This is a genomic window from Nonomuraea sp. AD125B, assembly GCF_041402765.1.
Lineage (GTDB): Bacteria > Actinomycetota > Actinomycetes > Streptosporangiales > Streptosporangiaceae > Nonomuraea > Nonomuraea bangladeshensis.
In genome coordinates this window covers 167,194-222,466 of sequence record NZ_JBGLOU010000018.1, presented here as the reverse complement: position 1 = coordinate 222,466, position 55,273 = coordinate 167,194, and the positions used below count along the sequence as shown (strand labels likewise).

The following is a 55,273-nucleotide window of genomic DNA, read 5'->3' as shown; positions in this document are numbered from 1 at the left end:
CGACCAGGAGCTGACCGAGGGGGTGGTCAAGCATCTGGTGGCGCTGCCGTACCGGTACTTCACCCAGCGCGGCAAGGGCGACCTGGTGACCCGGGCGGCCAGCGTGGCGCAGCTCGGCGACATCCTCACCAGTCAGGTGGTGGCGGCGCTGCTGGACGGGCCGCTCGCGGTCGGCTACCTGGTGGTGGTCTACCTGTGGGACCCGGTCTTCGGCCTGGCGCTGACCGGGGTGGCCGTGGTGCAGACGGTCCTCATGCTGGTCACCGCGGGCCGGGTCGCCACGCTGACCCGGCAGGAGCTGAACGCGCTGTCGGCCTCGCAGGGCAGCCTCATCCAGACGATCAACGGGATCGAGACGCTGAAGGCGTCGGGGGCCGAACGCCGGGCGGTGGAGCAGTGGTCGGCGTACTTCGCAAGGCAGGTCGACGCGGACGTGCGCACCGGGCTGACCCGGGGCCTGCTGGAGTCGTCGCTGGCGGCGATCCGGGTGATGGCGCCGCTCGGGCTGCTGTGGCTGGGCGCCTGGCGGGTGCTCGACGGGCAGCTCACGGTGGGCGCGCTCATCGCGCTCAACGCGATCGCCCTGGCCGCGCTGACCCCGCTCGGCTCCCTCATGACGGGGCTGCAGAGCCTGCAGCAGGCGGGCGCGCACTTCGACCGGCTGTCGGACATCCTGGCCTCGGAGCCGGAGCCGAGCGAGGGCATCGAGGTGCTGCGGCTGCGCGGCGCGATCGAGTTGCGCGGGGTGAGCTTCCGTCACGACCCGCGCAGCCCGTGGACGGTGCGGGACGTCTCGGTCGCCATCCGGCCCGGCCAGAAGGTGGCGCTCGTGGGGGCGTCGGGCTCGGGCAAGACCACGCTCGCCCGGCTGCTGCTGGCGCTGCACCTGCCGGTGGAGGGCGAGATCCGCTACGACGGCGTCCCGGCCGGTGAGCTGAACCTGCGGACGCTGCGCCGCCAGTTCGGCGTGGTCACCCAGGACCCGTCCCTGTTCAACGGCTCGATCAGGGAGAACATCGCGTTGAACGATTCGGCCGCGCCCCTCCAGCGGGTGGTGGCCGCGGCCCGCCTGGCCGAGCTGCACGAGGAGGTGATGGCCATGCCCATGGGGTACGAGACGATGCTCACCGACGGCGGCGGGCTGTCGGGCGGCCAGCGCCAGCGCCTCGCCCTGGCCCGCGCGGTGCTGCCGCGCCCCAAGGTGCTGCTGCTGGACGAGGCCACCAGCAACCTCGACAGCGCCACCGAGGCCGCCATCGAGGCGAACCTGGGCGGCCTCGCGCAGACGAGGATCGTCATCGCCCACCGCCTGAGCACGGTCCGCGACGCGGATCTCATCCTGGTGGTGGACCGGGGGCGGGTCGTGGAGCGCGGCACGCACGAGGAGCTGCTGGCGCTGCGCGGCGGCTACGCCCGCCTGGTCGCGGCCCAGAGCGCGAGCCGGTGAGGAGCGGTCAGCGGCGGCCGTACTTCTTGTGCACGGCCTGCTTGCTGACCCCGATCGCGTCGGCGATCTGCGACCAGGCGAGCCCGGCGACGCGGGCCCGGCGGACCTGGCCGGCCTCCAGGCGTTCGAGCTCGCGGCGCAGCGCGGTGGTGGCCCGCAGGGCCAGCAGGGGGTCGTCGTCCTGCGTCTGCCGCATCAGGGTCGCCAGGTCGTCGCTCATGCCCCTAAAGGTAGTCCAGGCCTGTCGTCACCGGGACTCGGCGACCAGCCGGACGCCGAGCCCGATGAGCACGACGCCGGAGACCTGCTCCAGGCGGCGGCGCACCGCGGGCCGGCCGAGCCAGTCGGCGGCCCTGGCGACGGCCCAGATGAGCAGGGCGTACCAGAGCAGGTCGATGAGCACCCACACGACGGCGAGGGTGACGAGGGTGGCGGGCCCTTCCTGCCCCTGCGGGACGAACTGCGGCAGGAACGACAGCGCGAACACCGCCGCCTTGGGGTTGGCCAGGCAGGTGCCGAGCCCGGCGAGGTAGGCGGCCCGCCGCCCGGGTGCCGTGGCGACCTCGGGGGCCGGGGCGCCCTTGCGCGCCTGGCGGAGCGCCTGCACGCCCATCACGACCAGGACGGCCGCGCCGGCGACGCGCATGACGTCGTAGGCGAGCTGGGAGGCGACGAGCAGCGCCGACAGCCCGAACGCGGCGGCCAGGCCCCACAGCAGGATGCCGGTCTCGTTGCCGAGGGTGGCCGCGAGGCCGCCGCCGCGGCCGGAGCGGATGGTCTGGCGCAGGATGATGGCGGTGCTGACCCCGGGGACCATGGCGATCAGGACGCACGCGCCGGCGAACGCGAGTAGGTGCATGGCGGGCATCGTGACAGAGCCGGACGGTCCCGCGCCGCCCCTTTTACGGCCGCGGTCCGGTCAGCCGTAGAGCTTGTGCAGCTCGGCGACGGCCTCGCGCATGAGGGCGCGCAGCTCGGGCGGCTCCAGCACCTCGACGTCGGCGCCCATGCGCAGCAGCAGCCAGCGCGCGTGCGTGATCGACTCGACGGGCAGGGTGAGCGTGAGCCAGCCCTCCGGGTCGGGCTCGCCGGCGGCGGCCAGCGCGGTCTCGACGACGTCGCGGCCCAGCGTGTACGCCAGCAGCTCCCCCCGCCCCGGCGCGAGCTTGACGACGCACTCGGCGGTGTACATCCGCTCGCGGAACTCCTTGGCGTACCCGGCCCAGAACGCGGCCAGCTCGAAGCCCTCGGGCCGCTGGAAACGGCCGGGCAGCGTCTCCAGGGTCAGCACCCGCGCCACCCGGTAGGTGCGCGGCGGGCCGCCGGGCGGCGCGGCCACGAGATACCAGGAGCCGCCCTTGAGCACCAGCCCGTAGGGGTGGACCACCCGGTCGACCTCTTTCTGACCCCACCGCCGGTAGGTGATGTGGATCGGCCGCTGGTCCCACACGGCCTCGGCGACCTCGCCGAGGTGCGGCACGTCGTCGCCGGAGCGGTACCAGCTCGGCACGTCCAGCAGGAACCGCTCGCGCATGCGCGAGGCGTGCGAGCGGGGCTCGGGCGGCAGCGCGGCGAGGAGCTTCAGCTCGGCGGTGGCGGCGACGTCGGCCAGCCCGAGCTCGGCGGCCGGTCCCGGCAGCCCGGCCAGGAACAGCGAGGACGCCTCTTCGGCGGTGAGCCCGTTGAGCCGGGTGCGGTAGCCGTCGAGGAGCTGGTAGCCGCCGGCGGGGCCGCGGTCGGCGTAGACCGGCACGCCGGCCGCCGACAGCGCCTCGACGTCGCGGTAGACGGTGCGGACCGAGACCTCCAGCTCGGCGGCCAGCTCGGGCGCGGTCATCCGGCCCCGCGTCTGCAGGAGCAGGAGCAGCGAGAGCAACCGGCTGGCACGCACCATTCCATTGTATTGCCGCCCCCTTGCCGTGTTCAGGAGGAAAAGGGTCAGCCGGCGAACTGCTGCCAGCCGAGCCTGGCCACCATGGCGACGACCACGCACAGCAGCACGACCCGGACGAAGGCCGCGCCGCGCCTGATCGCCATCCGCGCGCCGAGCTGGGCGCCGGCGACGTTGCACACCGCCATGCCGAGCCCGAGCGCCCACTGCACGTGCCCCTGCAGGCCGAAGACGAGCAGCGCGCCGATGTTCGTCCCCACGTTGATGATCTTCGCGGAGGCCGACGCGGAGACGAAGTCCAGCCCGAGGATGGTGGTGAAGGCGATGATGAGGAACGTTCCCGTGCCCGGCCCCATGATCCCGTCGTAGAAGGCGATGCCCACGCCGGCCACCGCTATGGCGGCCACGACCCGGCGGTCGGTCCGCAGCTGCGGCTGCGGCAGGGCGCCGAGCGAGGGCCGCAGCGTCACGAACGCGGCCACGGCGAGCAGCACCACCATCACGGCCGGGCGCAGCACCTCGGTGGAGATCGCGGCGGCGGCCCAGGCGCCGAGTCCCGCGCTCAGCACCGCCAGCCCGGCTCCGGGCAGCGCCACCTGCCGGTCGACCTTGGTCGAGCGGGCGTAGGCCACGGCCGCCGAGGCGGTGCCGAACACCGACGACAGCTTGTTGGTCGCCATCGCCTCCACGGGCGGCAACCCCGTGATCATGATGGCGGGCAGCTGCACGAGCCCGCCCCCGCCCACGACGGCGTCGACCCAGCCGGCGGCGGCCGCCGCGGCCAGCAGCACCAGGATCTGCTCCAGCGGCACGCGCCACTCCCCCGATTTCCCCCGAGAAACCCCAAGAGTGTACAAGTGCCCCTTCGGCTGGTGACGGAGGGGCCCGTCCGGGCCCCTCCGGGATCAGCCGGCGGCCAGGGCGTGGAGCAGGCCCGCGGTCAGCGCGGACCGTTCCAGCATTCCGCCGACGCTCACGTGCTCGTGCCGGGCGTGCGCCCCGTCGCCCACCGCGCCGAGGCCGTCCAGCACGGGCACGCCGAGCGCGGCGGCGAAGTTGCCGTCGCTGGCCCCGCCCACCGCGCACTCCAGCAGCTCGATCCCCATCCCGCCGGCCACCTCGCGGGCCAGGCCGAACAGCCGCGCGGTGCCGGGGCCGCGCTCCATCACCGGCCGGTTCCAGCCGCCCCGCAGCTCGAACGAGGCCCGCTCGTCGTGGGGCCGCAGCGCGGCGAGCGCCGCCCCGATCCGGGCGGCCTCGGCCTGGCTGGCCACCCGTACGTCCACCTCCGCGTGGGCCGCCCCGGCGACCACGTTGGAGCCGGTGCCGCCCGAGACGACGCCCACGTTGAGCGTGGTGCCGGCGTCGGGGTCGGCGAGGTCGTGCAGGTGGCGCACGACCCTGGCCAGCTCGTCGATGGCGCTCGCGCCCTTGGCCGGTTCGAGCCCGGCGTGCGCCTCGACGCCGGTGATGGACAGGTGGAAGATGCCGACGCCCTTGCGCGCGGTCTTCAGCGCGCCGTCCGCGCTCGCCTCGAAGACGAGCACCGCGGCGGCGCCCTTGGCGGACTCCTCGATGAGCGGGCGCGACAGCGGGCTGCCGATCTCCTCGTCGCCGTTGAGCAGCAGCCGCACCGGCGGGCGCGGCAGCCCGGCGGCGTCCAGCGCGCGCAGCGCCCACACGAGCTGGACCAGGCCGGCCTTCATGTCGAACGCGCCGGGGCCGGTGGCGAGGTCGCCGTCCACGGTGAACGGCCAGCCCGCCAGCGTCCCCGCGGGCCAGACCGTGTCGTAGTGGGCCAGCAGCAGCACCGGCGCGTCCCCGTGGCCGGGGTAGTCGTTGACGCGGGCGTCGCCGTACACGGCGGGCTCGCCGCGCCCCCCGGCCCCGCCGCTCGCGCCGCCGTCCACCCTGTGGGTGGCCGACGGCGGCCCGAGCCGCTCCTCCAGCCAGCCGTCGAGCCAGCGCAGGCCCGCGTCCAGCAGCGCCTTGTCGTTGCTGGGCGTCTCCAGCGACACGTACGCCGCCAGGTCGGCGAGCAGGTCCTCGCGATGCCCGCCGATCCAGTCGCGCAGCTTCACCGCGACGCCCTCCTTGTCGCTCTCCTCGTTCGCCGCCTCGTTCTGCGTGGTCATCAGGCGCCCTCCAGCGCGGCGAGGTGCTCCTCGCCCATCGGCGCGCGTCCGGCCTCGACGTCGGCCAGGCGGGCGAGCACGCCGCGCAGCAGCGGCGTGTCCACCTGCCCGGCCTCTGCCTCGGCCAGGACGGCACGGTAGTGGTCGTGAACCTCGACGGGACGGTGGCGGACGGCGATGTCGCGCCAGATGCCGCTGCGGTCCTTCGGCTGCGTGCGCAGCCATGCCGTCAGACGGTCCGTCGCCTCTTCACGTACCCGCTCGGGGGCCTCGGGAAGATAGGCGGCGGGCTCGAACGCGTCGAACGGCTCCAGCCGCAGCCCCAGCCGCCCGGCCACGGCGAACACCTCGGCCACCAGCGCGTGCATCAGCGGCCGGTGCCGGTCGATGAGGTCGGCCATGGGGGCGTCGGCGAGGGCGGTCGCGGTCAGCATGGCGCCGAAGCCGAGCTTGGACCACAGGTGGCCGAGGACGTTGCCGGTCGCCTTGGCGCCGAGCGGCGCGAGGTCGGCCACCAGGTGGTCGACGCGGGGGCTCGCCGAGCCGTCCAGCTCGCCGATGACGAACGCCCCCGGCCCGCCGTCGCGGATCACGCCCGGCTCGACCACGTCGGCGAACAGGTTGACGAACGCGCCGATCACCCGCTCCCGCCCGACGTGCCCGGCGATGAGCGGCTCGTTGAGGCCGTTCTGGACCGAGACGACGTAGCCGCCGGGGGCCAGGCGGGGCGCGATCCAGGCGGCGGCGGTCGCCGTGGCCTGGGCCTTGACGCACAGCAGCACCTTCGTCAGCGGCCCGGATGTCTCATCGGGGGTGGCGGCGTCGACCTCGGCCCGCTCGTCGCCGCCGGCCCTGCGCAGCACCAGGCCGCGCTCGCGGACGGCGGCCACGTGCGCGGCGTCGGCGTCCACGAGCCGCACCCGGTGGCCGCCCCTCGCCAGGTGGAAGGCGATGGTGCCGCCGATGGCGCCGCCGCCCACAACGGTGTAGGTCATGGCTGTTGTACCTCGCTCGTTCCCGTCCAGTGCAGGGGCAGGGCGGTCGTGCCCGCCGAGGCCCCTCCGTCGACGCGCAGCACCGCGCCGGTCACCCATTCCGCCTCCGGCCCGGCCAGCCAGCGCACCGCCCGCGCCACGTCGGGCGGCAGGCCGCGCCGGCCGAGGGGGTTGGCCGAGACGGCGGCGGCGTACTCCTCGGTGACCGGGTTGGCGGCGCTGTCCACCGTGACGAAGCCGGGGCTGACGGCGTTGACGCGCACGCCGAGCGGGCCGAGCTCGACGGCGGCGGCCTTGGTCAGCATCTCCAGCGCCGCCTTGGAGGTGCAGTAGTGCGCCGCGCCGGGGCGGGCGCGCAGCGCGGCCCCGGAGGCGATGTTGACCACCGACCCGCCGCGGCCGCTCGCCGCGCAGGCCCGGCCGAACGCCGCCGTGATCAGCATGGGGGCGCGCACGTTGACGTGCTGCACGCGGTCCCACTGCGCGGCGGTCATCTCCAGGAACGGCGTCGCCGGGTAGATGCCGGCCGCGTTGACCACGACGTCCACCGGCCCGTACGCCTCCCAGGCCCGCCCGACCAGCGCCTCGGCGGCCTCGGCGTCGGCCAGGTCGGCGGTGAGCACCGCGGCCCCGGTGCGCCGGGCCAGCTCGGCCAGCGGCTCGGGGCGCAGGTCGGCGGCGGTCACGCGGGCCTGCCCGGCGTACAGCTCGCAGATCGCGGCCCCGATGCCGCCGCCCGCCCCGGTCACCAGGATGTGCTCGCTCACGTCAGCTCCTTGCCCTTGGTCTCCGGCATCGTGGCGTAGACGGCGACGCCGACCAGCGCGGCGGCGGCCACGTACAGCCAGACCTGGTCGCGGTGGCCGTTGGAGGCCAGCCAGGTCGTGACGTAGGGGGCGGTGCCGCCGAAGATCGCCACGGACAGCGCGTACGGCAGCCCGATCCCGGTCGTGCGCACCTCGGCCGGGAACTGCTCGGCCATGATCACCGCGCAGTTCGCGGAGTAGCCGACGATGAGCACCATGCCGACGATCTCGATGGCGAGCAGCGAGCCGAACCCGCCGTCGAGGAACTGGAACGCCGGCCAGGCCAGCGCCAGGAACCCGACCGCGAAGGCGAGCATCGTGGGCTTGCGCCCGATCCGGTCCGACAGCAGCCCGCCGAACGGCAGCAGCACCAGGAAGATCACCACCGCGATGGTGTTGGCGAGCAGCGCCCGGCTGAGCGGGATGCCGGTGGCGACGTGGGCGTAGGTCGGCATGTAGCTGACCCAGACGTAGTAGATCAGCGTCCCGGCGATGGTCACCCCGGCCACGCGCAGCGCGGCGCGCGGGTGCTCGCGCAGCATCGTCACCAGCGGGTTGGCGCGGGTACGGCCGGAGGAGGCGGCCTTGGCGAACGCCTCCGTCTCCGGGACCGAGACCCGCAGCCAGAGCCCGACCAGGCCGAGCAGCCCGCCGAGGCCGAAGGCGACCCGCCAGCCCCAGCTGTGCAGCGCCGCCTCGTCGAGGGTGGAGGTGAGCACGAAGCCGAGCGCGGAGGCGATGAGCACGCCGCCGCCGACGGACACCTGCTGCCAGGACCCGGCGAAGGCGCGCCGGCCGCGCGCGGCCGACTCGATCAGGAACGCCGAGGAGGTGCCGAACTCGCCGCCGGCCGAGAAGCCCTGCACCAGCCGGGCCAGGACCAGCACGATCGGGGCGAGGACGCCGATGGTGTCGTAGCCGGGGCAGATCGCGATGACGAACGAGGCGCCCGCCATGAGCGAGATCGTCAGCGTCAGGCCCTTCTTGCGGCCGTGACGGTCGCCGTACGCGCCGAGGATGGCCCCGCCGATCGGCCGCATGAGGAAGCCGACGGCGAAGACGGCCAGCGTGGACAGCAGCGCGGCGGTCGCGTCACCGGTGGGGAAGAACTTCGCGGAGAACACCGACGCGAACGTGGTGTAGATCGCCCAGTCCACCCATTCGACGGTGTTGCCGATGGCGCCGGCCACGATGGCCTTGCGCTGCGCGGGGCTGAGCCGGGTGGCCGGGGCGGCGGTGGCGGTGGTGCTCATCGGGCGTGCTTCCAGACGTGCTCGGCGACCTGGGCGTGGGTGGCGTACCAGACGCCCTGGTGGGCGGCGATGTGGTCGAGCAGCTCGGCCAGCGCCGCCATGCGCGAGCGGTGGCCGATGATGTGGGGGTGCAGGGTGAGCTGGAACAGGCCGCCCTCGGCGTAGGCCGCGTCGAACTCATCGCGCCAGATCCCGGCCACCTGGCGCGGCGGCGTGTACGGCCGCAGCGCCGCGTAGCGGTCCATCATCAGGTAGGGGGCGTCGTCCCTGATCCACTCCACGGGAATCTCGACGACGCCGGTGGGCTCGCCGTCGGCCAGCAGCTCGTACGGCTCGTCGTCGGCCATCAGCGAGGAGTCGTAGCTCAGGCCGAGCTCGCGGGTGATGGCCAGGGTGTGGTCGGAGAAGTCCCAGGACGGGGTGCGGATGCCGGCCGGGCGGGTGCCCGACAGCTTCTCCAGGGTGTCGGCGGCGCGGAACGCCAGCTCGCGCTCGTCGGCGGGGCTGAGCAGCATGTTGCGCTCGTGGATCCAGCCGTGCATGGCGACCTCGTGGCCGGCGGCGACGTAGTCGCGCACCTCGCCGGGGTGCAGCAGCGCCGAGACGGCCGGCATGAAGAACGAGGCCGGGATGCCGTGCCGCTCCAGCAGGCGCAGCACGCGCGGGGCGCCGACGCGGGCGCCGTACTCGCCCTGGGAGAGCTTGCCCGGCCGGGTCTCGCCGTCGCGCAGCGGGATGGTCTCGTGGTCGGAGTCGAAGGACAGGGCCACGGCGGCGCGGGCGCCGCCCGGCCACGAGCCGGGGCGCAGGCTGCGTCCGGCGCGCACCCGCGCGACGTGGCCGCGCCAGGTCTGCTCGTCCCACTGCCAGGGTTGCGAGACGTCAGGGGTCGGGGCGTCGGGAGTCGGGGCGTCGGGGGTTGCGGTCATGCGGGGTTCTCCGTTGATCGTGCGGCCGGCGTGGGGGTCCAGGCGCGTTTGAGCGTGGTGAGCTGGAGGGTGACGTCGGCGGCGCGCAGGCCGGGCAGGGAGCCGACGTCGTCGGTGAGGTAGCGGAACAGCGCGCCGTAGTGGCGCAGCGCGATCTGCGCCGCCAGGTTGAAGCGGCCGGTGGTGGCCGACAGGTAGCGGGTGCCGGGGTGCGCGGCGAGCTGCCGGCCGGCGCGTTCCAGCAGGCCGGGCTCGACCTCCAGCCAGAGCATGAACTCCAGCGCGTAGCCGAGCACCTCGGGCTCGGTGAGGGTGCGGAAGCGCAGGCAGCCGCGGCGCACCAGGGACTCCACGCGCCGCTTGACGGTGGACTCGCTGCTGCCGGCGATCTTGGCCAGCGTCTTGTACGGCAGGCGGCCGTCCTCGCCGAGCGCCTGGACGATGGCCTGCTCCAGCTCGTCCAGGCGGTCCGGCGGGCCCTCTCCGACGAAGTCCTCGAACGGCGGCTCGGCCGCGTCGCGCAGCTCGGCGGTGGCCTTCTCGTCCAGGACGCCCGGGTTCCAGTCGTGGTTGGAGACGAACGTGCGCATGACGGCGTGCGTCTCGCTCTCGCTGACCCGGTCGCCGCCCCCGGGCACGTCGGCGATCATCACCCTGCCGATGGCGGCGTGCGTGGGCACCACGAACTCGGCCACGCAGTCGGCACTGCCCGACACGACGGCCACGAACCTGGCCTCGGGGCGGGCCGCGATCGCCGCCGCCACGTCGTACGTGGTGCCGGGGCGGCAGCGGAAGCGGCTGAGCACCGGCACGCCGAGGCCGCAGCGCAGCACGTCGACGACGCCGATGACGCGCAGGAGGCCGCGCTCGCCGAGGGCGGCGGCGCGGCGCACGACGGTGGACTCGCTCGCGCCCACGAGCCGCGCGACCAGGCTCCAGGGGGCCCGGCCGTTGAGCTGGAGCGCGGCGGCTATGGCACGGTCCAGCTCATCGACTTCGACGTCATCTTGCATGGGAACCATGCTGACTGACGGAATCCCCCGAACGCAAGTAAAGAAATGACGCTATCCCCCTTGCGGAGGGCTCTGGAAACGACGAAGGCGGCGCGCCGTGGGGGCGCGCCGCCTTGGGGGTGACCGGAGATCAGCGGGTGGGGGCGAGGACCCGCTTCCTGGAGGCGTGGATGTCGTCCACCAGCCCGTAGGTCCGCGCCTGCTCGGCCGTGAAGATCCGGTCACGCTCGATGTCCTTGCGGATCTCCAGCGGCGACCGCCCCGTGTGCCGGGCCAGGATCTCCTCCTGCTGGTCGCGCATCCGCAGGATCTCCCTGGCGTGGATCTCCAGGTCGCTGCCCTGACCGCGCCCGCCCTCGGTGTGCGGCTCGTGCAGCAGCACCCGCGCGTGCGGCAGCGCGGCCCGCTTGCCCGGCGAGCCGGCCGCGAGCAGCACGGCCGCCGCCGAGGCCGCCTCGCCGATGCAGACGGTGTGGATCTCCGGCCGGACGTACTGCATCGTGTCGTAGATCGCGGACATCGCCGTGAACGACCCGCCGGGCGAGTTGATGTAGAGGCTGATGTCCTGGTCGGGGTCGATCGACTCCAGCGTCAGCAGCTGCGCCATCACGTCGTTGGCCACGGTGTCGTCGATCGGCGCCCCGAGGAAGATCACCCGGTCCTCGAACAGCTTGTTGTACGGGTTGAGCTCCTTGACGCCGTAGGAGGTGCGCTCGGTGAACGACGGCAACACGTAACGCCCGCTCATCTTCAGTTCATCCCTTCGGCGACGCGGTCCACGAAACCGTGCTCCAGGGTTTCCTGCGCGGTGAACCACCGGTCGCGGTCGGAATCGGCCTGGATGTCGACCTCCTGGACGAGAACGACGATGCGCTCCTTGAGCAGCCGCCGGCCGAGCTGGTCCGGCCAGGCCGCATGCTTGGTCTCCGTCACGGGGGTCGCCTTCCTGGTGCGATTGATCGCTGCGGAAAACGCTAGTCCCGGCCTTCCCGAACAACGGCGAGTTTTCGCTTGCGGCGCATTTCTCTAAAAGCGCATTCCCCCCTCGGCGAATTCAGCTCGACATTCTTTCGCCCATGTGCAAAGGGCCCAGGGAAACGCCCGTCAGCGCACGCCGCCGCGCCGCATCAGCTCGGCGGCCGGGAGCAGGGTCGCCTCCGTGGCCGTCAGCCCCGTGGCCTCCAGCGCGCGGTCCACCAGCCGCAGCCCCACCGCGTAGCCGGCCATGTCGGGAACGCCGCGCGGCTCCCCGCCGAAGTCGCGCATCGCGCCGTCGCCCAGCACGTACGCCGGCGTGTGCCGCATCCCCTGCAGGTCGAAGTCCTTCATGATCAGCTCGTACGCCCGGTCGAACTCCTCCCCCGTCACCTTCTTCGACCAGGGCCCCATCGCCTCCGGCCCGGACAGCTCCCGTACGAACGCCTCGGCCAGCCCCTCCGCGACCACGTGCTCCCCCACGGTCACCGTCACCGGGTTCCACTCCACGTTCATGAAGCGCACGTTGTGGTGGAACTCGTGCACCGCGCAGTGCGCGATCCGCCCGATCACCTCCTCGTCCGGCCAGGCCAGCAGGAACAGCCAGCCGGGCGAGCCGCCCATGCCGTAGTAGCCGCCGGAGCGCCCCATCAGGTTCTCGTTCTCCGGGTCGCCGAGCACGAGCATGACCTGCAGCGACTCGGCCTGCACGGCGCCGCTCAGCCGCTCGGAGGCGCGCTCCAGCTCCCGCCGCACCTGGCCGAGCACGTCGGCCTCGATCATCCGCTCGACGGCGGGCAGGTAGCGCGGGTCGTCGGCGTCGACGCGGAAGCCGCCCGCCTGGTGGTGGATGTCCACGATGTCGCCCGGCATCGGGATCGCCGCGCGCATCGGCGTGAGCATGTCGGCCACCGCGGCCGGCCGCTCGTCCAGGGGCCGCCGCAGCAGGGCGGCCATCGTCGTCAGGGTGTCGTGCACGATGAACTCCATGACGAGGACGCTAGAACCTCACGTCACGTGAGGGTCAACGTCTTAAGACGCCTCAGAGCGGGGACCCCTCGCCGTTGTCGTCGCCCGGCGACCTGCCCGGCGTGAGCGGCCCGCTCTGCGACGGCGACGGCGACAGCGACGGCGAGGGCCGCGGCTCGGTGGTCTCCGGCACGGGCGGCGGCGTCGGCACGAACACCGTCGGCGGCAGCTGCCGCGGCTGCGGCTCGCTGTCGCTGCGCCCGAGCACCAGGAGCAGCAGCATCGCCGTCACCAGGGCCAGCAGCAGCGCCAGCGCCAGGGCCGCCATCAGCACCCGCCGTCGCGTCTCGGTCAGCGGGCGGCGCCGCGTCACCGGCCCCGGCAGCGCGGGCGCGCGGTCGGTCAGCCAGTGCGGCACGAAGTCCGGCCCGTGCGCCTGCCCGATGAGCGTCCCGCCCACCATCACCGGCTGCAGGAACCACTCCGCGCCCGGCCGCCCCGGCACGTACGGCACCGCCACCCACGGCGCGCTGCTCAGCTCGCTGTCCAGCACCTCGGGTGCGCCGTCCAGCACGGCCGTCCGCTGCCGCCCCGCCCAGCCGAACCAGGGACGCCGGCCCGCCCGCTCGGCCCCGGCTCCCCTGATCGCGGTGATGAACCGCTCGCGCGCCGCGGCGTCGAACGCGGCGCCCCGCGTCAGCACGGCCAGCGACACCGCGCGCCCGTCGGACGCCTGGCCGAGGTAGACGAAACCGGCCGGCGCCTGGTGCAGGCGCGCCTGCACCACGAACGGCCCCAGCCGGGGCGGATCGCCGTACTGCAGCGGACTTGCCACGTTTGCCATGAAAGCACAGACGTGGCGTCGTGCACGTTTGCGGCGCGTTTGGTGGAATGGCGTCATGAGCGTCGCCGAAGAGTTGCCAGGCGGATCCGACGCGGCCCTGCTGCGTCAGAGCCTCGACGAGGTCCGGCGGGTCATCGTCGGACAGGAGCACTTGGTCGAGAGACTCATCGTGGCCCTGCTCGCGCGCGGTCACTGCCTCCTGGAAGGGGTGCCGGGCGTCGCCAAGACCCTCGCCGCCTCCACCCTCGCCACCGTCGTGGGCGGCACGTTCGCCCGGATCCAGTTCACCCCCGACCTCGTGCCGAGCGACATCATCGGCACCCGCGTCTTCCACCCGTCGAACGAGAAGTTCGACGTCGAGCTCGGCCCCGTGTTCGTCAACTTCCTGCTCGCCGACGAGATCAACCGCGCCCCCGCCAAGGTCCAGTCCGCCCTGCTGGAGGTCATGGCCGAACGGCAGGTCACGCTGGCCGGCGTCACTCACCCGCTGCCCAGGCCGTTCATCGTGCTCGCCACCCAGAACCCGATCGAGTCCGAGGGCGTCTACCCGCTGCCCGAGGTGCAGCGCGACCGGTTCCTCTTCCGGGTCCGCGTCCCCCACCCCACCGCCCACGAGGAGCTGGAGATCCTGCAGCGGATGAGCGTCACCCCGCCCGTCCCCGAGCGGGTGCTCGAACCCGACCGGCTCCTCGCCCTCCAGCAGGCCGCCGAGGAGGTCTCGGTCCACCAGCTCGTCGCCGACTACGTGGTGCGCCTGGTCATGTCCACCCGCTCCCCCGCCGAGTACGGCCTGGCCGACCTCGCCGACACCATCGAGATCGGCGTCAGCCCCCGCGCCACCCTCGGCCTGGTGGCCGCCGGCCGCGCCATGGCCCTGCTGCGCGGGCGCGACTACCTGCTGCCCGACGACGTGCGCGACGTCGCCGTGGACGTCATGGCCCACCGTCTCATGCTCACCTTCGACGCCCTGGCCGACGGCGTGGACCCCGAACAGGTCGTCAAGCAGATCCTGCACGCCGTCCCCCCGCCCCTCGTCGTCTGGAACCAGAACCGTTGAGCGCCTCGACCGCCGAGCAGGCGCTGCGCAGGCTGGAGCTCACCGTCACCCGGCGGCTCGACGGGCTGCTCCACGGCGCCCACCAGGGCCTGCTGCCCGGCGCCGGCAGCGAGGCGGGCGACAGCCGCGTCTACGTCCCCGGCGAGGACGACGTGCGCCGCATGGACTGGAACGTCACCGCCCGCACCACCGTCCCCCACGTCCGCGACCTCATCGCCGACCGCGAGCTGGAGACCTGGGCGCTCGCCGACCTGTCCCCCAGCATGGACTTCGGCACCGCCGGCACCGACAAGCGCGACCTGGTGATCTCCGCCGTCGGCGCGATCGGGTTCCTGTCCAGCCGCCTCGGCGACCGGTTCGGCGCGCTCGTCATGCACGACGAGTTCATCCACCGCATGCCCGCCCGCACCGGCCGCCCCGCGCTCTACGGCCTCCTGCACTCCCTCATGGACGCCCCGCGCGGCGCGGCCGTGCCCGACCCGCCCGACCTCGCCGAGGGCATCGAGGTGCTGGCCGCGACGCGCCGCCGGCGCGGCATGCGGCTGATCGTCTCCGACTTCCTCGACGCCCGCCCCGAGCTCGACCCCGACGCCGAACGCCCCTGGGAGCGCCCCGTCAGACGGCTCGCCGCCCGCCACCAGGTCCTCGCCGTCGAGGTCATCGACCCCCGCGAGCTCGAACTGCCCGACGTCGGCCGGGTCGCGTTCACCGACCCCGAGACCGGGAAAGTACGCGAAGTGCACCTGACGCCCAAAGTCCGCCAAGCCTACGCGGAAGCCGCGGAGTTGCAGCGCGAGGGCACCCGCCGGGCACTGCGCCGGGCCGGTATCGCCCACCTCGTGCTGCGCACCGACCGCGACTGGGTCTTCGACGTCGCGCAGTTCGTCCTGCGCCAGCGGCGCATGAGCCACGTGGCTCGCCGGGCCCACGGGAAGGTGACATGACGTTCCTCGCCCCCGCCTGGCTGTGGCTGTTCGTCCTCGTGGCGCTGCTGGTGGCCGGCTACGTCGCGGCCATGTTCGCCCGCCGCCGCTACACCGTGCGCTTCACCAACCTCGCCCTGCTCGACCTCGTCGCCCCCGCCGGCCCCGGCTGGCGCCGCCACGTCGCCCCCGCGCTCTTCCTCGTCATGATGTCCCTGCTGGTCATCGGCGCCGCCAAACCCGCCGACCAGGTCCGCGTCCCCCGCGACCGCGCCACCATCATGATCGCCCTCGACGTGTCGCTGTCCATGGACGCCGACGACGTCCAGCCCACCCGCATCGCCGCCGCCAAGGCCGCCGCCCAGAACTTCGCCCGCGAGCTGCCCGACCGCTTCAACGTCGGCGTCGTCTCCTTCGCCCGCTCGGCCAACGTCGTCATCTCCCCCACCACCGACCACCAGGCCGTCGTCACCGGCATCGGCACCCTCACCACCCGGCCGGGCACCGCCATCGGCGAGGCCGTCTTCAACGCCCTCGACTCGCTGCGCTCCTTCGACCAGCAGGCTGCCACCGACCCGCCGCCCGCCGCCATCGTCCTGCTCTCCGACGGCGACAACACCTCGGGCCGCTCGGTCAACGAGGCCATCGAGGCCGCCCAGCAGGCCCACGTGCCGGTCTCCACCATCGCGTACGGCACCCAGGAGGGCACCGTCGACATCGACGGCCGCCCGGTGAACGTCCCCGTCAACAAGCAGACCCTCCAGTCGCTGTCCGACGGCACCTCCGGCCGCGCCTACACCGCCGAGTCCGGCGCCGAACTGCGCGACGTCTACGAGCAGATCGGCACCTCGCTCGGCTACAAGCTGGTCAACCAGGAGATCACCCAGTGGTTCATCGTGGCCGCGATCCTGGCCGGGCTGCTGGTGGCGGGCGCGGCGGTCATGTTCGGTACCCGCATCCCGTAACGTTTCACCACGTGGCCCACTACTTCTCCGAGCGGCCGACCGCCGCCGGCCGGCCGGGCACGGTCGACCTCGTCCTGCCCGACCTGCACCTGCGGCTGGAGACCGACAGCGGCGTGTTCTCCCCGGAGCGGGTCGACGTGGGCACGCGGGTGCTGCTGGAGAGCGTCCCGCCGCCGCCCCAGGAGGGCGACCTGCTCGACCTGGGCTGCGGCTACGGGCCGATCGCGCTGACCCTGGCCTCCCGCGCGCCCCGGGCCACCGTGTGGGCCGTGGACGTCAACCGCCGCAGCGTCGAGCTGACCGGCCGTAACGCCCGGGCCGCGCGCCTTGACAAAGTAAGGTCGGTGCATGTGGACGAGGTTCCGGACGACGTCCGCTTCCGGGCGATCTGGTCCAACCCCGCCATCCGCATCGGCAAGCAGGCCCTGCACGACATGCTCACCAGGTGGCTCACCCGGCTGACGCCCGACGGCGTGGCCTACCTGGTCGTCCAGAAACACCTCGGCTCGGACTCCCTGCAGCGCTGGCTCGGCGAGCAGGGCTGGCACGCCTCCCGCGAGGCCAGCCGGGCCGCCTACCGCATACTGAAGGTGACCCGATGAGAAGGCAGCTGCGCCCCACCGACGTCAAGCGGCTCAACCGCACCTGGCGCAGAAACACCGGCAACCGGCTGGGGCTGATCCTGGAGTCGGTCACCGGCCCGTTCAACGTCGGCTCCATCTTCCGCAGCGCGGCCGCGTTCGGCGTCGACGAGCTCTGGCTGGCCGGCAACGCCACCCCGCCCACCAACCCCAAGGCGGGCAAGACCGCGCTCGGCACCGAGCGCCTGGTCACCTGGCACGAGCCGGTGCCCGCCACCGAGGCCGTCAAGGCCGCCAGGGAGGCCGGCTACACCGTGCTGGCCATCGAGCTGACCGCCGAGGCGGCGCCGCTGCACCGGGCGAACCTCGACCGGGACGTGTGCCTGGTGGTCGGCAGCGAGGACCACGGCTGCTCCCCCGCCCTGCTCGACGCCGTCGACGGCGCCTGCTACATCCCCCAGGTGGGGCGGGTGGGCTCGTTCAACGTGGCGGTGGCCGCCGCCATCGCGCTGTCCGAGGCCCGCCGCCAGGAGTGGCAGAATCTCGCCGATTCGTAACCTCAGCGTTCATCCCGAAAGGGCATACTTCTGGACGTGCTGAGCCGTCGATACGCCTTCCTCGACCATCCCGGCCCGCTCGCCTTCGCCCACCGGGGTGGCGCGGCGGAGGGCGCCGAGAACTCCGTGGCCGCCTTCGAGCGGGCGGTCGGGCTCGGTTACACCTACCTCGAGACCGACGCGCACGCGACGGCGGACGGCGTGCTGCTGGCCTTCCACGACCACACGCTGGACCGCGTCACCGACCAGCGGGGGCGCATCTCCGAGCTGCCCTACCGGGCGGTCAGGCGGGCCCGCATCGCGGGCGTCCACGAGATCCCCCTGCTGGAGGACCTGCTCGGCACCTGGCCGGAGGCGCGCTTCAACATCGACGTCAAGGAGGCGGCCGCGATCGCCCCGCTGGCCGAGGCGGTGCGGCGCACCAACGCCTACGACCGCGTCTGCCTGACCTCCTTCTCCGACGAGCGGCTGGTGCTGGCCAAGGCGGCGCTGGGCCGCGACGTGTGCTCCGCGCTCGGGCCGCGCGGCGTGGCCGCCCTGCGCGCCGCCGCCGCGACCTCGGGCTACGGCCGGCTGCTGACCCGCCTGTCGCGCGCGGGCGTCCCCTGCGCCCAGGTGCCCATAGGCTTCCGCGGGCTGCGCGTCACCACAAGCCGCCTGATCCGCACCGCGCACGCCATCGGCATGCAGGTGCACGTATGGACCGTCAACGACCCCGCCCGCATGGAGCAGCTGCTCGACCTCGGTGTGGACGGCATCATGACCGACAACGTCACCGGACTGCGCGAGGTGCTCACGCGGCGCGGCCAGTGGCATCCGGGCAGCCTCGCGGCCTAGCCGCGCCCGGCAACCCTCACGACCCCCCGGCCAGTGGTCCGGCCCTCTAGGAGCGACACGACATCATGCCCGTACCCGCACCCCCCGCGGAACTGGACGAATCCCCCGCAGCGCGCCGGCGCGAGCAGCGCGGCTGGTACTTCTACGACTGGGCGAACTCCGCCTTCTACACCACGGTCATCTCGGTTTTCCTCGGCCCCTACCTGATCCCGGTGGCGCGAAGCGCGGCCTGCGCCCAGGACTTCCCCGGCGTGCCGGCCGAGCGGTGCTCGGCCGACTTCGACACCCTGATCGCGGCCAACCCCGGCCTCGGCTACGTGGACGTCCTCGGCGCCGACATCCGGCCGGCCGCCTTCTTCGGCCTGATCACGACGGTCGCGGTGTTCCTGCAGATCGTGCTGCTGCCGATCGCGGGCGCCCTCGCCGACCACACCGGCCGCAAGCGGGAGCTGCTCGGCGGGTTCGCCTACGTCGGCGCGCTGGCCGCGATGGGCCTGTTCTTCGTCGACGGCGACCGCTACATGCTGGGCGGCGTGCTGTTCGTGCTGGCCAACCTGGCCTACGGCTGCTCGATCGTGGTCTACGACTCGTTCCTGCCGCAGATCTCCACGCCCGAGGAGCGCGACGGGGTGTCCTCGCGCGGGTGGGCCATCGGCTACCTGGGCGGCGGGCTGCTGCTGGCGCTCAACCTGGTGCTGTACCTGCAGCACGAGAGCCTGGGGCTGACCGAGGGCGAGTCGGTGCGGATCTGCATGGCCTCGGCGGGGCTGTGGTGGGCGACGTTCACCGTCGTGCCGCTGCTGCGGCTGCGCAACCGGCCGGTGCCCGCGCACGAGACGACGGCGCTGCGCTCGGTCGGCGGGAGCTTCCGCCAGCTCGGCCGGACCCTGTCCGAGCTGCGCCGCTACCCGCTGACGCTGCTGTTCCTGGTGGCGTACCTGGTCTACAACGACGGCGTGCAGACCGTGATCGGCAACAGCGCGGCCTTTGCCTCCGAGGCGCTGAAGCTGGACAAGACCGTGCAGATCACCGCGATCCTGATGGTGCAGTTCGTGGCGTTCTTCGGAGCGCTGGCGCTGGGAGCGCTGGCACGGCGCATCGGCACCAAGCGGACGGTGCTGGCGAGCCTGGTGCTGTGGACGGCGATCGTGGCGACGGCGGTGTTCGTCCGCGAGGGCGAGGCGCTGCAGTTCTACCTGATGGCGTTCGCGATCGCGATCGTGCTGGGCGGCACGCAGGCGCTGTCGCGCTCGCTGTTCTCGCAGGTCATCCCGAAGGGACGGGAGGCCGAGTACTTCAGCCTGCTGCAGATCAGCGACAAGGGGTCGGCGTTCATCGGCTCGCTGACGGTCACCGTCGCGCTGCAGCTCACCAACAGCTACCGCATCGCCATCGTGTCGATGGTGATCTTCTTCGTGGTCGGCTTCGTGCTGCTGGCGCTGACGAACCTGCCCAAGGCGATCCGCGCGGCGGGGAACGAGGTGCCGGCCCGGATCTGACCGGCGAGCGTTTCTGTACGGCGCCCACAATCGAGAGCAGTGCTCTTGACGCATACCATCGCTCTGCGAGAGCATTGCTCTCGCCAGAGAGCGTTGCATCGATCAAGGAGCGCCGCATGCCCGTCCGTCTCACCTCCGCCGCCTTCGCAGGGACCGGCGTGCTGTTCCTGCTCTACCCGCTGCTGCGCCCCGCCACGGACGACGCCGCCGCGATGGCCTCCGCCGGCTGGGTCGCCGGGCACGCGGCGGCCATGGCCGGCTTCGTCCTGCTCGCGCTCGCGCTGCTCGGCCTGCACCAGGTGCTCGGCGACCGGCTGTCGCTGCGCGCAGCAGTGGTGACGTGGATCGGCGCGGGCCTGACGCTGCCGTACTACGGGGCCGAGGACTTCGGGCTCAACGTGATCGCCCGGCGCTCCCTGCGCGACGGGACGCCCGCGCTGATGGAGCTGGCCGAGGAGTTCCGCTACGGGCCGGTCGCGGTGACCATGTTCGCCGCGGGGCTCGTGCTGCTCGGCGTGGGCACGGCGCTGGCGGCGGTCGCGGTGTGGCGCTCGGCCGCGCCGCCCCGGTGGAGCGCGGTGCCGCTGGCGCTCGGGTTCGCGCTGTTCATCCCGCAGTTCTTCGGGCCGTACTCGCTGCGGATCGCGCACGGCGCGCTCATCCTGGCCGGCGCCCTGTGGCCGGCGCTCGCGCTGGCCGTCATGAGGCGGCGCGCCGCCGTCCCCGCGGCCGTCTGAAGAACCCGAGCCCTTCAGCGCGATTGGATCTCCCCGAGGGTGGGAATCCCATCACGGTACCAAGCGTTAGACACCGTGGGAGACAGTCCCCCCACGCATGGGGGCCCTGTAGGAGGCATTGAGACATGGGCGAGCGCGCGCTTCGTGGCACCCGGCTCGGGGCAACCAGCTACGAGAACGACCGTAACACGGATCTGGCACCGCGCCAGGAGGTGTCCTACACCTGTCCGAAGGGCCATCGCTTCGATGTTCCGCTTGCCGCCGAGGCCGAGATCCCCTCGACGTGGGAGTGCCGCATGTGCGGCGTGACTGCGGTGCGGGTGGACGGCGAGCAGCCGGAGTCGAAGAAGACCAAGCCCCCGAGGACACACTGGGACATGCTCCTGGAACGGCGGTCCATCGAGGATCTTGAGGAGGTGCTCAACGAGCGGCTGGCGGTCCTGCGGGCCCAGCGCCGCAAGAGCGCCTGACATCCTCTCACGGTGAAACCCCCGGGCCCTTCCGGCCCGGGGGTTTCTTCGTGCGCTCAGGCCCTCGGCGGGCGTCCCAGCGCGCCTCGCGGCTCTCCCTGGTCGCTGTGGCCCTGATCGCCGTCGTCCTCTTTGATCACCTCGCCGGTGACCACCCGGCCGCCGTGCGGCGCCGGCCCGCCCGGCCCCGGCGGGAACATGCCGGCGTACGGGGAGGCCTCGGCCAGGCGCTTGATCCGCCGCTCGAAGAACCACACCCCGAGGCGGCGCATCACCGGCCGCGTCACCGGCAGCACGAAGGCGAGACCGGCGAGGTCGGTGAGGAAGCCCGGCATCAGCAGCAGCGCGCCGCCCGTCAGCACGAGACCGCTGTCGGCCAGCTCACGCTCCGGCATCCGGCCCGACCGCAGCGACTCCTGCAGCGCCCGCCAGGCCCGCCGCCCCTCGCGGCGGATGATCCAGGAGCCGAGCAGGGCGCCGGCGACGAGCAGGGCCACGGTCGCGGGCCCGCCGATCGCGGACCCGACCTGGAAGAGCAGCCAGATCTCCAGCACGGGGACGATCAGGAAGCTCAGGAGGAGCAGCAGCCGCATCGTTCGTATCTCCGATTCCGCACGCGCACGCCAGGACCGCGTACGTCAGGAACAACGTCCGGCGGGCCCGGGACGTTCCTGGCCGGGGGACGCGTTACTGGCCGCGCCGCCGCAGGCGTCCCGGCAGGCCGGTCACGCCCCACAGGCCGATCCGCCACAGCGCCTCGGACATGATCTTTCCGCTCATCTTGCTCTGCCCCGCCGTGCGCTCCACGAACGTGATCGGCACCTCCACCACCCGCAGCCCGTGGCGGGCGGTGCGCAGGGTGAGGTCGACCTGGAAGCAGTAGCCCTGCGACTCCACGCCCGACAGCCCGACCTTCTCCAGGGTGGCGGCGCGGTAGGCGCGGAAACCGGCGGTCGCGTCGCGCACCGGCAGGCCCAGCATGACGCGGGTGTAGACGTTGGCGCCCTTGGACAGCAGCTCGCGCCGCTGCGGCCAGTTGACGACCCGGCCGCCGGGGACGTAACGCGACCCGATCGCCAGGTCCGCCCCCTCCCCCAGCGCGGCCAGCAGCCTCGGCAGCTCCTCCGGCTGGTGCGAGCCGTCGGCGTCCATCTCCACCAGCACGTCGTAGCCGCGCTCCAGGCCCCAGCGGAAACCGGCGATGTAGGCCGCGCCGAGCCCCTGCTTGCCCGGCCGGTGCAGGACGTGCACCTGCTCGTCGGCGGCGGCCAGCCCGTCGGCGACCTCGCCGGTGCCGTCGGGGCTGTCGTCGTCGGCCACGAGCACGTGCGCCTCGGGCACGGCCGCCCGGACGCGCTCGACGATGGAGGGCAGGTTGTCGCGCTCGTTGTAGGTCGGGACGACGACGAGCACCCTGCCGAGCGTCTCCATGTCCGGTCGCCCCTCACCCATCGGCTCGCCGCCTGCCCCGCCATGCGGCGACCCCGGCCGCCGCGACTCCCATCGCCATCAACGCCCACTCCGGCCAGGCGCCCACCTTGGTGGCGATCGTCTCGCCGGTGCGTACGGGCACCTTCACCACGTTCATGTCCGCGACCAGCTCGCGGGTCTGCCAGGAGACCTTACCGTCAGGCGTGACGAACGCGGAGATCCCGGTGGTCGCGGCGGTCACGACGGCCCGGTTGTGCTCGACCGCGCGCAGCTGCGACATGGCGAGCTGCTGCGGCGGCAGGTTGGACAGGGCGTAGCTGGCGTTGTTGGTCTGCACGACGATCGGCGTGCCGCCGGCCCGGACCGTGTCGCGCACGGTGGCGTCGTAGGCCACCTCGTAGCAGTTGACCGCGCCGATCGTCACCGGGCCGAGCTTCAGGTCGCCCGGCCGGTCGCCGGGGACCGACTGGCGGCCCACCAGGCTCGCCCGCTCCCACAGGGCCAGCACGAGGTCCTTGAACGGGGTGTACTCGCCGAACGGCACCAGATTCTGCTTGTCGTAGTAGGCGCCGGGGCCGGTGGCCGGGTCCCAGGTGATGCTGCGGGTGGCGCGGCGGTCGTCGCCGATGGCCACGACGGCCCCGACGAGCGTGGGCACGCCGACGTCGCGCACCGAGTCCTGGATGATCTGGCGGGCGGTCTCGTCCCGGTAGGGGTCGATGTCGGTGGAGTTCTCCGGCAGGACGACGATGTCGGGCTTGGGCAGCTTGCCCTCGCGGACGGCCTGGGCCAGGCGCTTGGTCTCGTCGGCGTGGTTGCGCAGCACGACGGCGGGCTCGTCGCCCAGGACGTACATGCCGCGGCCGGGGACGTTGCCCTGCACGATGCCGACGTTGATAGAGCGGCCCTCGTCGCCGGGGCGCGGCACGGCCATCGTCAGCAGGGGCACCGCCAGCGCCAGGAACGCCGGAGCCGCCCGCAGCCACGGGCGGGCCGCCGGAGGCCGGACCAGGACGGCATGGGCCAGCAGGGCCCCGCACAGGGCCACGGCGAACGACACCAGGGGCGCGCCGCCGAGGGCGGCGTACTCGGTGAACAGCGACTCGCCCTGACTGAAAGCCGCCCGCGCCCACGGGAAACCGCCGATCGGCACCAGGCTGCGCGCCCACTCCATCGCCACCCACAGGCCGGCGAACCACAAGGGCCAGGCGCGCAGCCGGAACACCAGGGCGGCCAGGGCGGACATGACGGCGTAGAAGACGGTCTCGGTGGCGACCAGCATGACCCAGACGTCGTCGCCGATGGTCCGCACCCAGGCGAGGGTCGGGAACAGGAACACCGCGGCGGCGAGCGCGCCCACCCAGGCCGCGCGCCTCGGGCGGGCGCCGTACAGGGAGGCGACGACGAGCGCGAGACCGAGGGACGCGAGCGGCCACCAGCCGAGCGGCGGGAACGCGGCGAACAGCCCCAGCCCACCGGCCACGGCCGCGCCCACCCGGGCCGCCAGACGCCCCCGCGGCTCCCGGCTCCGCAGCTTCCTGCCCGGCCCGGCCCGGCGGCCGGAGTCCCCCGGTTCGACGGCGAGCGGACCGGAGCCGCCCTTCCCGGGGTGCCCGGCGAGCGGACCGGAGCCGCCGCTCCCCTCGCCGGCCGGGGTCTCGGACACGGGTTGCTCCTCCTCGCCCTGGGCCGAGGAGCCCTCCGGCTCGGCGGCCGGCGACCAAGGGGAGTCAGGGTCAGGGCCCGGCGACGTGGGGGCGGCGGGGTCGGGGCCCGTCGGGGGCCGCGGGCTCGTGCGTTCCTGAACCACTCCGGGTCTCCTCAGCCACCGTCGAACACCTGCTTGCTCGCGAAAACGCTACCGCCCCGCGGCCGCGCTCATGCCAGCGCGCGCCCACGCGAGGGGATTTGGAGGATGTGCGACGGATGGCGGCAGGGTGATCCCGCGGCCGACGGGACCACCCGGCGCACTCGCAGGTCCGGCGCACGGGAGCGGGAAGAGGGCCCGGAAACCCTTCGGACCGGACCCGTCTCGTCGGCGGCGAGCGCGGAATTCCGTTGTCTACTGGGCTCCCGGACCCGTCCCGGGTCCAACCCCCCGCCCGGTTGGGGTGCCCCGACTCGACGGACCGACGGCCCTGCACCTGGCTGTGTGGACGAAGTCACGCTCCGTCACGGACGCAGGATCCGACGATGTCAGAGACGGCCAACCGGCCAAGTCCCGTGCTGGACTGCGCAGCAAACTACCGACTCCACCTCAGATGTCAACCGTGTCCCGATCAGCGGGAACATCAAGTTTCCGCAGGTGGGACATGCGGGACGGCCGCCGTAAAGCCGATCAAAGCCCATCGGAGGGTGCTCCCGGCCTGGCCGGAAGCCCGCGCAGGGCCGCGGGAAGCGGCCGCTCGTGGACGACGCCGAGCCGCTGCGTCGCTCGCGTGAGAGCAACATACAGGTCGCTGAGTCCCCGTGGCGACTGGGCCGCGATGAGCTCGGGCTCGGCCACCACGACGGAGTCGAACTCCAGGCCCTTGGCGTCCGCCACCCCCATGACCGCGACGGGGGCGTCCAGCGCCTCCGCTCCCCTGGCCCGGCCGGCGCCCGGCGTGACGACGACCGCGCCGGGCACGGCTTCGGCGACCTGGGCCCCGAGCCGGTCGAGCAGCGCGTCCGGCGCCACGACCGCGACCTTGCCGCCCTCCCCGACCTCGGCCTTGACCAGCTCGGGCAGCGCGGCCAGCGGGGCGGCCCACGGCTCGGCGCCGCTCTCGCGCACCGACGTGGGCGCCTCCAGCGACGGGTCGATCGCGGTGAGCACGCCGGCGGCGACGGCCATCAGCTCGACCGGCGTGCGGTAGTTGACGGTGAGCCGCTCCTGCCGCCAACGCCCGGCCACGTACGGGTCGAGCACCTCGCCCCACGACCGCGCCCCGGCGGCCGAGCCGGTCTGCGCGATGTCGCCGACGATCGTCATCGACCGGCTGGGGCAGCGGCGCATCAGCGCCCGCCAGGCCATCGGCGACAGCTCCTGCGCCTCGTCCACGATCACGTGCCCGTAGGCCCAGGTGCGGTCGGCGGCGGCGCGCTCGGCGGTGGTGAGGTAGGGGCCGTCGCCGCGCTGGCGCTCGGCCAGCCGCTCGGCCTCCATGACGTCGGACAGGCCGGTCAGCTCCAGCACCTCGCGGGCGTAGGCGAGCTCCGCCTCGCGCTCGTGCTCCTCGGCCCGGCGGGCCGCGGCCAGTTCCTCCTCGGCCTGCATCGCGGTGGCGCGCAGCACCTGCTCGTCGATGTCGCCGAGCAGTTCGGCGGCCTCGTCGAGGAGCGGCACGTCCGACTCGGTCCACTCGCCGGCCCCCGGGCCCTCGCGGCGCAGCAGCGCCCGCTCGGCGGGCGTGAGGTGCGCGGCGGCGTAGCCGAGACGCTCGGGCGAGCCGTAGAGGCCGAGCAGCAGCCGCTGCGGCGTCAGGTACGGCCACAGCCGGTTGAGCGCCGACTTGACCGCGGGCTCGGTCCGCAGCTCCTCGCGCAGGTCGGCCAGCTCGTCCTCGTCGATGAGCCCCTTGCCGATCTTGCGGGCCTGCTGGCGGGCGAGCGCGTTCAGCAGCGAGCGGACGAACACCGCCCGCGCCTGGTTGTGCGGCCGGCGCGAGCGGGCGGCCTTGTTCCTGGCGGCGTCCAGCATGGACCGGTCGACGGTGAGCGTGATCCGGCCGAGGGCGATCTCGACCGGCTTGCGCGGCACCTTCTGCCGGTCGCGCACGGCCCTCGCGATGACCTCGACCATGCGCGGGTCGCCCTTGAGCGCGGCGACCTCGGGCCGCTCCCTGGCGGTGGCGGTCACGCCGGGGTAGAGCTCGCCGACGGTGGACAGCAGCACGTCGGTCTCGCCGAGCGAGGGCAGCACCTGCTCGATGTAGCGCAGGAACGTCAGGTTGGGGCCGAGGATGAGCACGCCGCGGCGCTCCAGCCGCTGGCGGTGGGTGTAGAGCAGGTAGGCGGCCCGGTGCAGCGCCACGACGGTCTTGCCGGTGCCGGGGCCGCCCTGGACGACGAGGACGCCGTTCAGGTCGCCGCGGATGACCCGGTCCTGCTCGGCCTGGATGGTCGCGACGATGTCGCGCATGCGGCCGGTGCGCCGCTCGTCGAGCGCGGCCAGCAGCGCGGCCTCGCCGTTGAGCGTGGCGCGGTCGTCGTCGCTGAGCGCGCCGAGGTCGAGCAGGTCGTCGTCGACGCCGATCACCGCGCGGCCCCTGGTCTGCAGGTGGCGGCGCCGGGTGACGCCCATGGGGGCGGCCGGGGTGGCGCGGTAGAAGGGCTGCGCGACGGGGGCGCGCCAGTCGATGAGCAGGCGCCGCTGGTCGTCGTCGGTGAGGCCGAGCTTGCCGATGTAGAGCCGGCCCTCCTCCTGGTGGTCCAGCCGGCCGAAGACCAGGCCGCGCTCGACCGCCCACAGCCGGGCCAGCCTGGTGGCGTACATCTCGGCGAACGTGTCGCGCTCCGACCTGTTCTGCATCGTGCCGACGGCGCCCGTGGCCAGCACCTCCTTCAGCTGCCGCTGGGTGCGCTCGCGCAGGGCGTCGAGCCGGTCGTAGAGCGCGGTGACGTACTCCTGCTCCTTGGCGAGCTCCGTTTGACGCGTTGCCGCCTGACCATTAATGTGGTTAATGGGACACTCCGGGCCATTCTGCATGTTGTTACGACAAACGACGACATTAGCATGCCGGTCGCGGCACTCTGCTCGGTTTTCCTTCCCTCTCCTCTCTCCGTTACGGCTTCGTATCGCCTCTTGACCGTTCCCGCCCGGCCTCCTTATGTTCCTCGTGAGTTAGGAAAGTTTCCTAACTCCTGACGAAGGAGACGCCGTGGACGGTCCGGTTCCGGGGACCCCCAGTCTGCTACGCGCCATCAACGACCGCGCGGCCCTGCGGGCACTCCTCGACCGGGGACCGCTCACCCGTCCCGAGATCGGCGCGCTGACCGGCCTGTCCAAGCCCACGGCCTCGCAGCTCCTCGCCCGGCTCCAGGAGGCCGGGCTGGTGGTCCTGGACGGCGTGCGGGAGGGCCTGCCGGGGCGGACGGCCGAGGTCTACCGGATCAACCCGGCGGCGGCGTACGCGGGAGCGCTCGACGTCACCCCCGACCGCATCGAGGCGCGGATCGCCGACATCACCGGGACCGTCGTCGGCGAGCACACGCTGCCCACGACCCGCCGCCGCCCGGCCGGAGAGCTGGTGGAGCGGCTGGGCGCGGCGCTGGCGGGCGCGAACCCGCCGGACAAGCTGCGCCGCGTCGTCATCGGCGTGCAGGCCGCGATCGACCCGGCGACGGGCCGGCTGGGGTACGCCGCGGCCAAGGACGTGCCAGGCTGGCAGATCCCCGACCTGGTGCCCACCCTGTCGGCCGGCCTCGGCGTGCCGGTGGACGTCGAGAACAACGTCAACCTCGTCGCGCTCGCCGAGCAGGCGCACGGCGCGGCCCGCGACAGCCGGGACTTCGTGCTGCTGTGGGCCGACGAGGGCATCGGCTCGGCGATCGTGCTCGGCGGCCGCATGCACCGGGGCGCGACCGGCGGCGCGGGCGAGGTGGGCTACATGCCGACGCCGGGCGCGCCGACCGCGCGCGAGGCCGGCCGCTACGCCAACCACGGCTACCAGGCGCTCACCGGCGGGCCCGCGGTGCTGAAGCTGCTGCGCTCGTACGGCGTGCGCGGCGCCGACTTCCGCCAGGCCGTCGCGAACGCCGTACGTCTCGCGGACGGCGCCGGGCAGCGGGCCGACGACGCGCGGGCCGGGCTGCGCGACATCGCCGCCCGGCTGGCGGTCGGCCTGGCCGCCGTCACCTCGGTCGTCGATCCCGGGCTCATCGTGCTGACCGGCGGCGTCGTGCTGTCGGGCGGCGAGACGCTGCGCGAGCTCGTCGAGCACGAGCTGCACGCCCTGACCATCCCCCGGCCCCGCGTGCGGCTGTCGAGCGTCGAGGGCAACCCGGTGCTCGCCGGCGCGCTCGACCTGGCCCTCGACACCGTGCGTGAGGAGGTGTTCGGCTCCACCGTCCCCTCGTGACCCCCCGTCACCCCCCCCACTGCAGGAGGCACCCCCCGTGCGCTTCGTCCCTCTGGCGGCCGCCGCGGCACTGCTGTGCTCGGCCGCGCTGACCGCCTGCACCGCAGGCAAGGAGGCCGGGCCCTCGCTCGGCGCTCCCCGGCCCTCGGGATCGGCCTCGCAGGCCCTGCCCGCGGCCACCGTCGAGCTGTGGCACGGCTTCTCCACCGACGCCGAGGTGAAGGCGTTCGAGGAGGCCATCGCGAGGTTCAACCAGAAGTATCCGCAGATCACCGTCAAGGCCACCAAGGGCGTCCAGGACGACCAGATCACCCAGGCGATCCGCGGCGGCAACGCCCCCGACGTGGCGGCCTCGTTCACGACGGACAACGTCGCCCAGTGGTGCAGGTCGGGAGCGTTCCAGGACCTGACGCCGGTGATCGCGCAGGACGGGATCGACCTGTCGGTGCTGCCGGCCGTGGCCCGCTCCTACACCGCGTTCGAGGGCCGCCAGTGCACGCTGCCGCTGCTGGCCGACGCCTACGGCCTCTACTACAACAAGGCGCTGATGAAGGGCCACGAGCCGCCGCGGACGCTGAGCGAGCTGGCGGACCTGGCCAAGAAGCTGACCGTCCGCGACGCCGACGGCACGATCAAGGTCGCCGGGTTCATCCCGAGCGTCCAGTACTACGAGAACAGCCCGAGCCACCTCGGCCCGATGGTGGGCGCGAAGTGGTACAACGTCGACGGCACCTCGGCGATCGGCTCCGACCCGGCCTGGCGCGAGCTGCTGACCTGGCAGAAGGAGCTGGTCGACTGGTACGGCCACGACAAGCTGGAGAAGTTCAGGAAGGGCCTGGGCGACGAGTGGAGCGCCGAGCACCCGTTCCACAAGGGCAAGGTCGCGATGGTCCTGGACGGCGAGTGGCGCAACGCGATGATCGCCCTCGACGCGAAGGACCTGGACTACGGCACCGCTCCCCTGCCGGTCGCCGACGACCGGCCCGAGCTCTACGGCAGCGGCTTCACCGCCGGGACCGTGATCGGCGTGCCGAAGGGCGCGAAACATCCGCAGCAGGCGTGGGAGCTGGTGAAGTACCTGACGACCGACACCGGCTCGCTGGTGACGCTGTCGAACGCGCTGCGCAACGTCCCCACGACCAAGGCCGCGATGGACTCGCCCGACCTGGTCAAGGACGCCAACTTCCAGACGTTCCTCGACGTCTTCGCGCATCCCAGGACCTCGACGCTGCCGGCCAGCGTGAACAGCGTCTTCAACCAGGAGGCGTTCGCCGCGTTCGTCGCCAAGTGGGAGCGGGGCTCGGTGAAGGACCTGGAGGCCGGGCTGAAGGACGTGGACCGGCAGATCAACGACAAGCTGAAGCTGTCCGGAGGCTGATCGTGACCTCCATCCCCGCCGCGCCGCCGCGTCCCCGGTGGTGGCCCCGTTGGTGGCGCGGCGAGGGCGCGCGTGCCCTCCTGTGGCTGTCGCCGTGGATCGCCGGGGTGTCGGTCTTCTTCGTCTACCCGCTGCTGTCCACGGTGTACTTCTCCTTCCACCGCTACGACATGTACACCCTCGAGTTCGCCGGGCTCGACAACTACCGTTATCTGCTGCGCGATCCCCGGGTGGGCGTCTCGGCGCGCAACACGCTGTGGCTGGTGGCCGTGATGGTCCCGGCGACGGTGCTGTTCTCGCTGGCGCTCGCCCAGCTCGTGGTCCGGCTCAAGGCCGGGGCGGGGCTGCTGCGCACGGTGTTCTACCTGCCGTCGCTGGTGCCGATGACGGCGGGCACGATCACGTTCGTCTTCCTGCTGAACCCCGGCACCGGCCCGGTCGACCACCTGCTGTCGCTGGTGGGGGTGCGGGGTCCTGACTGGTTCGGCGATCCCGACTGGTCCAAGCCGAGCCTGACGCTGCTGTCGCTGTGGGGCTGCGGCCAGCTCATGGTGATCTTCCTGGCGGCGCTGCTGGACGTGCCCAGGCATCTGTACGAGGCCGCGGCCATCGACGGCGCGGGCGCCTGGCGGCAGTTCCGCAGCGTGACGCTGCCGACGATCGCGCCGGTGCTGATGTTCGCCCTGGTCACGAACGTCATCTACGCCCTGCAGTACTTCTCGCAGGCGATGATCGCCTCCCGGGTCGCCTCGGGCGCGACCGACTCGCCCGGCAGCTCGTTCTCGCCCGGCTATCCGGAGGAGTCGCTGCTCACGCTGCCGCAGTGGCTGTTCCAGGTGGGCTTCCGCGATTATTCGATGGGGTACGCCTGCGTGCTGGCGCTGCTGCTGTTCGCCGTCTCGATGATCTTCACGTTGGTGCTGCTGCGGCAGTTCCGCCGGGCCGAGGAGGCGTCGTGAGCGCCCGGAGGCGGCGGGTGCTGCTGTGGGTCGCCACGCACGCGTTCGCGGTCGCGCTGGCGCTGATGTTCCTCGCGCCGGTGGCGTTCATGGCGCTGACCGCGCTGATGACCGACGAGCAGGGCCTGACCAGCGACCTGTGGCCGCGGAGCTGGAACTGGGCGAACTTCGCCGAGGTCTTCGACCGGTCGCTGCTGCTGCGGTGGGCGGGCAACACGCTGCTGTACGCGGCGCTCGGCACGCTGTTCACCGTGGTGTCGTCGGTGCCGGTAGCCTACGCGCTGGCCCGGTTCCGCTTCCGCGGGCGGCGGGCGGCGTTCCTCGTGGTGGTCGCGGCGATGATGCTGCCGCCGCAGGTCGTCGCGGTGCCGATCTACCTGGTGTGGGCGCGGCTGGGGCTGACCGACAGCCTGTGGCCGCTGATCCTGCCGATGCTGCTCGGCGACGCGTTCTCCATCTTCCTGCTGCGTCAGTTCCTGGTCACGATCCCGCGCGACTACACCGACGCGGCGAAGGTGGACGGCTGCTCGGACCTGCGCACGCTGGTGCGGGTGGTGCTGCCGATGGCGCGCCCCGCGGTGGCGGCGGTCGCGCTGTTCCAGTTCTTCTACTGCTGGAACGACTACTACGGTCCGCTGCTGTACGCCGGCGTGCAGCAGGACCATCTGACGCTGTCGCTGGGTCTTGCGACCTTCAAGGCGTTCCACAGCGTGCAGTGGAACCTCACCATGGCGGCCACGCTGCTGGTGACCGCGCCGGTGATCGTGCTGTTCTTCCTGGCCCAGCGGGTGTTCATCGAGGGCGTGACCTTGACGGGGGTGAAAGGGTGAAGGTCGCCGTGGTCGGGGGCGGCTCGACGTACACACCGGAGCTGGTGGACGGGTTCGCCCGGCTGCGCGAGGAGCTGCAGGTGTCGGAGCTCGCGCTGATCGATCCGGACCCGCGCCGGCTGGAGCTGGTGGCGGGGATGGCGCGGCGGATGCTCGCGCACGCCGGGCATCCGGCGCGGGTGCTGGCCACGTCCTCGGCCGCCGAGGGCGTGGCGGGGGCCGCGGTGGTGCTGTTCCAGCTCAGGGTGGGCGGGCAGGCGGCCCGCGAGCTGGACGAGACGGTGCCAGGGCGGTGCGGCTGCGTCGGGCAGGAGACGACGGGCGCGGGCGGGCTGGCCAAGGCGCTGCGCACGGTCCCGGTGGTGCTGTCGATCGCCGAGACCGTACGCAAGCACGCCCCGGACGCCTGGATCGTGGACTTCACGAACCCGGTCGGCATCGTCACCCGGGCGCTGCTGGACGCGGGGCACCGGGCGATCGGGCTGTGCAACGTGGCGATCGGGTTCCAGCGCCGTTTCGCCGCGTGGCTGGGGGCCGATCCCGCGCGGGTGTCGCTCGGGCACGTGGGGCTCAACCACCTGTCGTGGGAGCGCGCGGTGTTCCTGGACGGGGAGGACGTGCTGCCCGCGCTGCTGGAGCGGCACGGCGCGGAGCTCGCCGCCATGGTGGGGCTGCGGCCGGGGCTGCTGGCCAGGCTCGGCGCGGTGCCGTCGTACTACCTGCGTTACTTCTACGCCCACGACGAGGTGGTGCGCGAGCAGCGGACCGGGCCGTCGCGGGCCTCGGAGGTGGCGGCGCTGGAGGAGCGGCTGCTGGAGCTGTACGCCGACCCGGCCGTGGTGACCAAGCCGGAGCTGCTGGCCGGGCGAGGCGGGGCGTTCTACTCGGAGGCGGCGGTGGCGCTCATCGCGTCCCTGCTCGGCGACCGGCGGGACGTGCAGGTGGTGAACGTGCGCAACGGCGGCACGCTGCCGTTCCTGCCGGCTGAGGCGGTCGTCGAGGTGCCCGCGGTCGTCGGGGCGTCGGGCGCGCGGCCGCTGCCGGTGCCGCCCGTCGAGCCCCTGTACGCGGGGCTGATCGGGCACGTGTCGGCGTACGAGACGCTGGCCCTGGAGGCGGCCGTGCACGGCGGCGCGGACCGGGTGCGGGACGCGCTGCTCGCCCACCCGCTGGTCGGGCAGGACGAGCTCGCGGAGGAGCTGACGGCGCTGCTGCTGGAGGCGGGCCGCGCGCACCTGCCGTGGGCGCACGGGCCGGTGGGCGCGTGAAGCGGCTCGTCCTGGCCGTGGACGGCGGCAACAGCAAGACGGACGTCGCCGTGGTGTCGGAGGACGGCCGGGTGCTGGCCGAGGCGCGGACGGGGGCGTTCGCTCCGCAGCGCGACGGCGTCGCCGCCGCCGTGGACGTCGTCACGTCGGCCGTCGCCGCCCTCCCCGGTGGCAGGCGGTTCGACCAGGTGTCGGCGTGCCTGGCCGGGGCGGACCTGCCCGAGGAGGAGGAGGCGCTGGCGCGGGAGTTCGCCGCGCGGGGCCTCGGCGGGGACGTGGTGGTGCGCAACGACACGTTCGCGCTGCTGCGGGCGGGGGCGTCCGCGCCGTGGGGCGTGGCGGTGGTGTGCGGGGCGGGCATCAACGCCGTCGGCGTCTCCCCCGGGGGCGCGGTGGCCAGGTTCCCCGCGCTCGGCCGGATCAGCGGGGACTGGGGCGGCGGACTCGATCTCGGCGAGGAGGTCCTGTGGCACGCCGTGCGCGCCGAGGACGGCCGCGGCGTCCCGACCCTCCTCGCCGGGCTGGTCACCGCGCACTTCGGGACGGGGACGGTGACGGAGGTGGTCCTCGCGCTGCACACCGGCCGGCTGGACGACGGGCGGCTGCACGAGCTGGCGCCCGGCGTGTTCGCCGCGGCGGCGGCCGGGGACGGGGTGGCCACGGCGCTGGTGCGGCGGCAGGCGGAGGAGGTGGCGCTGATGGCGGAGGTGTGCCTGCGCCGGCTCGGCCTGCTGGGCACGCCGGCCGAGGTGGTGCTGGGCGGCGGCCTGCTGACGGCGCGGGACCCGCTGCTGACGTCCCTGCTGGAGGGCGAGTTCGCGCTGCGGATGCCGCTCGCGGTCCCGGTGGTGGCGAAGGAGCCTCCGGTGCTGGGCGCGGCGCTGCTGGGCCTGGACCGGCTGGGCGCCCCTGAGGCGGCCGGTGCCCGCCTCAGGGGCCACTACCGGCACTCTCCCCTCCCTGATCCCCCCGGCGCCGCCCAGGCGGTGTCCTGAGGACCCGCGGGACTCACGGGGGGTCGCGGAGGAGGCGGGCGCGGCTGTTGGCCAGGTGGACGCGGACGGCCGCCCGCGCGGCCTCGGCGTCCCCCCGCTCGATGGCGGCGTGGATGTCGTCGTGCTCGGCGACGATCCTGGCGAAGGCGGCCGGGCCGGGGTCGAGCCGGTCACGGGGCACGACGATCATGGCGGGCCCGAGCGAGCCGAGCAGGTCGGCGTAGTACCGGTTGCCGGTGGCGAGGGCGATCCGCAGGTGGAACAGGTGGTCGGCGTGGACCGCCGCCCCGGGGTTGCCCGCCGCCGCCGCGAAGGCGTCCAGGGCCTCGCGCAGCCCCGTCAGCGCCGCCCCCGTACGCCGGGCGGCGGCGAGCGCGGCCGACTCCGTCTCGATCCCCATCCGGAAGTCCAGCAGGTCGAGCACCTCCTGCCGGGTCCGTGCCGGGGCCGGGTCGAAGCCGGTCGCGCTCGGCAGGGCCAGCACGAAGCTGCCGCGCCCGTGCTGGGTCTCGACCAGCCCGGCGGCCTTGAGCCTGGCGACGGCCTCGCGGACGACGGTCCTGCTCACCCCGTGGGCACTGATCAGCTCGTTCTCGGTCGGCAGCCGCTCCCCCGGCCGGATCACGCCCTCCCTGATGCGCGCCGTCAGGGTGTCGACGAGCTGCTGGGTACGGCTGGTCACGGCGTCTCGAAGCGTTCGGCGGTCCACGCGGCGGCCCGCTCGCTCAGCGTGACGCCGATGCCGGGCCGCTCGGGGACGAGCATGCGCCCGTCGCGGATCTCCAGCCGCTCCTCGAACAGCGGCTCCAGCCACTCGAAGTGCTCCACCCACGGCTCCAGCGGGTACGCGGCCGCCAGGTGGAGGTGGATCTCCATGGCGAAGTGGGGGGCGAGCTGGAGGCGTTCGTGGCCGGCCAGGGCGGCCAGGCGCAGGAACGGGGTGATGCCGCCGATGCGGGGCGCGTCCGGCTGCAGGATGTCCGCGCCGCGGGCCCGGATCAGCTCGGCGTGCTCGGCGACGCTGGTGAGCATCTCCCCGGTGGCGATCGGGGTGTCGAGCGCGGCGGCCAGGGCGGCGTGCCCGTCGTGGTCGTAGGCGTCCAGGGGCTCCTCGATCCAGACCAGGCCGTACTCCTCCAGCGCCCGGCCCATGCGGGCGGCGGCAGGGCGGTCCCACTGCTGGTTGGCGTCCACCATGAGCGGGACGTGGTCGCCGAGGTGCTCGCGCACCGCCCGTACGCGGGCGAGGTCGGCGCGGGTGTCGGGCTGCCCGACCTTGATCTTGACGCCGCCGATGCCGCGCTCCAGGGCCGCGGTGGCGTTCTCCAGCACCTGCTCAAGAGGGGTGTGCAGGAAGCCGCCCGAGGTGTTGTAGCAGCGCACGGAGTCGCGGTGCGCGCCGAGCAGCTTGGCCAGCGGCAGGGCGGCGCGCCTGGCCTTCATGTCCCACAGGGCGATGTCGAGGGCGGCGATGGCCTGCACCGCCAGGCCGCTTCGGCCCACGGACGCGCCCGCCCAGCACAGCTTGTCCCAGAGGCGGGCGATGTCGTTGGGGTCCTCGCCGACGAGGTCGTTCGCGATCTCCTTGGCGTGGGCGTACTGGCCGGGGCCGCCGGCGCGCTTGGAGTAGGCGAAGCCGATGCCCTCGTGCCCCTGCTCGCTGGTGATCTCGGCGAACAGGAACGCGATCTCGGTCATCGGGCGCTGGCGGCCGGTGAGGACCTTGGCGTCGCTGACGGGGGTGTCGAGGGGCAGGTAGACGGACGAGAGCCGGACGCGGGCGACGCGGTCCGCTGAAGTCATCATGACGACATGCTAAGTCGTCATGATGACTTCGGAGACGCCGGGGGCCCTCACGCCTGGCGCCGGCGGTCAGGGGGTGTCGGGCGACGCTTCGGGGGCGACCTCGGGGGTGCGGTGCTCGTAGGGGGTGCTCAGCACCACCGTCGTACGCGTCGAGACGTGGGCGGCGGCCCGGATCTGCTGCAGCAGGTCCTCTAGCGCCACCGGCGAGGCCACCCGCACCTTGAGGATGTAGCTCTCGTCGCCCGCGACGCTGTGGCAGGCCTCGATGGCCGTCAGGTGAGCCAGGCGTTCGGGGGCGTCGTCGGGAGCGGCGGGGTCGATCGGCTTGATCGACACGAACGCGGTCAGCGGCAGCCCGATCGCGTCGTGGTCGACGATCGCGGCGTAGCCGCGCACCACGCCGCGCTTCTCCAGGCGGCGCACCCGCTGGTGCACCGCCGAGACCGAGAGCCCGGTCTCCCTGGCCAGGTCGGTGAAGCTCATGCGGCCGTCGCGGGCCAGCAGCGTGACGATCCGGCGGTCGATCTCCTCCATCGGATCAAAGGTAGCCGGTCATGGTCACGACATGGTCCCGACAGGGGACGCTCCCCGGCGCATCGCGTGCTCGACGAGCGTGATGAGGACCTCCCTGCTGGAGTCGCGGCGGCGGGCGTCGAAGCGCACGATGGGGACGTCGGGCTCCAGGCCGATGGCGTCGCGCACCTCGCCGACGGTGAAGTGCTGCGTGCCCTCGAAGCAGTTGAGCGCCACGATGAACGGCTGGTCGCGCTTCTCGAAGTAGTCGACGGACGGGAAGCAGTCGTCGAGCCGCCGGGTGTCGGCGAGCACGACGGCGCCGAGCGCGCCCATGGCGAGCTCGTCCCAGACGAAGAAGAAGCGCTCCTGCCCGGGGGTGCCGAACAGGTAGAGCATGTAGTCGTTGGCGATCGTGATGCGGCCGAAGTCCATGGCGACGGTGGTGGTGAGCTTGCGCTCGACGCCGGACAGGTCGTCGACGTGCGTGCCGACCTGTGTGAGCGTCTCCTCCGTCCGCAGTGGCCGGGTCTCGGACACGGCGCCCACCATGGTGGTCTTGCCCGCGCCGAATCCTCCGGCGATCAAGATCTTGATCGCCGTCGGCAGTCGCCAATGGTCAGAGCGACCGAATTCCATCCAGCACCGCCCGTACATCTCCCGCGCATGCGCGGCCCCGACCTTGAGGTGCCGTGGTCAGTGGTACCTGTCAAGGTGTGTTGAGAAGGCCGATCCACATGCCTGGCATCGAGACACCCTAGCAACGCCACATTTTCCACTCAAGCCGCAAGTTTTTACAAGAAACCAAATGTCACGGTTTGTAGCGCTGAGCCCTCTTATACGCCGCCTTACCACTCGCCCAGTCAAGGAACGCTGTCAGGTGATCCGACAGACCCTTTACGCCGGCCCTCACAGTCCGAAAAGCCGCCGAGCCCGGACCTGCGGAGGAGGGCCGCCATCGCAGGTGGACGTGGGTGCGGCCGCTCTCGCACGGCCGCCGGCGCGAGACGTCCGGTGCCGCCGGGCACGAGACCACCGTGCGGTACGCGCCCGACCGGCCTCCGGCGGTCCTTCGCCGCGCCAAGGACGTAGGTTGCCGTCCCCGGCGTCCCGATTGCTCGCAACAGTTTCCCGCTCCGGGAGGCCGCACGCCGCGGATTCGGTCAGGTCGGCCGCCGCGACCAGGAGGGCGAAATCCGGCCCGATGAGCATCAACCCGTCGCAAGGTGGACGTATCCCGGCAGGACCAGCGCCCGCAGACGGTCATGGCCCCCTGCCGCCTACCGCGCGTCCGTGAGTCCGCCCTCCCCCCGACGGGCCTCGATGACCTTGGCGGCGAGGGCCGCAGGGGACCTGATGCCGAGCTTGGTGCAGATCTTGCCGAGGTGGTACTCGAAGCCACCGAGCCTGACCCGCTCCGCCCGCCCCCGCACCCCGAGCCCCTCCCCTGCGGCCGTCCACTCCCGGCGATCGCCCGTACCGGCCTCGCAGAAATGCGGTCATGCCCCCGGGAGCCGGGCCCACACGGCGGTGGCGTCGTCGTGGAGCTTGCCGCGCATCGGCCCTCGGGTGGTCTCCAGGGCCCGCACCGCCTCGACGGCCGCCCGCGGGCCCCGGGTCTCCAGCTCCGCGGCCAGGTCGTCCCAGCTCCAGCCGTACCAGTCGACGAGCCGGGTGACGCCGTCGGTGCACAATCCGGCCGCACGCACCGCGCGCAGGTCGACGCTGCCGTGTACGGCCTCAGCGGCGGCCTCGGGCCGGGCGGCGGCCACCCAGAACCCGCCGGGCGCGTTGCGCAGCCGCCGTACCAGCTCCAGCGAGTACGGCCGCCCGCCCGGCAGCCGCTCCAGCCGGTCGTCGGCCACCACCCGCACCCCGCCGCCCGCCAGGCCGAGCAGCACCGGGGAGTCCCCCAGCACGAGGTAGTCCAGGCGGCCGGCCGCGGCCCGGACCAGGGCGACGGTCGCCGACGGCGAGTCGAGGTCGCCCAGGTCGCAGCCGCTCCCGTGTGCCCCAGCGGTGTCGGCGATGGCGGCCGCCAGCAGTTCGGGCAGCGGCGTCGGCACCGGGGCGGGCGCGTCGGCGGACAGCCGGGCCGCGAGCGCCCCGCCGAGCCGCGCCACCAGCCACGCGACGTCGTGCGCGCACCCGCTGTCGACCCCGGCCGGCGCCGTCGCCCCGTCGATGACGACGACCCACGACGGCCCGGCGACGGCCAGGTCCTCGTTCGGCCGCCCGGCGTCACCGGGAGCGCTGGCGCAGGCTATCTCGGTGAACATCTACGCCGGGAGCGCTGTCTTGCGCCGGTCGGGTCCGCCGGGACCGTCGAGCCGGGCGGGCGGACGGGCCCGACGGGCCAGGCAGGCCGGCGACGGCACCGCCGCCGCCGCTCAGACGATCACCAGCTCGCGCGACGTGTTGTTGAGCCGCTCCCCACCGCTCTCCGTGCACACCACGATGTCCTCGATGCGCGCGCCGTGCCGCCCCGCCAGGTAGATGCCGGGCTCGACGGAGAAGGCGTGCCCGGGCTCCAGCGGTTCGCCGTTGCCCGCCACGATGTACGGCTCCTCGTGCGTCTCGATGCCGATGCCGTGCCCGGTGCGGTGGACGAAGTGCTCGCCGTAGCCGGCGGCGGTGATGAGGTCGCGCGCGGCCGCGTCGACCGACTCGCACGACACGCCGGGCCGCACGGCGGCGCACGCGGCCTCCTGCGCCTGGCGCAGCACCTCGTAGTAGGCGGCGAAGTCGGCCGGCGGCTCGCCGACGCTGTAGGTGCGGGTGGAGTCGGAGCAGTAGCCGTTGTGGAGCTGGCCGCCGATGTCGACCACGACCGGCTCGCCCGGCCGGATGACCCGGTCGGACACGTCGTGGTGGGGGCTCGCGCCGTTGGGCCCGGAGGCGACGATCACGAAGTCGACGGTGGCGTGCCCGGAGGCCAGGATGGCCTCGGCGATGTCGCGGGCCACCTCGCGCTCGGTGCGCCCGGCGCGCAGCAGCTCGGGCACCTGGCGGTGGACGGCGTCGATCGCCTCCCCCGCCTCGCGCAACGCCGCCACCTCGGCCGGGGACTTGCGCATCCGCAGCTCCCGCAGCACGCTGCCGGCCAGCACCTGCTCGGTGCCGGGCAGCACGTCGCGGAAGCGCAACGACGACATGGCCCACATGCGGTCGGCCAGCCCCACCTTCGCCACGTCGCCGAGGCGGGCCGCGGCGAGCGCGTAGGGGTCGTCGGTCTCGTCCCAGGCCACGAACTCCAGCCCGAGCCGCGAGGCGGGCGAGGCCTCGGCGGCGGGCAGCTCCAGGCGGGGCACCATCATGAAGGGCTCGCCGGCCGCCGGCACCACCAGGCACGTCAGCCGCTCGAGCGGCTTGGCGTCGTAGCCGCTGACGTAGCGCAGGTCGGGGCCGGGCGTGAGCAGCAGGGCGTCGAGCCCGCCCTTGGCGGTGGCCTCCTGCACGGCGGCCAGACGGGACACGGGATACAAGTCTGAGGACGTCACCAGGCCAATCTACTCTCGGCCGCCCCTCCTAAAATCCGCGGAAAGCTCTTCCCGGCGCTTCGGATCGCTACAGACCGTTCCTAATCGATCACGTAGTGTGGGAACAATTGTCCAGATCCACTGCGCTTTGGAAGCGAGATTATGGTCGACGTCATGAGCGCGGCCGGGCTGCTAGGGCCGGACACCGACGCGGAGATGCTGGCCGCCAGGCTGGCTCACGCGCAGCGGCTCGGCAACCTGGGCTGGGCCGAGTGGCACTTCCACACCGGCGAGACGACCTGGTCCGACCAGGTGTACACGATCTTCGGCCGCGACCCGGACAAGGGCCCGATCGCGCTGCCCCGGCTGGCCGAGCACGTCGTGCCGTCCGACGTGGCCGCGCTCGACCGGCTGCTGTGGGCCGCGCTGCGCTGCGTGGAGCCGGTCCAGGCCGAGCTGCGCATCCGCCGGGGCGGCAACTGGAGCGACCTGCGCGACATCCGCGTGGTGCTGGAGCCCCTGATGGGCGACGGCGGGGCGGTCGGCCTGCACGGCGTCATCCAGGACATCACCGGCCGCCGGCGGGCCGAGCGCATGATGTCGGAGTCGCGCCGCCAGCTCCTGGAGGCGCGCGAGCGGGCCGCGGAGGAGCGCCACGTGATGCTGGCGCTGCGCGAGGCGATCCTGCCGGATCTGGCCTGTTCGCCGGGCCTGCCGGACATACGGGTGGCGGTTCGGTACGTCCCCGCCGAGAAGACCGCGAGCCTCGGCGGCGACTGGTTCGAGGCGTCCCCGGCCCCCGACGGGCGGCTGCTGCTGGCCGTCGGCGACGTCTCCGGGCACGGCCTGCCCGCCATCGCGCACATGGCCCAGCTCCGGCACGCCCTGGTCGGCCTGGCCATGACCGGCCGGCCCGCGCACCGGCTGCTCGACTGGCTGAACGAGCTGGTGCTGCACCAGATCAGGGACACCACCGCCACGGCGGTCATCGGGCATCTCGACCCGGAGACGCGGGTGTTCGCCTGGAGCCAGGCCGGGCACCTGGCGCCCGTCCTGGTGCGCGACGGGACCGCGACGCCGCTGGACCCGCCGCGGGGGGTGCTGCTGGGGGCGGCGGAGGGACGGCCGTACGAGCTGGCCACGACCCGGCTGAAGCCGGGCGACGTGCTGCTGATGTTCACCGACGGGCTGGTGGAGCGGCGCACCCGCGACCTCGACGTCGGCCTCGACCTCGTCATGGCCGCCGCCCGCGAGGTGCCGGGCCGCCTGGAGCACGACCTGGAGACCGGGCTCGACAAGCTGCTCGCCGACATCGGCGGCCCCAATCCCGAGGACGACGCGTGCCTGCTGGGGGTGGGCATACTGGGGTAGTGCTGATGCTCCTGGACACCCCGTCCCTCTACTTCCGCGCCTTCTTCGGCGTGCCGGAGACGATCAAGGCTCCCGACGGCACGCCGGTCAACGCGGTCCGCGGCCTGATCGACATGATCGCCACGCTCGTACGCGACTACTCCCCCGCCGAGCTCGTGGCGACGATGGACGCGGACTGGCGGCCGGCGTTCCGGGTGGCGGCGTTCCCGACGTACAAGGCGCACCGGGTCGCCGAGGGCGACGCCGAGGAGGTGCCGGAGACGCTGGTGCCGCAGATCGCCGTCATCAACGAGGTGCTGGACGCGGTCGGCATCGCCCGCCTGGAGTCGCCCGGCTACGAGGCCGACGACGTGATCGGCACGCTCACCCACCGGGCGGGGCGGGGCGCGGTGGACATCGTGACCGGCGACCGCGACCTGTTCCAGCTCGTGGACGACGCCCGTCCGGTGCGGGTGCTCTACACCGCGCGCGGCATCCGCAACCTGCAGATCGTGGACGAGGCGTTCGTGACCGGGAAGTACGGCGTGCCCGGCCGCTCCTACGCCGACTTCGCCACCCTGCGCGGCGACCCCAGTGACGGCCTGCCCGGCGTGCCGGGCGTCGGCGACAAGACGGCCGCCGCCCTCATCACCCGTTTCGGCTCGCTGCCCGCGCTGCTGGAGGCCCTCGACGCGGGCGGCTCCGAGGGGTTCCCCGCGGGCAGCCGCGCCAAGCTGGCCGCCGCCCGCGACTACCTGCGGGCCGCGCCCGCGGTCGTCAAGGTCGCGCACGACGCGCCGCTCCCCGACGCCGACCTCGCCGTGCCGGCCAAGCCACGCGACCCGGAGGCGCTGGTGGCGCTGGCCGACCGCTGGGGCCTGGACAGCCCGCTCAACCGGCTGCTCACCGTGCTGGACCGCTGAGACCCCCCACGTACGGCGGGTCAGGCCGCCAGGGCGGCGCGGATCGCCGCCTGCGCGGCCTCGCGCAGGCGGGCGTGCACGCGCACGTTCTCCTCGCGGTCGGTGCGCACCTCGACGATCCGCGGCCCCTCGCCGCGCATGGCCTTGGGCAGGTCGGACAGGTCGGGCACCAGCGTGTACGGCGTCCCGGTGGCCGCCGCGACATAGCCGAGGTCCACGCCGTGCGGCGTGCCGAAGACCCGTTCGAACGGGTCGCGCACCGCGGCCTGCGGCAGCAGCGAGAAGATCCCGCCCCCGTCGTTGTTGACCACCACGAAGCACACGTCGGGCCGCGGCTCGCGGGGCCCGAGGATCAGCCCGTTCTGGTCGTGCAGGAACGTCAGGTCGCCGAGCAGCGCGTACGACGGCCCGTTGTGCGCCAGCGCCGCCCCCATCGCCGTGGAGACCAGCCCGTCGATGCCGGACGCGCCCCGGTTGGCCATGAGCCGGATGCCGCGCCGCGGCCGCATCGCCTGGTCGAGGTCGCGGATCGGCATCGAGGAGCCGCAGAACAGCAGCGCCCCGTTGGGCAGCGCGTCCACGAGGTCCCTGGCCAGGCGCGGCTCGCTGAGGCCCGAGGCGTCGAGCACGTCGTCGACGGCCGTCCTGGCGGCCCGGTCGGCGTGCCGCCAGGCGTGCAGCCAGCTGTCGTCGCCGGCCGCGACCGGGATCTCCACGGCCTGGGCGACCTGGGTGGCCGAGCGGGTCGGGTCGGGCCAGCGGCCGAGATCGGGGGCGACCACGATGTGCTCGCCGGCCCGCCGCAGCCACGACAGCAGCGGCCGGGACAGCCCGGGGCGGCCGAGCGTGACGACCACGTCGGGCCGGTGGTTGTCGGCGAACTCGGGCGTGCTCAGCAGGTGGTGGTAGGTGGAGACGGCGTGGTCGCCGTAGCGGGCGCCGCCGTTGGGCTCCGACAGCACGGGCCAGCCCGCCATGCCGGCCGCGGCGACGTAGCGGCGCACGTTGGCGGCGCCGTCGCCGACGACGAGCACGCCGCGCCGGGTGGGCGGGATGTGCAGGGCGATCGGCGGGGGCGCGACGCGGGCGCGTACCCAGGGGCCGTTCGCGCCGCCGTCCAGCGGCTCGCACCAGGTGGTGTCGCCGTCGGGGATCAGCGGCTCGCGGAAGGCCAGGTTGAGGTGGACGGGGCCGGGGTCGGACGGGCCGGTGGCGCGCTGGTAGGCGCGGCAGGCGAGCGAGCGCCAGTAGGCGACCTGGCCGGGGCGGTCCTCGGGGACGCCGACCTCGGCGAACCAGCGCGTCGCGGAGCCGTACATCTTGAGCTGGTCGATGGTCTGGTTGGCGCCGGTGCCGCGCAGTTCGGGCGGCCGGTCGGCGGTGAGCACGAGCAGCGGCACGCCGGACTCGGCCGCCTCGATCACGGCCGGGTGGAAGTTGGCGGTGGCGGTGCCGGAGGAGCAGATCAGCGCCACCGGCCGCTCGCTCCGCTTGGCCAGCCCCAGCGCCAGGTACGACGCCGAACGCTCGTCGATGCGCACGTGCAGCCGCACCCGCGACTCGGCGTGCAGCGCCAGCGCCAGCGGGGCCGAGCGCGAGCCGGGGGCGAGCACCACGTCGGTCAGGCCGCAGCGCACCAGCTCGTCGACGAGCACCGTGGCCAGTGCGGTAGCGGGGTTCAACGTGACGCCTCCTGCATCCGGCGAAGCCACTGGGGAGAATCAATCTCAAAGGCCGACAAAAGCTGAGAATTCACCTCGGGGCGGCGGACGGTCAGCTCGCCGTCCACGGGCACCAGCGAGTCGTCCACCACATCGCCGTCGAGCAGCGCCATCGTGCCGAGCCCGCACGCGTACGGCAGCGACGGCAGCGCGGCCGCCAGCGCCAGCCCCGCCGCGAGCCCCACGGACGTCTCCACCGCGCTGGAGACCACGGCGGGCAGCCCGCACGCCTCCACCACGCGCAGCGCCTCGCGCACGCCGCCGAGCGGCTGCACCTTGACCACCGCCACGTCGGCCGCCTCGGCCGCGCGCACCCGCAGCGGGTCCTCGGCGCGGCGGATCGACTCGTCGGCGGCGATCGGCACGTCGCAGGCCCGCCGGACGGCGGCCAGCTCCTCCAGGGTGGCGCACGGCTGCTCGGCGTACTCCAGGTCGTACTTGTCCAGGCGCCTCAGCCGGGAGACGGCCTCGTCGACGCTCCACGCGCCGTTGACGTCCACCCGCAGCCGGCCCGACGGCCCGAGCGCGTCGCGCACGGCCTCCACCCTGGCCACGTCGTCGTCGAAGCTCTGGCCGCGCTCGGCCACCTTGACCTTGGCCGTGCCGCACCCGGAGCGCCGCACGATCGCGTGCGCCTCCTCGGGATCGACGGCCGGGACCGTGGCGTTGACGGGGACGCGCTCGCGCACCGGCGCCGGCCAGCCCTCGAAGGCGGCCTCGCGGGCGCAGGCGAGCCAGCGGGCGCACTCGCGCGGGCCGTACTCGGGGAACGGGGAGAACTCGCCCCACCCGGCCGGGCCGCGCAGCAGCACGCCTTCCCTGACGGTCTGTCCCCGGAACCGCGTCCGCATCGGGATCCTGAAGACCACCGGGGCCTCGGGAGAACGCGCCACGACCCTCCCCCGCTTGCGCCTTTGTCCGACCTGTCGCCATTAACCTTACGAGCATGTGGAGGAACCCGTCGCATCCGGACCGCCCGCTGCATGCCATTGTGCAGCCTCCCGGGCCTGCCCTCTTCTCGGCGATCCGCGCGGCGCTCGACGGCGGCGGCCCCGCCGTCCTGCCGCTGCCGCCCGATGGCTCCTCCGCTGCCGCGATCGCCTCGCTGCGCCCCACGCACGCGGACGGCGTGCGGCTCGACGGCGGCGAGGGCGTCCCCGAGGACGTCGCCGTCGTGATCGCCACCAGCGGCAGCACCGGCGCGCCCAAGGGCGTCATGCTGTCGGCCACCGCGCTGCGCGCCTCGGCGGCCGCCTCGCTGCGCCGCCTGGAGGCGTCCAAGGGCGAGCGCTGGCTGTGCTGCCTGCCGGTCTCGCACGTCTCCGGGCTGCAGGTGCTGGTCCGCGCGCTGCTGTCGGGCACCGAGCCGATCATCCAGCCGCGCTTCGACCCGCGCGCGGTGCTGGAGTCGGGGGCCGAGCACGTCTCGCTGGTGCCGACGCAGCTGCACCGGCTGGTCGAGCTGGGGGCCGATCTGTCGGTGTTCCGCACGATCCTGCTGGGCGGCGCCGCGCCCCGCCCCGGCCTGCTGGAGCAGGCCCGGGACCTCGGCGCCCGGGTCGTGACCTCGTACGGCAGCAGCGAGACCAGCGGCGGTTGCGTGTACGACGGCCTGCCCCTTTACAACGTAGATCTCAAGATCGGCGCGGACGGGCTGATCAGGATCGCCGGCCCCGTGCTGTTCTCCGGCTACCGCTTCGGCGGCCCCGAGCCCTTCGACGGCGACTGGTTCGTCACCTCCGACCTCGGCGAGCTGTCCGGCGGGCGGCTGCGGGTGCTGGGCCGGGCCGACGACGTGATCAACACCGGCGGCGAGAAGGTGGTGGCCGGCGCGGTGGCGGCCGTCCTGGGCGAGCATCCGGGGATCGCCGACGTGGCCGTGATCGGCGTCCCCGATCCCGAATGGGGCGAACGGGTCACCGCCGTCGTCGTGCCCGCCGATCCCGACACACCCCTCACGCTTGAGCAATTGCGGGCGTACTCCCACGATAGGCTGCCCTCCTACGCCGCCCCCCGCGAGCTGCGCCTCGTCGCCGCCCTGCCCCTGCTGCCTAACGGCAAGACCGACCTGGTCAGCCTGAAGGCAGGAACCTGACGAAGTGCCGCTGCGTCATAGTGGGGAGAAGGAGGGAGCCTTCATGGACCAGACCCGCAAGATGTGGGCATCCGCGGCCGTCGTCGGCGTCATCGTCGCCGGGGGGATCTCCATCGCGGCGGCCGCCTCGGCGGGCAGGCTCGACCAGGCGGCAGAGGAGACGAGAGCGGTGGTGGAGGGGCCGGCCCCCGAGTCCTCCGGCGGCGCCGACGACGGCGTGGTCGTCTCCGAGGAGGTCAACCCCGACCCCGACGAGGTCTTCGAGTACTGGAGCGACGACCGCATGGAGGGCGCCGAGCCCATGCCCATGCCGGTGGTCACCGAGGGTGGCGTCTTCCACATCACGGAGTGACGGTACGGCGTTCCCGGTGTAATCTGCCGCTTTTTCGGTAGTTCGTCCCCTCGGGAACAAATGGCGGAAATTGGCGTTATTGATACTGGTGCGCCGTGCGGACAGCGAAGCCGCCCCGCCACAACCTGCCTGATCGCTTCTTACTCCGTACGGAGGAGGTGTCCTCATGCCCAGAACCGCCGTGGCGACCCCGCACGCGACTCTCGACCAACTGATCGAACGAGGACGTTACCAGGGTCACCTTTCTCTGGCGGAGCTGCGTGACGCGTTCGCCGAAGCCGGCGTCAGCCCTTCCGAGGGCCGCACGATCCTGCGCGAGCTCTCCGAGGCCGGCGTCAGCCTGGCCGCCGAGAACGAGCCGTCGCTCAGCAAGACCGCCCCCAGAAAGACCCGCAAGACCACGACCGTCGAGTCCGCATCCGCCGAGGAAGACGCTCCGAAGAAGTCCTCGCCCTCGCGCACAAAGGCTACCGGCCGCAAGGCGGCCAAGGCAAAAACCACCGCGCAGAACGGCGCCGGCAAGAACGTGACCCCCGTCGACGGCAAGCCGGAGCACGAGGAGGACGTCCCCGACGACCTCGTGCTGGACGAGGCCGAGCTGGAGCACGAGCAGGCCGACCTGGACGACGCCCAGTCGGTCATGGGCGACTCGGTGCACACCTATCTGAAGTCCATCGGCCGCCGCACGCTGCTGACCGCCGCCCAGGAGGTCGAGCTGGCCAGGCGGATCGAGGCCGGCCTGTACGCCGAGTACAAGCTGGAGACCCACCCCGACCTGCCGCCGGACGTCCGTGACGACCTGCACCTGGTGGTCGAGGACGGCCGCCGCGCCAAGGACCACATGCTGGAGGCCAACCTCCGGCTGGTCGTGTCGGTGGCCAAGAAGTACACCGACCGCGGCATGTCGCTGCTGGACGTGGTGCAGGAGGGCAACCTCGGCCTCATCCGGGCCGTGGAGAAGTTCGACTACACCAAGGGCTTCAAGTTCTCGACGTACGCGATGTGGTGGATCCGGCAGGCCATCCAGCGCGGCTTCGCCGACTCGGCCCGTACGATCCGGCTGCCCGTCCACGTGCTGGAGATGCTCTCCAAGCTGTCGCGGGTGGAGCGGGACATGCACCAGCGCCTCGGCCGCGAGCCCACGCCGGAGGAGCTGGCCGTCGAGCTGGACAAGACCCCCGACCAGATCGAGGAGCTGCTGCGCACCAGCCGCCAGCCGATCTCGCTCAACGCGACGATCGGCGAGGACGGCGAGACCACGATCGGCGACCTCATCGAGGACGTCGACTCGCCGGAGGCGTCGGAGATCGTCGACCGCCAGCTGCTGGGCGACCAGCTGCGCGGCGTGCTCGACAACCTCTCGCCGCGCGAGTCGAAGATCATGGCGCTGCGCTTCGGCCTGGTGGACGGCAAGCCGCACACCCTGGACGAGATCGGCAAGCACCTGGGCCTGACCCGGGAGCGGATCCGCCAGTTGGAGAAGGAGTCGCTGTCCAAGCTGCGGCACCCGAGCAACACCCGCCCGCTGCTCGACTGGGCGAGCTGATCCCCGCTTGAAAACGCCGAAAGCCCCGGCGCGCCTCACCAGGAGGCGTGCCGGGGCTTTTCGCGTGTCACGGCGCGAAACTGCCAGGCGCGCGGCGCGGAACCGCTACGCGCGGGGCGCGGAACCGCTACACGGTCGCGCGGCGCGGAAGCGCTAGGCGGTCGCGGGGACCGGGCGGGGGACGCGCGGGATGCCCCACAGGCGGTTCTCCTCGCGCAGGGTGCGCAGCCGGTCGACCTCGGCCGTCCACTCGCGCCCGCGCGGCGTCGCCTTGGCCTTGCGGCGCGCGATGCGGTCGTCGTAGGACTTGACCCCGAAGGTGGCCCGCTGGCCCGCCTCGGCGGCCCGCAGCGCCTCGGTCAGCGCCTGGTCGAACGCCCGGCCCGCGGCCAGCAGCTCGACCTCGTCGGCCGCCGCGGCCCGCAGCTCCCGCAGCGTGCTCTCGGCCTGCCTGGCCCGCTCCAGCAGCTCGGGATAGCTCCTGGAGATCTCGCGGTCCGCGTGGTAGCGAACCTCGGCCTCCCGGCTCACCCGCGGACGGAAAAACGCCATGGACCCTGCCCCTTCACCAGCCGGTAAGTCATGCCAGGCCCAAGAGTACGCCTCCCCGCGACACGTGCGGAAATCACCCCGCCGCCGGGCCCTTTACATAGTAAGATGATCTTCATGCCCGCCAAGAGACCACCGATCCCCCTCTCCCGCGAGCGGATCATCGAGGCCGCGCTGCACATCGCCGACAGCCAGGGCCTGCGCCGGCTCACCATGCGCCGCCTCGGCGACGCCCTCCAGGTCGAGGCCATGGCCATCTACCACCACCTGCCCCGGGGCAAGGAGGCGCTGATGGACGCCCTCGCCGAGCACGTGACCACCGTCCACGTCGAGCAGCGCGCCACCTGGCAGGAGACGGCCAAGGCGTGGTGCCGGGCCGAGCGGGAGCTGCTGCGCAAGCACCCCGGCGTGCTGGCGCTGGCGCTCACCAAGCCGCCCAAGGGCACCACGCTCATCGCCCTGCGCGAGCAGACCGAGCAACTGGCCGACGGCGGCCTCGGCGACGCCCCCGACGCGGTCCGGGCGCTGCGCGCGTTCGTGTACGGCAGCGTGGCCGTCGAGGTCCAGCGGTCCGGCTGGGCCGACCCGGAGGTCGACGAATGGATACGGCGGGACGAACGTGCCGATGCGGACTTCGAGCGCGGACTCGACGCTCTTCTCAAGGGTTTGCAAACGTGATGCGCGTGTCGTGCTTGGCCCGTTATCCTGCATAAGGCACCCTGTGTCGAAGGTCACACGTCACGGTGACGGCATCGCACCCTTGCCAAGAGAACAACCCGAGCCGCTCCCGCCCCTCACAACGGGAGCATTCCACGAGATATCGGAGGCACGCCGATGTGCCCGCACGTCCCGGCCTGTCCGGATGCAGAGGCGCCCGACCGCGAGGCGGCACGCACCCTCGCCTGCCATCCCGAGCAGGGGTGGAGCCTGCTCTGCAACGGCGTGGTCCTGTTCGAGGACACCGGGGAGCTCCTGCCGAGCGGCGCCACGATCGAGCCGCACCGCCCGGTGGGCGTCTGAGCCCGCCGGCTACGAGGGCTCCCGCGTCAGCGCGTAGTGGCCCAGCCACTCCGCCACGATCCCGCCGACCCGGGCGGGATCCCGTTTGAGGTCGTGCCCCTCGCCGGGCAGCACCACCAGCCGCGCCGCGTCCGCGGCGTCGGGGACGCCGAACGGATCGCGGTCGCCGTTGACGACCAGCACGTCCACCCCCGCCCCGCGCAGCTCCCCGGCCCTGGACGTGCCGGGCCGGCCCGGCGGGTGCAGGGGGAAGGCCAGCGCCACGACCGCCGCCGCGCCCACCGCCGCCGCCGTACGGCAGGCCACCCGCGCCCCGTTGCTCCGCCCGCCCTGCACGAGGGGCAGGCCGGGCCGGTGCGCCCGCAGCTCCGTCAGCACGGCCTCCCACGCCTCGTCCTGACGGGCCGGCGAGCCGGGCGCCCGCGCCCCCGCCAGCCGGAACGCCTGCGTGACCCTGGCCACCCCGAACCCCGCCGCGAGCGCGGCGTCGCGCACGGCCAGCAGGTCGGGGGCGTCCACTCCCCCGGCCGAGCCGTGGGTGAGGACGAGCAGCAGCCGCGGGTCGGCCGGCTCCTCCAGGTCCACCCGCGCGGGCCCGCGCGGGGTCGTGATCTCCATGGCAGAACCGTACCTTCGGACGAGCCGGCGATGGCTCTCAGGGCTGATGACGGCGTGCCGCCCGTGGACCATGATGTCCTCATGTACCACGAACGTTCCCTCCGTGAGGACCTCCAGGCCACGCTCGACGCCCGCCGCGACCTCGGCCCCGACTACGAGAAGGCGCTCGTGGAGTCCTTCGCGGACCGCCTCGACGCGACGATCGCCGGCCGGGTGCGGGCCGAGCTGGCCGCGCAGGGAGCCGACCCGGCCGCGTACGGCCCCCGCCCCAAGGCCAAGAGCCCGGGCTCGGCGATGGCCCCGATCGTGCTGGGCTCGCTCGGCATCGGCGTCCCGCTGACCGCGATCGCGGCCGGCCAGGCGGGCCTGCTGGGGCTCGCCATCGCCTGGATCGCCATCGTCGTCATCAACGTGGCCGCCGCCTCGGCCATCATGCGCCGCAGCTGACCCCCGGTCAGGACCCGCGCTCGTAGCGCAGGCGCACCTCGGTGGCCAGCGCCTCGTCGGCGTGCCCCAGCCCGTACGACCACACCTGGTCGGCGTCCTCGGTCCGCCCGCGCAGCGGCAGCGTACGGGCCAGCAGCTCGATGGCCAGGGCGCTGGTCGGGACGTCGGCCCCGCTCTCCACGGCCTCGGCGAACTCGGCGCAGGCCAGCTCCAGGTGCGCGATGCCGAGCCGCACCCGCAGCCCCGGCACCTCGGACTCGGGGGCGATGCCCAGGGCCTCGATGAGCACGTCGGCGGCCGCCCCCGGCTCGCCGTGCTCCAGCAGCAGGTCGGCGAGCTCCCGCGCGGCCAGCGCCGCCACCTGCTCGTCGCCGGCCGCCGCGCCCGACGACGTGGCCTCGCGCAGCTCCTTCTCGGCCTCGCCCAGGGTCTCGGCCAGGCGGGCCAGCGCCAGGTGGGCGTGCGGCAGGTAGGCGGGGGTGCCGACGCCCAGCACGGCCTGCCAGGCGGCTCTGGCCTGCTCGGTGCGCCCCTCGCGTTCGAAGCCCTGCGCCAGGTGGCAGGCGGCCTGGGCGGCGTACTCGGGGTGGTTGGTGGCCAGCGCGGTGCGGGCGGCCGCGCGGGCCGCCTCGACGTCGCCGCGCTCCTCCAGCACCACGGCGAGCCCGACGGCGGCCTGCGCGCGGTCGGGCTCGTCGGGGTCGGCGACGAGCCGGCGCAGGATCGCCGCCGCGCCGTCGAGATCGCCGCCCTCGGCGAGCCTGCGGGCGGTGTCGAGGGGCGGGGTCTCCAGCTCCGATGACGTCAAGAGAGCTCCTTACGGCGCCGCTTGGCCTGGGTCGCACCGAAGCCTAACCACTTCCGGCGATCATGTCTGCTCACTTGACGATGCCGGACTGGTTTCCCGCCCCGCGATCGGCTCAGTCCTCGTACGCCTCCAGCGGAGGGCACGAGCAGACCAGGTTGCGGTCGCCGTAGGCCTGGTCGATGCGGCGCACCGGCACCCAGTACTTGTTCTCGCGCAGCGACGCCACCGGGTAGGCGGCCTCGCTGCGGCTGTAGGGGTGCGGCCACTCGTCGGCGGTGACCGACTCGGCCGTGTGCGGGGCGTTGCGCAGCGGGTTGTCGGCCGGGTCGTACGCCCCCGACGCCACCTTGGCGATCTCCTCGCGGATGGCGATCATGGCGTCGGCGAACCGGTCGAGCTCGCCGAGGTCCTCGCTCTCGGTGGGCTCGATCATGAGCGTCCCGGCCACCGGGAACGACATGGTCGGCGCGTGGAAGCCGTAGTCGATGAGGCGCTTGGCCACGTCGTCCACGGTGACGCCGGTCTCCTTGGTGATCTGCCGCAGGTCGACGATGCACTCGTGCGCGACCAGCCCGCCGCGCCCGGTGTAGAGCACCGGGTAGTGCGGCGCCAGCCGCCTGGCCAGGTAGTTGGCCGACAGGATGGCCTGCTCGGTGGCGGCGGTGAGGCCGTCGGCGCCCATCATCCTGATGTAGGCCCACGAGATCGGCAGGATGCCCGCCGAGCCGTGCGGGGCGGCCGAGACCGGCCCGACCAGGGAGCCGTCCTTCAGCGGGTGGCCGGGCAGGTAGGCGGCCAGGTGGCCGCGGACCGCGACGGGGCCGACGCCGGGGCCGCCGCCGCCGTGCGGGATGCAGAAGGTCTTGTGCAGGTTGAGGTGGGACACGTCGGCCCCGAACTCGCCCGGCTTGGCCAGTCCGACCAGGGCGTTGAGGTTGGCGCCGTCCACGTAGACCTGGCCGCCGGCCTCGTGCACCTTGGCGCAGACCTCGGTGATGCTCTCCTCGTACACGCCGTGGGTGGACGGGTAGGTGACCATGATCGCGGCGAGCGCGTCGCGGTGCTTGGCGATCTTGGCGTCGAGGTCGGCGAGGTCCACGTTGCCGTCGGCGTCGCAGGCGACGACCACGACCCGCATGCCGGCCATGACGGCGCTGGCGGCGTTGGTGCCGTGCGCCGAGGACGGGATGAGGCAGACGTCGCGGCCTTCCTGGCCCTTGTCCCGGTGGTAGGCGCGGATGGCCAGCAGCCCGGCGAACTCGCCCTGCGAGCCGGCGTTGGGCTGCAGGGAGACCGCGTCGTAGCCGGTGACCTCGGCGAGCCAGCGCTCCAGCGTGCCGATCAGCTCCAGGTAGCCCTCGGCCTGCTCGACCGGCGCGTACGGGTGCACGCCCGCGAACTCCGGCCAGGTGATGGGCTCCATCTCGGTGCTGGCGTTGAGCTTCATCGTGCAGGAGCCGAGCGGGATCATCGACCGGTCGAGCGCGATGTCCTTGTCCTGGAGCCGGCGCAGGTAGCGCAGCATCGCGGTCTCGGAGCGGTGGCTGTGGAAGACCGGGTGGGTGAGGTAGCCGGACTCGCGCAGCAGCTCGGCGGGCAGCGCGTCGGCGGTGGCCTCGACGTCGGCGTCCCGCTCGGGCACGCCGAACGCGGCCTGCACGGCGCGCAGCTCGGCCGTGCCGGTCTTCTCGTCGCAGGCGACCGAGACGTGGTCGTCGTCGGCCCGCCACAGGTTGACGCCGCGCTCGGCGGCGGCGGCGACCACCTCGGAGGCCCGGCCGGGCACCCGGACGAGCACGGTGTCGAAGAACGCCTCGTGCACGACCTCCAGCCCGCTCGCGCGCAGGCTCTCGGCGAGGGCGGCGGCGTGCCGGTGGGCGCGCAGCGCGATGCGGCGCAGGCCCTCGGGGCCGTGGTAGACGGCGTACATGCCGGCGATGACGGCCAGCAGCACCTGCGCGGTGCAGATGTTGCTGGTGGCCTTCTCGCGGCGGATGTGCTGCTCGCGGGTCTGCAGGGCGAGCCGGTAGGCGGGGTCGCCGTCGGCGTCCACGGACACGCCGACCAGGCGGCCGGGGAGCTGGCGCTGCAGGCCCTCGCGGACGGACATGTAGGCGGCGTGCGGCCCGCCGAAGCCGAGCGGCACGCCGAAGCGCTGGGAGGAGCCGATCGCGATGTCGGCGCCGAGCTCGCCCGGCGCGGCCACGAGGGTGAGCGCGAGCAGGTCGGCGGCGGCCACGACGAGCGCCCCGGCCTCGTGCGCGGCGTCGGCCACGGCGCGGAAGTCGCGCAGCCGCCCGGAGGCGCCCGGGTACTGGACGAGCACGCCGAAGCACTCGGGCAGCTCACCGCCGTCGAGCGGGTGCTCGACGAGCTCGATGCCGAGCGGCTCGGCGCGGGTGGCGAGCACCCGCTTGGTCTGCGGCAGGGCGTCGGCGTCGACCACGAACACGTGGCTCTTGGAGCGGCCGGCGCGCCGGGCGAGAGTCATGGCCTCGGCGGCCGCGGTGGCCTCGTCCAGCAGGGACGCGCCGGCGACGGGCAGGCCGGTCAGGTCGGAGACGACCGTCTGGAAGTTGAGCAGCGCCTCCAGCCGCCCCTGCGAGATCTCCGGCTGGTACGGCGTGTACGCGGTGTACCAGCCCGGGTTCTCCAGCAGGTTGCGGCGGATGACCGCGGGCGTGATCGTGTCGTGGTAACCGAGGCCGATCATGGAGGTGAGCACCCGGTTGCGGCCGGCCAGGGCGCGCAGCTCGGCGATCGCCTCGCTCTCGCTGACGGCGGCGGGCAGCGTGAGCCGGTCCTTGGCCCGGATGGCCTCGGGGACCGCCACGGCCACCAGGTCGGCGACGGACTCGAAGCCGACGGCCTCCAGCATGCGCTGCTGGTCGGCCTCGGACGGGCCGATGTGGCGGCCGGCGAACGGCGGCTCGGACAGGGACGTCGGCGCGGACGGCGGCGGGGACGCCGGCAGGGACTCTGACAGGGCGGTCATGGACGGTGCCTCCCGAGGCTTATGGAGACCGGCGCCGGGGCGCGGGCGGATGCCGGATCTCCCCCTCTGTCAGCGCGGGCGTCACCGCGACCTGAGAGCTTCGCCTCGCGAGGAGGCTTGCACCGTCGGTGAGGCGCGCCTGGCGGGCGTGCCTGCTTTCCAGAGTTGCCTCACCCGAGCGGTACCGGTTGCCTGAGAGATTCCGGGGAGGGTTGCTCCTTCGGCGCCCCGGGACCAGGCGGTGCCGGGGACTCTCCCGCACGGGGTCGTCAGCCTTACCCGTCCTAGGGTACTACTCCGGACGTTACGGGCGAATTACTACCCTAGCCGTCGGGCACGGCGGCGCTGGGCGAGCTCGTCAGCGGGGTGGTCGGCCGGGACGTTGTCCTCGACCGCCGCGCGTTCCCCCGGCAGCTCCGCGAGGCTTCCCTCGACCTCACGCCAGACCCGGCCGAGCGCGATGCCGAACACGCCCTGGCCGCCCTGGAGGAGGTCTATCACCTCGTCGGCCGAGGTGCACTCGTAGACGCTGACGCCGTCGCTCATGAGCGTGATCTGCGCGAGGTCGGCGACCCCGCGGTTGCGCAGGTGCTGCACGGCCGTGCGGATCTGCTGCAGCGACACCCCGGTGTCGAGGAGCCGCTTGACGACCTTGAGCACCAGGATGTCGCGGAAGCTGTAGAGCCGCTGGGAGCCCGAGCCGTGCGCGGCGCGGATGGTCGGCTCCACCAGGCCCGTACGCGCCCAGTAGTCGAGCTGCCTGTAGGTGATGCCGGCCGCCGCGCAGGCGGTGGGCCCGCGGTAACCGATGTCGTCCGGCAGTGCCGCCGGACGCTCGTCGAAGAGCAGCCCCTGCTCCCCGGCACGCTGCCGCGCGTCCTCGCGCCGCACCGGATCTTCCTGGCCGGCCGTCTTTCCCTCGCCGCTGCTGACCGCCACGCGGACCTCCGGCTTTCTCTCATCCCGCGGCCCGATCTGGGGGTTCATATAGGGCGACCGCGGGTTTCACTTGCACCGTAGGACCGTCACCATGCTCAGTCAACGATCCGGCTCGGCGCGTCGTGAAGCGTAAATGCACCGAAATACCTACCCCGCCCTGCCGAAGTCCTCGGGAGTGATCGTGTCAAGGAACTCCCTGAACTTCTCCACCTCGTCCTCCTGGTCGTCCGGGATGACCACGCCGGCCTCCTGGACCACCTCCTCGCTGGCGAAGATGCGCGCTCCGGTGCGCAGGGCGAGCGCGAT

Annotated in this window: 57 protein-coding genes and 1 riboswitch (2 of these 58 running past the window's edge); of the genes, 24 read left to right on the top strand and 33 right to left on the bottom strand. The window is 73.3% G+C overall.

The features are described 5' to 3' along the window. Positions 1 to 1,447: the 3' portion of a peptidase domain-containing ABC transporter gene (locus ACBR40_RS38635; RefSeq protein WP_371251902.1), read on the top strand. Its footprint begins 692 nt before the window's first position; only the last 1,447 of its 2,139 coding nucleotides appear in the window; its start codon lies beyond the left edge, outside the window; the stop codon is at positions 1,445 to 1,447. A gap of 7 nt (positions 1,448 to 1,454) precedes the next feature. On the opposite strand, the gene ACBR40_RS38630 is transcribed toward ACBR40_RS38635, so the two are convergent. From ACBR40_RS38630 to ACBR40_RS38565, 14 genes are all read right to left on the bottom strand, one after another. After that, complete coding sequence (locus ACBR40_RS38630) at positions 1,455 to 1,667, bottom strand: hypothetical protein (protein ID WP_329578318.1); 213 nt, start codon at positions 1,665 to 1,667, stop codon at positions 1,455 to 1,457. A 27-nt stretch (positions 1,668 to 1,694) separates the two neighbouring features. Then, the gene (locus ACBR40_RS38625) at positions 1,695 to 2,306 is read right to left on the bottom strand and encodes a LysE family translocator (protein WP_371251901.1); all 612 of its coding nucleotides are present in this window, start codon (positions 2,304 to 2,306) and stop codon (positions 1,695 to 1,697) included. A gap of 60 nt (positions 2,307 to 2,366) precedes the next feature. Beyond that, complete coding sequence (locus ACBR40_RS38620) at positions 2,367 to 3,341, bottom strand: YafY family protein (RefSeq protein ID WP_344206273.1); 975 nt, start codon at positions 3,339 to 3,341, stop codon at positions 2,367 to 2,369. A gap of 44 nt (positions 3,342 to 3,385) precedes the next feature. Beyond that, positions 3,386 to 4,150: a sulfite exporter TauE/SafE family protein gene (locus tag ACBR40_RS38615; protein ID WP_371251900.1), complete on the bottom strand. Its 765-nt coding sequence runs from the start codon at positions 4,148 to 4,150 to the stop codon at positions 3,386 to 3,388. A 93-nt stretch (positions 4,151 to 4,243) separates the two neighbouring features. After that, positions 4,244 to 5,473 carry a M20 family metallopeptidase gene (locus tag ACBR40_RS38610; RefSeq protein ID WP_344206270.1) on the bottom strand — a complete coding sequence of 410 codons (1,230 nt, stop codon included), beginning with the start codon at positions 5,471 to 5,473 and terminating at the stop codon, positions 4,244 to 4,246. Then, the gene (locus ACBR40_RS38605; protein ID WP_371251899.1) at positions 5,473 to 6,468 is read right to left on the bottom strand and encodes a ketopantoate reductase family protein; all 996 of its coding nucleotides are present in this window, start codon (positions 6,466 to 6,468) and stop codon (positions 5,473 to 5,475) included. Before ACBR40_RS38605 ends, ACBR40_RS38610 begins: the two co-directional genes overlap by 1 nt. After that, complete coding sequence (locus tag ACBR40_RS38600; RefSeq protein ID WP_371251898.1) at positions 6,465 to 7,235, bottom strand: SDR family NAD(P)-dependent oxidoreductase; 771 nt, start codon at positions 7,233 to 7,235, stop codon at positions 6,465 to 6,467. Before ACBR40_RS38600 ends, ACBR40_RS38605 begins: the two co-directional genes overlap by 4 nt. Next, positions 7,232 to 8,527, bottom strand: a complete 1,296-nt coding sequence (locus ACBR40_RS38595; protein ID WP_344206265.1) for an MFS transporter — start codon at positions 8,525 to 8,527, stop codon at positions 7,232 to 7,234. The genes ACBR40_RS38600 and ACBR40_RS38595 overlap by 4 nt, the downstream gene beginning before the upstream one ends. Continuing rightward, positions 8,524 to 9,456, bottom strand: coding sequence for a polysaccharide deacetylase (locus ACBR40_RS38590; RefSeq protein ID WP_371251897.1), 933 nt, complete (start codon positions 9,454 to 9,456; stop codon positions 8,524 to 8,526). The genes ACBR40_RS38595 and ACBR40_RS38590 overlap by 4 nt, the downstream gene beginning before the upstream one ends. Beyond that, positions 9,453 to 10,469: an Lrp/AsnC family transcriptional regulator gene (locus ACBR40_RS38585; RefSeq protein WP_371251896.1), complete on the bottom strand. Its 1,017-nt coding sequence runs from the start codon at positions 10,467 to 10,469 to the stop codon at positions 9,453 to 9,455. Before ACBR40_RS38585 ends, ACBR40_RS38590 begins: the two co-directional genes overlap by 4 nt. Positions 10,470 to 10,599: 130 nt before the next feature. Then, positions 10,600 to 11,217, bottom strand: coding sequence for an ATP-dependent Clp protease proteolytic subunit (locus ACBR40_RS38580; protein WP_371251895.1), 618 nt, complete (start codon positions 11,215 to 11,217; stop codon positions 10,600 to 10,602). Between the two features lie 2 nt (positions 11,218 to 11,219). Beyond that, positions 11,220 to 11,402, bottom strand: coding sequence for an ATP-dependent Clp protease proteolytic subunit (locus ACBR40_RS38575; protein ID WP_371251894.1), 183 nt, complete (start codon positions 11,400 to 11,402; stop codon positions 11,220 to 11,222). A gap of 171 nt (positions 11,403 to 11,573) precedes the next feature. Continuing rightward, entirely contained in the window at positions 11,574 to 12,434 is an 861-nt protein-coding gene (locus ACBR40_RS38570) for a DUF2268 domain-containing protein (protein ID WP_371251893.1), read from the bottom strand. A gap of 52 nt (positions 12,435 to 12,486) precedes the next feature. Further along, positions 12,487 to 13,257, bottom strand: a complete 771-nt coding sequence (locus ACBR40_RS38565; protein WP_364456035.1) for a hypothetical protein — start codon at positions 13,255 to 13,257, stop codon at positions 12,487 to 12,489. Positions 13,258 to 13,312: 55 nt separating this feature from the next. On the opposite strand from ACBR40_RS38565, the gene ACBR40_RS38560 reads away from it, so the two are divergent. From ACBR40_RS38560 to ACBR40_RS38520, 9 genes are all read left to right on the top strand, one after another. Then, the gene (locus ACBR40_RS38560; RefSeq protein ID WP_371251892.1) at positions 13,313 to 14,314 is read left to right on the top strand and encodes an AAA family ATPase; all 1,002 of its coding nucleotides are present in this window, start codon (positions 13,313 to 13,315) and stop codon (positions 14,312 to 14,314) included. Continuing rightward, positions 14,311 to 15,258, top strand: coding sequence for a DUF58 domain-containing protein (locus ACBR40_RS38555; protein WP_329578357.1), 948 nt, complete (start codon positions 14,311 to 14,313; stop codon positions 15,256 to 15,258). The genes ACBR40_RS38560 and ACBR40_RS38555 overlap by 4 nt, the downstream gene beginning before the upstream one ends. Next, positions 15,255 to 16,202, top strand: coding sequence for a VWA domain-containing protein (locus ACBR40_RS38550; RefSeq protein WP_344206251.1), 948 nt, complete (start codon positions 15,255 to 15,257; stop codon positions 16,200 to 16,202). The genes ACBR40_RS38555 and ACBR40_RS38550 overlap by 4 nt, the downstream gene beginning before the upstream one ends. 11 nt (positions 16,203 to 16,213) lie before the next feature. Next, positions 16,214 to 16,804 (top strand): methyltransferase, encoded by a 591-nt coding sequence (locus tag ACBR40_RS38545; protein ID WP_344206249.1) that lies wholly within the window; start codon positions 16,214 to 16,216, stop codon positions 16,802 to 16,804. Next, a complete protein-coding gene (locus tag ACBR40_RS38540; protein WP_344206248.1) occupies positions 16,801 to 17,340 on the top strand; it encodes a TrmH family RNA methyltransferase in 540 nt (179 codons plus the stop codon). The genes ACBR40_RS38545 and ACBR40_RS38540 overlap by 4 nt, the downstream gene beginning before the upstream one ends. Positions 17,341 to 17,379: 39 nt before the next feature. Beyond that, positions 17,380 to 18,177, top strand: a complete 798-nt coding sequence (locus tag ACBR40_RS38535) for a glycerophosphodiester phosphodiesterase family protein (RefSeq protein WP_344206446.1) — start codon at positions 17,380 to 17,382, stop codon at positions 18,175 to 18,177. Between the two features lie 65 nt (positions 18,178 to 18,242). Further along, entirely contained in the window at positions 18,243 to 19,676 is a 1,434-nt protein-coding gene (locus tag ACBR40_RS38530) for an MFS transporter (protein WP_371251891.1), read from the top strand. 116 nt (positions 19,677 to 19,792) lie between these two features. After that, positions 19,793 to 20,413 carry a hypothetical protein gene (locus ACBR40_RS38525; protein ID WP_371251890.1) on the top strand — a complete coding sequence of 207 codons (621 nt, stop codon included), beginning with the start codon at positions 19,793 to 19,795 and terminating at the stop codon, positions 20,411 to 20,413. 125 nt (positions 20,414 to 20,538) lie between these two features. Then, complete coding sequence (locus tag ACBR40_RS38520) at positions 20,539 to 20,883, top strand: RNA polymerase-binding protein RbpA (protein ID WP_091084968.1); 345 nt, start codon at positions 20,539 to 20,541, stop codon at positions 20,881 to 20,883. 56 nt (positions 20,884 to 20,939) lie between these two features. On the opposite strand, the gene ACBR40_RS38515 is transcribed toward ACBR40_RS38520, so the two are convergent. From ACBR40_RS38515 to ACBR40_RS38500, 4 genes are all read right to left on the bottom strand, one after another. Continuing rightward, the gene (locus ACBR40_RS38515) at positions 20,940 to 21,476 is read right to left on the bottom strand and encodes an FxsA family protein (protein WP_371251889.1); all 537 of its coding nucleotides are present in this window, start codon (positions 21,474 to 21,476) and stop codon (positions 20,940 to 20,942) included. A 94-nt stretch (positions 21,477 to 21,570) separates the two neighbouring features. Beyond that, complete coding sequence (locus tag ACBR40_RS38510; RefSeq protein ID WP_371251888.1) at positions 21,571 to 22,335, bottom strand: polyprenol monophosphomannose synthase; 765 nt, start codon at positions 22,333 to 22,335, stop codon at positions 21,571 to 21,573. Continuing rightward, the gene (gene lnt / locus ACBR40_RS38505) at positions 22,328 to 23,980 is read right to left on the bottom strand and encodes an apolipoprotein N-acyltransferase (RefSeq protein WP_344206244.1); all 1,653 of its coding nucleotides are present in this window, start codon (positions 23,978 to 23,980) and stop codon (positions 22,328 to 22,330) included. Before lnt ends, ACBR40_RS38510 begins: the two co-directional genes overlap by 8 nt. Before the next feature lie 672 nt (positions 23,981 to 24,652). After that, positions 24,653 to 27,004, bottom strand: a complete 2,352-nt coding sequence (locus ACBR40_RS38500) for an ATP-binding domain-containing protein (protein WP_371251887.1) — start codon at positions 27,002 to 27,004, stop codon at positions 24,653 to 24,655. Positions 27,005 to 27,176: 172 nt separating this feature from the next. Here ACBR40_RS38500 and ACBR40_RS38495 point away from each other — a divergent pair, with 172 nt between their 5' ends. From ACBR40_RS38495 to ACBR40_RS38470, 6 genes are read left to right on the top strand one after another with little or no spacing between them, the layout of a single operon-like run. Next, on the top strand, positions 27,177 to 28,376 hold the full coding sequence (locus ACBR40_RS38495) for an ROK family transcriptional regulator (RefSeq protein WP_344206241.1): 1,200 nt from the start codon (positions 27,177 to 27,179) through the stop codon (positions 28,374 to 28,376). 37 nt (positions 28,377 to 28,413) lie between these two features. Then, positions 28,414 to 29,754 (top strand): ABC transporter substrate-binding protein, encoded by a 1,341-nt coding sequence (locus tag ACBR40_RS38490; RefSeq protein WP_371251886.1) that lies wholly within the window; start codon positions 28,414 to 28,416, stop codon positions 29,752 to 29,754. Between the two features lie 2 nt (positions 29,755 to 29,756). After that, positions 29,757 to 30,713, top strand: coding sequence for a carbohydrate ABC transporter permease (locus tag ACBR40_RS38485; protein WP_371251885.1), 957 nt, complete (start codon positions 29,757 to 29,759; stop codon positions 30,711 to 30,713). Further along, positions 30,710 to 31,543 (top strand): carbohydrate ABC transporter permease, encoded by an 834-nt coding sequence (locus tag ACBR40_RS38480; RefSeq protein ID WP_371251884.1) that lies wholly within the window; start codon positions 30,710 to 30,712, stop codon positions 31,541 to 31,543. Before ACBR40_RS38485 ends, ACBR40_RS38480 begins: the two co-directional genes overlap by 4 nt. Further along, complete coding sequence (locus ACBR40_RS38475; protein ID WP_371251883.1) at positions 31,540 to 32,811, top strand: 6-phospho-beta-glucosidase; 1,272 nt, start codon at positions 31,540 to 31,542, stop codon at positions 32,809 to 32,811. Before ACBR40_RS38480 ends, ACBR40_RS38475 begins: the two co-directional genes overlap by 4 nt. Then, a complete protein-coding gene (locus tag ACBR40_RS38470; RefSeq protein ID WP_371251882.1) occupies positions 32,808 to 33,806 on the top strand; it encodes an N-acetylglucosamine kinase in 999 nt (332 codons plus the stop codon). The genes ACBR40_RS38475 and ACBR40_RS38470 overlap by 4 nt, the downstream gene beginning before the upstream one ends. Before the next feature lie 13 nt (positions 33,807 to 33,819). On the opposite strand, the gene ACBR40_RS38465 is transcribed toward ACBR40_RS38470, so the two are convergent. From ACBR40_RS38465 to ACBR40_RS38435, 7 genes are all read right to left on the bottom strand, one after another. After that, a complete protein-coding gene (locus ACBR40_RS38465) occupies positions 33,820 to 34,488 on the bottom strand; it encodes a FadR/GntR family transcriptional regulator (protein ID WP_344206232.1) in 669 nt (222 codons plus the stop codon). Further along, positions 34,485 to 35,612: a mandelate racemase/muconate lactonizing enzyme family protein gene (locus ACBR40_RS38460; protein WP_371251881.1), complete on the bottom strand. Its 1,128-nt coding sequence runs from the start codon at positions 35,610 to 35,612 to the stop codon at positions 34,485 to 34,487. The genes ACBR40_RS38465 and ACBR40_RS38460 overlap by 4 nt, the downstream gene beginning before the upstream one ends. Before the next feature lie 66 nt (positions 35,613 to 35,678). After that, positions 35,679 to 36,146 carry an Lrp/AsnC family transcriptional regulator gene (locus ACBR40_RS38455; RefSeq protein ID WP_344206230.1) on the bottom strand — a complete coding sequence of 156 codons (468 nt, stop codon included), beginning with the start codon at positions 36,144 to 36,146 and terminating at the stop codon, positions 35,679 to 35,681. A 24-nt stretch (positions 36,147 to 36,170) separates the two neighbouring features. Further along, entirely contained in the window at positions 36,171 to 36,764 is a 594-nt protein-coding gene (locus ACBR40_RS38450) for an ATP/GTP-binding protein (RefSeq protein ID WP_344206229.1), read from the bottom strand. Positions 36,765 to 37,405: 641 nt separating this feature from the next. Then, the gene (locus tag ACBR40_RS38445) at positions 37,406 to 37,558 is read right to left on the bottom strand and encodes a hypothetical protein (protein WP_371251880.1); all 153 of its coding nucleotides are present in this window, start codon (positions 37,556 to 37,558) and stop codon (positions 37,406 to 37,408) included. A gap of 66 nt (positions 37,559 to 37,624) precedes the next feature. Continuing rightward, the gene (locus ACBR40_RS38440; protein ID WP_371251879.1) at positions 37,625 to 38,404 is read right to left on the bottom strand and encodes a protein phosphatase 2C domain-containing protein; all 780 of its coding nucleotides are present in this window, start codon (positions 38,402 to 38,404) and stop codon (positions 37,625 to 37,627) included. Between the two features lie 111 nt (positions 38,405 to 38,515). Further along, positions 38,516 to 39,610, bottom strand: a complete 1,095-nt coding sequence (locus tag ACBR40_RS38435) for a M24 family metallopeptidase (RefSeq protein ID WP_371251908.1) — start codon at positions 39,608 to 39,610, stop codon at positions 38,516 to 38,518. Between the two features lie 168 nt (positions 39,611 to 39,778). Here ACBR40_RS38435 and ACBR40_RS38430 point away from each other — a divergent pair, with 168 nt between their 5' ends. Both ACBR40_RS38430 and ACBR40_RS38425 read left to right on the top strand, forming a co-directional pair. Then, complete coding sequence (locus ACBR40_RS38430; RefSeq protein ID WP_344206226.1) at positions 39,779 to 40,975, top strand: SpoIIE family protein phosphatase; 1,197 nt, start codon at positions 39,779 to 39,781, stop codon at positions 40,973 to 40,975. A 5-nt stretch (positions 40,976 to 40,980) separates the two neighbouring features. After that, on the top strand, positions 40,981 to 41,877 hold the full coding sequence (locus ACBR40_RS38425) for a 5'-3' exonuclease H3TH domain-containing protein (RefSeq protein WP_371251907.1): 897 nt from the start codon (positions 40,981 to 40,983) through the stop codon (positions 41,875 to 41,877). Positions 41,878 to 41,897: 20 nt separating this feature from the next. Here the strand turns inward: ACBR40_RS38425 and menD are convergent, their stop codons facing one another. Both menD and ACBR40_RS38415 read right to left on the bottom strand, forming a co-directional pair. Beyond that, positions 41,898 to 43,559, bottom strand: a complete 1,662-nt coding sequence (menD, locus tag ACBR40_RS38420; RefSeq protein ID WP_371251878.1) for a 2-succinyl-5-enolpyruvyl-6-hydroxy-3-cyclohexene-1-carboxylic-acid synthase — start codon at positions 43,557 to 43,559, stop codon at positions 41,898 to 41,900. After that, entirely contained in the window at positions 43,556 to 44,449 is an 894-nt protein-coding gene (locus ACBR40_RS38415) for an o-succinylbenzoate synthase (RefSeq protein ID WP_371251906.1), read from the bottom strand. Before ACBR40_RS38415 ends, menD begins: the two co-directional genes overlap by 4 nt. Before the next feature lie 95 nt (positions 44,450 to 44,544). Between ACBR40_RS38415 and ACBR40_RS38410 the strand changes: the two genes are divergently transcribed. The 3 genes from ACBR40_RS38410 to ACBR40_RS38400 all read left to right on the top strand — a co-directional run bounded on the left by ACBR40_RS38410 (position 44,545) and on the right by ACBR40_RS38400 (position 47,591). Further along, positions 44,545 to 45,693, top strand: coding sequence for an AMP-binding protein (locus ACBR40_RS38410; RefSeq protein WP_371251877.1), 1,149 nt, complete (start codon positions 44,545 to 44,547; stop codon positions 45,691 to 45,693). A 43-nt stretch (positions 45,694 to 45,736) separates the two neighbouring features. Then, positions 45,737 to 46,045, top strand: a complete 309-nt coding sequence (locus tag ACBR40_RS38405; protein WP_344206219.1) for a hypothetical protein — start codon at positions 45,737 to 45,739, stop codon at positions 46,043 to 46,045. A 166-nt stretch (positions 46,046 to 46,211) separates the two neighbouring features. Continuing rightward, positions 46,212 to 47,591: an RNA polymerase sigma factor gene (locus tag ACBR40_RS38400; RefSeq protein WP_344206218.1), complete on the top strand. Its 1,380-nt coding sequence runs from the start codon at positions 46,212 to 46,214 to the stop codon at positions 47,589 to 47,591. A gap of 153 nt (positions 47,592 to 47,744) precedes the next feature. Here the strand turns inward: ACBR40_RS38400 and ACBR40_RS38395 are convergent, their stop codons facing one another. Then, on the bottom strand, positions 47,745 to 48,143 hold the full coding sequence (locus ACBR40_RS38395) for a hypothetical protein (RefSeq protein WP_329578423.1): 399 nt from the start codon (positions 48,141 to 48,143) through the stop codon (positions 47,745 to 47,747). Between the two features lie 114 nt (positions 48,144 to 48,257). On the opposite strand from ACBR40_RS38395, the gene ACBR40_RS38390 reads away from it, so the two are divergent. Both ACBR40_RS38390 and ACBR40_RS38385 read left to right on the top strand, forming a co-directional pair. Next, entirely contained in the window at positions 48,258 to 48,818 is a 561-nt protein-coding gene (locus ACBR40_RS38390; protein ID WP_371251876.1) for a TetR/AcrR family transcriptional regulator C-terminal domain-containing protein, read from the top strand. 156 nt (positions 48,819 to 48,974) lie between these two features. Then, positions 48,975 to 49,160 carry a DUF5999 family protein gene (locus ACBR40_RS38385; RefSeq protein ID WP_020539824.1) on the top strand — a complete coding sequence of 62 codons (186 nt, stop codon included), beginning with the start codon at positions 48,975 to 48,977 and terminating at the stop codon, positions 49,158 to 49,160. A 9-nt stretch (positions 49,161 to 49,169) separates the two neighbouring features. Here ACBR40_RS38385 and ACBR40_RS38380 read toward each other — a convergent pair whose 3' ends face one another. Continuing rightward, positions 49,170 to 49,778: an alpha/beta family hydrolase gene (locus ACBR40_RS38380; protein ID WP_329578436.1), complete on the bottom strand. Its 609-nt coding sequence runs from the start codon at positions 49,776 to 49,778 to the stop codon at positions 49,170 to 49,172. An 81-nt stretch (positions 49,779 to 49,859) separates the two neighbouring features. Between ACBR40_RS38380 and ACBR40_RS38375 the strand changes: the two genes are divergently transcribed. Continuing rightward, positions 49,860 to 50,225, top strand: coding sequence for a hypothetical protein (locus ACBR40_RS38375; protein ID WP_371251875.1), 366 nt, complete (start codon positions 49,860 to 49,862; stop codon positions 50,223 to 50,225). A 7-nt stretch (positions 50,226 to 50,232) separates the two neighbouring features. Here ACBR40_RS38375 and ACBR40_RS38370 read toward each other — a convergent pair whose 3' ends face one another. The 4 genes from ACBR40_RS38370 to ACBR40_RS38355 form a co-directional block, all read right to left on the bottom strand. Then, positions 50,233 to 51,033: a tetratricopeptide repeat protein gene (locus ACBR40_RS38370; protein ID WP_364456088.1), complete on the bottom strand. Its 801-nt coding sequence runs from the start codon at positions 51,031 to 51,033 to the stop codon at positions 50,233 to 50,235. A 112-nt stretch (positions 51,034 to 51,145) separates the two neighbouring features. Beyond that, positions 51,146 to 54,028, bottom strand: coding sequence for an aminomethyl-transferring glycine dehydrogenase (gene gcvP / locus ACBR40_RS38365; RefSeq protein WP_371251874.1), 2,883 nt, complete (start codon positions 54,026 to 54,028; stop codon positions 51,146 to 51,148). 169 nt (positions 54,029 to 54,197) lie between these two features. After that, positions 54,198 to 54,297, bottom strand: a riboswitch (glycine riboswitch). A gap of 49 nt (positions 54,298 to 54,346) precedes the next feature. Then, positions 54,347 to 54,967: a MerR family transcriptional regulator gene (locus ACBR40_RS38360; RefSeq protein WP_091084899.1), complete on the bottom strand. Its 621-nt coding sequence runs from the start codon at positions 54,965 to 54,967 to the stop codon at positions 54,347 to 54,349. Positions 54,968 to 55,114: 147 nt separating this feature from the next. Continuing rightward, positions 55,115 to 55,273, bottom strand: the end of a protein-coding gene (locus tag ACBR40_RS38355; protein WP_020539830.1) for a bifunctional nuclease family protein. 312 nt of this gene lie beyond the right edge of the window; 159 of the gene's 471 nt are visible here — the last part of the coding sequence; the start codon falls outside the window, past its right edge — the gene reads right to left on this strand; its stop codon occupies positions 55,115 to 55,117.

Coding starts and splice junctions, on each gene's coding strand:
- ACBR40_RS38630 (WP_329578318.1), bottom strand. CDS start 1,667: ATGAGCGACGACCTGGCGACCCTGATGCGGCAGACGCAGGACGACGAC.
- ACBR40_RS38625 (WP_371251901.1), bottom strand. CDS start 2,306: ATGCACCTACTCGCGTTCGCCGGCGCGTGCGTCCTGATCGCCATGGTC.
- ACBR40_RS38620 (WP_344206273.1), bottom strand. CDS start 3,341: ATGGTGCGTGCCAGCCGGTTGCTCTCGCTGCTCCTGCTCCTGCAGACG.
- ACBR40_RS38610 (WP_344206270.1), bottom strand. CDS start 5,473: ATGACCACGCAGAACGAGGCGGCGAACGAGGAGAGCGACAAGGAGGGC.
- ACBR40_RS38605 (WP_371251899.1), bottom strand. CDS start 6,468: ATGACCTACACCGTTGTGGGCGGCGGCGCCATCGGCGGCACCATCGCC.
- ACBR40_RS38595 (WP_344206265.1), bottom strand. CDS start 8,527: ATGAGCACCACCGCCACCGCCGCCCCGGCCACCCGGCTCAGCCCCGCG.
- ACBR40_RS38590 (WP_371251897.1), bottom strand. CDS start 9,456: ATGACCGCAACCCCCGACGCCCCGACTCCCGACGCCCCGACCCCTGAC.
- ACBR40_RS38585 (WP_371251896.1), bottom strand. CDS start 10,469: ATGCAAGATGACGTCGAAGTCGATGAGCTGGACCGTGCCATAGCCGCC.
- ACBR40_RS38580 (WP_371251895.1), bottom strand. CDS start 11,217: ATGAGCGGGCGTTACGTGTTGCCGTCGTTCACCGAGCGCACCTCCTAC.
- ACBR40_RS38570 (WP_371251893.1), bottom strand. CDS start 12,434: ATGGAGTTCATCGTGCACGACACCCTGACGACGATGGCCGCCCTGCTG.
- ACBR40_RS38565 (WP_364456035.1), bottom strand. CDS start 13,257: ATGGCAAACGTGGCAAGTCCGCTGCAGTACGGCGATCCGCCCCGGCTG.
- ACBR40_RS38560 (WP_371251892.1), top strand. CDS start 13,313: ATGAGCGTCGCCGAAGAGTTGCCAGGCGGATCCGACGCGGCCCTGCTG.
- ACBR40_RS38550 (WP_344206251.1), top strand. CDS start 15,255: ATGACGTTCCTCGCCCCCGCCTGGCTGTGGCTGTTCGTCCTCGTGGCG.
- ACBR40_RS38540 (WP_344206248.1), top strand. CDS start 16,801: ATGAGAAGGCAGCTGCGCCCCACCGACGTCAAGCGGCTCAACCGCACC.
- ACBR40_RS38530 (WP_371251891.1), top strand. CDS start 18,243: ATGCCCGTACCCGCACCCCCCGCGGAACTGGACGAATCCCCCGCAGCG.
- ACBR40_RS38525 (WP_371251890.1), top strand. CDS start 19,793: ATGCCCGTCCGTCTCACCTCCGCCGCCTTCGCAGGGACCGGCGTGCTG.
- ACBR40_RS38520 (WP_091084968.1), top strand. CDS start 20,539: ATGGGCGAGCGCGCGCTTCGTGGCACCCGGCTCGGGGCAACCAGCTAC.
- ACBR40_RS38515 (WP_371251889.1), bottom strand. CDS start 21,476: ATGCGGCTGCTGCTCCTCCTGAGCTTCCTGATCGTCCCCGTGCTGGAG.
- ACBR40_RS38510 (WP_371251888.1), bottom strand. CDS start 22,335: ATGGGTGAGGGGCGACCGGACATGGAGACGCTCGGCAGGGTGCTCGTC.
- ACBR40_RS38500 (WP_371251887.1), bottom strand. CDS start 27,004: ATGCAGAATGGCCCGGAGTGTCCCATTAACCACATTAATGGTCAGGCG.
- ACBR40_RS38460 (WP_371251881.1), bottom strand. CDS start 35,612: ATGATGACTTCAGCGGACCGCGTCGCCCGCGTCCGGCTCTCGTCCGTC.
- ACBR40_RS38455 (WP_344206230.1), bottom strand. CDS start 36,146: ATGGAGGAGATCGACCGCCGGATCGTCACGCTGCTGGCCCGCGACGGC.
- ACBR40_RS38450 (WP_344206229.1), bottom strand. CDS start 36,764: ATGGAATTCGGTCGCTCTGACCATTGGCGACTGCCGACGGCGATCAAG.
- ACBR40_RS38440 (WP_371251879.1), bottom strand. CDS start 38,404: ATGTTCACCGAGATAGCCTGCGCCAGCGCTCCCGGTGACGCCGGGCGG.
- ACBR40_RS38430 (WP_344206226.1), top strand. CDS start 39,779: ATGAGCGCGGCCGGGCTGCTAGGGCCGGACACCGACGCGGAGATGCTG.
- ACBR40_RS38425 (WP_371251907.1), top strand. CDS start 40,981: ATGCTCCTGGACACCCCGTCCCTCTACTTCCGCGCCTTCTTCGGCGTG.
- ACBR40_RS38415 (WP_371251906.1), bottom strand. CDS start 44,449: ATGCGGACGCGGTTCCGGGGACAGACCGTCAGGGAAGGCGTGCTGCTG.
- ACBR40_RS38410 (WP_371251877.1), top strand. CDS start 44,545: ATGTGGAGGAACCCGTCGCATCCGGACCGCCCGCTGCATGCCATTGTG.
- ACBR40_RS38405 (WP_344206219.1), top strand. CDS start 45,737: ATGGACCAGACCCGCAAGATGTGGGCATCCGCGGCCGTCGTCGGCGTC.
- ACBR40_RS38400 (WP_344206218.1), top strand. CDS start 46,212: ATGCCCAGAACCGCCGTGGCGACCCCGCACGCGACTCTCGACCAACTG.
- ACBR40_RS38395 (WP_329578423.1), bottom strand. CDS start 48,143: ATGGCGTTTTTCCGTCCGCGGGTGAGCCGGGAGGCCGAGGTTCGCTAC.
- ACBR40_RS38390 (WP_371251876.1), top strand. CDS start 48,258: ATGCCCGCCAAGAGACCACCGATCCCCCTCTCCCGCGAGCGGATCATC.
- ACBR40_RS38385 (WP_020539824.1), top strand. CDS start 48,975: ATGTGCCCGCACGTCCCGGCCTGTCCGGATGCAGAGGCGCCCGACCGC.
- ACBR40_RS38380 (WP_329578436.1), bottom strand. CDS start 49,778: ATGGAGATCACGACCCCGCGCGGGCCCGCGCGGGTGGACCTGGAGGAG.
- ACBR40_RS38375 (WP_371251875.1), top strand. CDS start 49,860: ATGTACCACGAACGTTCCCTCCGTGAGGACCTCCAGGCCACGCTCGAC.
- gcvP (WP_371251874.1), bottom strand. CDS start 54,028: ATGACCGCCCTGTCAGAGTCCCTGCCGGCGTCCCCGCCGCCGTCCGCG.